We start from the raw sequence: 56,923 nt of genomic DNA, 5'->3' as shown, positions 1-56,923 counted from the left end.
CAACTGGGCACGGCCCTCGGCATCGGCGACAACGATGGTGCCCTCTGAACCGCCGATGATCACCCTGTCGCCCGCGACACTGACGCACAACACTGGCTGGTCGATGGCGAGGTGCCAGAGCGCCCCTTGAATGGCCGTATCAGGTGTCCTGGAAGCCATCGTCAGCGAGCCGCCGTGACTGGCGTTTCGGCGAGGCACGCGCGAAAACCCGCCTCGAGTTCGGCGCGGTCGAGATTGCGGCCGATGAAGATCATCCGGTTTCGCCGGGACTCACCTGACCGCCAGGGGGCGCCGAGGTCGCCATCGTGCAACATGTGCACTCCTTGGAACACGTAGCGCTTATCGGTGCCGGCCAGGTTGAGCACGCCCTTGCTGCGGAACAAGTCGGGGCCGCGTTCTGTGAGCAGTTTTCCGAGCCACTCGTTGAGCTTCTCGACGTTCACGGTGCCCTCGACGTCGATGCCGACGCTGCTCACCGATGCGTCGTGTTGATGCTCGGCATCGGGGTCAAGGAAGCCCGGATCCGTCGAAAGTATCTGTTCGAGGTCGAACGCGCGCACGTCCAACACGTCGCCCAGGTCGACGCCACAGCGCACGGCGGGTAGTACCGTCGCCGCGGCGTTGATCCCGCGGATACGGCGGGTGACGTCCGCTATCTGCGCGGAGTCGACCAGGTCTTGCTTGTTGAGCACGATTCGGTCGGCGAATGCGATTTGTTCGACGGATTCGTTTTCGACTCCGTCGGGTTTGACCTCGTCGAGATGCCCGAGGATGTGTTTGGCGTCGACCACGGTGATGATCGCATCCAGGCGCAGCTGGGCACGCAGTGCGTCGTCCATGAAGAAGGTCTGGGCGACGGGGGCGGGGTCGGCCAGCCCGGTGGTTTCGATGATGATCGCGTCGAAGCGATCCTTGCGACGCATCAGGGCGCCGAGGATCCGGATGAGATCGCCGCGCACGGTGCAGCAGATGCAGCCGTTGTTCATCTCGAACACCTCCTCCTCGGCGTCGAGCACCAGCGCGTCGTCTACCCCTACTTCGCCGAACTCGTTCTCGATCACCGCAATGCGTCTACCGTGCTGTTCGCTCAGGATGCGGTTGAGCAGGGTGGTCTTGCCGGAGCCGAGGAATCCGGTCAGCACGGTGACGGGAACGCGGTAGTCAGCCCGTTCGTCAAGAGTTGTCATGGGGGTCTCCATCGGGGTTGTCGGTCAGCAGGCGGGTCACCATCTCGTCGCTGATGGCGGTCAACGGGTGGTGCAACGTCCAGCGTTGCGGGGGAGCCCCCAGGACGGCGATGACGGTCTCGACCGGCGGGCAGCCGGGTTCGCGGCAGGTCAATTGCTGCACCGTGACGGCGAAGCCGTCGGGCGATTTCAGGATGGTGCGCACGAGTTGCGCGATGTGGGCGGCCCGCGATCCCCGCTCGGCCCCAGCGAATGCATGGGCACCGGAGAGGATTCCGTCCAGGGGACCGGGCATGACCCACAGTCAACTGCTATTGAAAATGATTTTCAAATAGCTTTCGCCGCATATGTCAGCGGGGGCGTCGCGCATCGCCTTCAGGCCGCTGGGTCCTCAGAATGGCCCTACGCAGCCACTGCAGCGGCGGCATGACCGCCGACAGTTGCAACATCGCTGGCGGCCGGCTGGTGTCCGGTGGGTTCCCAGCGGAGCGTTCTTCGGCCGACGATTCGTTGTTGATTAGGGGGCTTCAGCGTCGGACTTGCCCGGGGCTGGTTGCCGGCTGCCGTAGCGGCGGCGGAACTTCTCCACCTGTCCGGCGGTGTCGACGATGCGGCGGCTGCCGGTCCAGAACGGGTGTGAATCCGAGGTGACTTCCACGACGACCACTGGGTAGGTCGAGACCCCCTGTGGCGTCTGCCATTCGACGGTGCGCGCACTGGTGAGCGTGGAGCGGGTCAAAAACATCGCGCCGGTGTTGGCGTCCTGGAAGACGACAGGGTGGTAATCGGGATGGATGTCGGGCTTCATGAACGATCTGGATCCTGCCTGTATCGGGCTGCGTTGTCAGTGGCTTCGGCAAGGTCTTCACACGGTTCTTCGTGCCAGTCGCCGAACGGGTCGTGGTAGTGGGTCCACTCGTGCGGCGACAGAAATTCCTCGTCGGTGAGCAGGGCACCCTGCAGGGCATCGAGAATGTCGGCCGACTTTGCCCCGCACACCAGGATGACCATCGCCGTGTGCCGGTCGCCGTAGAGGTCGTCCCAGCCCAGCTCGGCGAACGCGCGTCGCTCCGCGTCGATGCCGTGAAGCTCCGGACCCTTCAGGGCGGCCAGCCACTTGCCTGCCGAACTGACCCGCAGGCCGCCACCGGCGGATTCCAGCCACATCGCCTGTTCGGGTTGGCTCGCCAGCCAGAGCCGCCCCCGGGTTCTGATCACGCCATCGAGTAGCAGATCCAGGCACGCATGCAGGCGCTGCGGATGGAAGGGGCGTCGGGCGTCGAACTCCATCAGGTTGATCGGCCCGCGGGAGTCCAGCGGAGGTTGCCCGGCCAGCAGCGGACCATGCGGGTCGTCGCTGCGACCGCAGCGCGCGTCGCGGTAGAGATTGTTCAGCGCATCCTCGATGCCCTCGGCGCCTACCCGGACGCGGGCGCGCGGGCACAACCGGCGCAACACGGCAGCCACGAACGGATCGGCGCGATTGAGCACGACCACATCGGCGAATTCGGCTTGACCGATCACCACTTGGGCCTCGGTGCGCCCATCGTCGAGTTCGTCCTCACCCAGAGCTTCGTTCAGCCACGTCTTTGAATCGACCGCGGTCACCACGGCGGCGATCGACACATCCAGTGCTGCGGGCCCGTCGACATATCCTGGCGCCACACGCACCCGAACGTGGTTGATGGCGAAGCAAATCGGTTCGGGTTCCAGCCAGGGCGCCAAGTGCACCACGATCCGGTCGACATCGTCGCGGCGATGCAACTGACGCAACAGGATTAACAGATCGTTACGGATGGTGCACGACACGCAGCCGTGCGCGAGCTCGAGTCCGCTCTCGGTGCTCGTCAGGACGCCATCGGACAGCGTGACCGTCGTTCGGCGTACCACGTGGCCGTCGAAACGGTGCTCGACGACCAGCGTTCCCGGGGTCCGCAGCAACGTACCCACAACCGCGTCGGTGTCCTGCTGGCCGGCGACCAGGATGACGGGTGTCCGCATCATCCTCCTTGTTGGTAATCATTTTCATCTGGGCGACTCTTACGGTACCGTGCCTGGCAGGACTTGTCGAAAATGATTTTCAATAAGCTAGAGAGGTAGGTGCACGGTGTCCGCCCATTGCCAGGTCACCGGCCGGCGACCGAGTTTCGGTAACACGGTGTCGCATTCCCATCGCCGAACTTCTCGGCGCTGGTCACCCAACATCCAGCTCAAGACGTACTACCTGCCCTCGGAGGGCCGCCGGATTCGGCTGCGGGTCAGCGCCAAAGGCATCAAGGTCATCGATCGCGACGGCATCGAGGCCGTGGTGGCCCGGTTGCGCCGCGAAGGTCAGCGAATCTGATGGCGCGCAACGAGATTCGCCCCATCGTCAAACTGCGCTCCACGGCGGGCACCGGATACACCTACATCACCCGCAAGAACCGGCGCAACGACCCCGACCGGCTGGTGCTACGCAAGTACGACCCGGTGATCCGCCGCCACGTCGAATTCCGAGAGGAGCGCTGAGGATGGCCAAGAAATCCAAAGTCGTCAAGAACGACCGTCGCCGGGCGATCGTGGCGCGCTACGCGGAGCGCCGCGCCGAACTCAAACACATCATCCGCTCCCCAGCGAGCACCGCTGGGCAAAGGGCCGCGGCGCAAACGGAATTGGCCCGCCAGCCCCGCGACGCCAGCGCGGTGCGACTGCGCAATCGTGACGCAGTCGACGGGCGTCCACGCGGCTATCTGCGCAAGTTTGGAGTGTCCAGGGTGCGGGTGCGCGAGTTAGCTCATAACGGGCAGCTGCCCGGAGTGCGGAAAGCGAGCTGGTAATGGCCAAGAAACCTGCGCGCACGCGCCGGGCGCCCTTGCTGAAAAGCCGTGCGCCCAAAAAGAATTTGCTCGCCGGCCTCGGGCTGGACGCGGTCGACTACAAGGACACCGCGACGCTGCGCGTGTTCATCTCCGAACGCGGCAAGATCCGTTCCCGCCTGGTCACCGGTCTGTCCGTCCAACAACAACGACAGGTCGCGACGGCGATCAAGAACGCACGCGAAATGGCGCTGCTGCCCTACCCCGGAGGGAACACGGCACGGTGACGTCTCCGCATCGCGGTACCGACCGCCCGTTCACCGTCATCGTCTGTGCCACCTGCACCGCCAATCATCACATGTCGGTCATCGACGAACTACGTCCCACCATCCGGCGCTGCCCGCACTCCATGCTGGTCGAGGCTGCCTGCATGCTCGGACCACTCACCTGCGCCTCCCGTCCCACCGGATGCGGCGTGATGGCCGTGGTGCAACCCTGCACGAATGACCGAGCGGCGTGCGGGCCGCCCCATTGGGTGGGCCCCATCGCCGACAGCGATGAGGCAGCGGCGCTGAGCGATTGGCTGGAGCTGGGAGAGTGGGAAAACATGCCAGTACCCAGACCGCTTGGCCGCCATCAGTTTTGGGCGCGTAACGCCGGTCGGAGCAATTGACTCAGGGCCGTCAGTGCGGATACGCGTAGGGGTTGGGCGGAGCGTCGATCCGCGTGACGACGGTCGCTTGTAGCGTCGGAATCGCGTCCGAGTTCGGTTGCCGCGGAGCGGATGTGACTTGACCCTCTACCCGAAGCCAGGTGTTGTCCGGTAGCCCGGCGGCGCCGCCGGCGGCCGGGCCACGAAGATGGATGCGGGCCAACTGCGCATCGGCGGCACAGCAGATGATGACGACGCGACCAAGATCCACACCCTGTGCCTCGTTGAGCACAAATCCGGTCATCGTGATCGATCGATTCGTCAATGATCCGGTGATGTCGTGCGCCTCGCGCATCAGCACCTCCGGTAGCGAGACTTCCGGAGCGCGGCCCGGCGGCAGCGGCGGAAACGACCTATTCAGAACATCATTGGATACCGACGTCACCGACGGGGCGGCGGCAGAGGGCCGAAGCGCCGGGGGTGACACGAACATCAAGACCAGGATGGGAACCACGAGCAACCAGACGATGCCGGTCCGATGGGAGTGCTCGTGGCGGTGATCTTCGGTCAGATCACCCGCGCGGGGGCCGCCCCGGCGAATATCGCCGATGATCGCCAAGAGCGCCAAACCGATCAGCAACACCGCCGATGCCGCCAGCCACGGCAATAGTCCCGGCTTGACGTAGCGGGTGAACACGCCTGACACGGTGATCATGACGATGCTGATGCCCACCAACAGCAGCACGGTGTTCTCGGTCTCGCGGCTCATTTATCCACGGCCAAGGACGAATAGCCCGACAGCACAAGCGCTCACCGTTGCCACCAGGAACGTGCAGGGCGCAAAACGCGCCGCGAAAGACCGGCCGAACATTCCCGCCTGCATGGCGAACAGCTTCACGTCGACGGCCGGGCCGACGACCAGGAAAACCAGCCGGGGCAACAGCGGCACCATCGTCATGCTGGCCGCCACGAACGCGTCGGCCTCCGAACACAATGCCAGGACCACCGCCAAGACAGCCATCAGCGCGACCCCGAGGATCAGGTCGGTCGCCAAATGTGCGAACACCCACTGCGGCACCACCACATGAAGCAATGCCGCGGCAGCGGCACCCACGACCAAATACGATGCGGCTTGCAGGAAGTCGTGACGGGCCGCCTCGGTGAAGACCTCCCAGCGTGATTCGCTCTGTGTTCCCGCAGGGGGTAACCGGCGGGTGACCCATTCCGGGCGGCCCCACCGCGACCATGCCCACCCCATGACGACCGCGGTGAGCAGCGAGGCGCCCAGCCGGGCGAAAACCATTCGGGGCGCACCGGGAAACGCCACCGCGGTGGCAACCAGGACGACCGGGTTGATCGCCGGTGCGGCCAGCATGAATGTCAACGCCGCGGCTCCGGTGGCACCTCCGTCGCCGAACAATCGCCTCGCCAGCGGAACCGACCCGCATTCACAGCCCGGCAGCGCCGCCCCGCCGATGCCGGCCGCTACCACGGCCACCGCGGGGCGCCGCGGCAGCCAGCGCGCCAAGCGCTCCGGCGACACAAACACGGCGATCAGGCCACTGACGAGCACCCCGAGCACCAGGAACGGAACCGCCTGCACGAAAACCCCGCAGAACACCGTGCCCACCGTCGACAATGCCGCACTGTCGAGCACCGCAGTCCGCAATATCGTGGTCGACAAGGCGCAGGCCAACAGGATGCCCACCAGCACTTCCATTGATCCGAACCGCCACCTGCGGTCGGACTTCAGCGTCGCCACCGTCTCAGTATGTCAGCGCGCCCGCAGACCGACGCTCCGGACAAGCCGGTGCCGCCGGCTTATTCCGGGGTGCTGTCCCGGCTTTCGCCGTCCTGCGCCCCTTCGTCCGCGCGGTCGGCATCCCAGGTGCCCGGCATCATCGGCATCCTGGGACCGCCGCCGAACTCGTCACCGGCCAGCGTGGCCAGTCCGCTCGCGGTAGGGGCCACCGCGCTGCGCGCCGTGCCGGCGAAGCCCAGAGGGCCGGCTCCGGAAGCCGACGCCAACGCCTCGGCGCTGGGTGGCGCACCCCAATCGGGGTCGACCTCGACGTTCATGTCCATGAACTCATCGCCATACCCGCGCTGCCGCTGCCGCTGCCGCTGCCGCCGACGCGCCCCCGCTGCTTCCCGCGCGGATGCGGCGGCCGCCGCGGCGGCGGCATCGGGCTCGGGCGCCTTCCTTCTCGCGCTGGAGCTGGCGCTGGTACTCATCCTCGAGCTGAGCCCAAGGCCGGGCCCTATCAGGTAGGGAGGGGCGAAGCCCGGTGGGACGGGGGCCGCCGGCGGCGCCCCCGCCGGGGCGGAACTGACGACGGTGCTGGCCGTGGGAGTGGGTGCCGGTGCGGGCGCCGAGGCGGGTGCCGCCGCCGACGCGGCGATTGGGGTTGTTGCGGGCGTCGGTGCCACAGCGGGCGGCGCAGGCGCAGCCGGTGCCGGGGGTGCCGGAACGACCGCGGGTTGAGGGATTGCGGCCAGCCCGGCCAGCCCCGCCAAGCCGCCGACGGCGCCCAGCGGGGCGACCGCCAAAAGGGCCGGAACTAGCAGCAACTGCGGCGCGCTGGATAACCAGCTGGCAATCTGGGCTAGATGAGTCGGCCAGTCCGACGTCTGGAGGGCGACCATATACGCAGCAGCCAACGCGGGATTCTGCTGCAGGTACACGCCGTACTGTTCGAAATCCTCGAGAAGTTCCAGCGCTCGCACAACCCAATACATCAGTTGGCCCGGGTTTGTATAGGCGTCGTAGGGCAGTCCATTGACTGTCCCCTGGCCGGGATTCCAATTGATGCCGAAGAGCCGCAGGATCTGCGAGATGAAGTCGTTCAGCGGGTTGTCGACCGTGGGGTCCGGGAAGTCGTTCGTGAGGTCCGTCCCAGAGTTGTCGTTAGAGGACGGGTCGGTGGCTTTCACGATCGGCGGTGGCGGGTCGGCCGGCGGCGTGGCCGCCACCGCCGCGGTGGAGACCGCTTGATAGGTGGTCATCGTGGTCGCGGCCTGGGTCCACATCCGCGCGTAGTCCGCCTCATTGACCGCGATCGGGATGGTGTTGACCCCGAAGAAATTGGTCGCCAGCAGCGTCCCGTGAATCGCATGGTTGGCGGCCAGCTCCGGCAATGTCGGCATCGCCGCCAACGCCGCGGTGTAGGCCGCGGCGGCAACCTCATGTTGAGCGGCCACCGCCGCGCTGTCGGCGCTGGACTTCGTCAGCCACGCCAAGTACGGGACATGTGCGGCCACATACGACTCCGAACTCGGCCCTTCCCATGCTCCGGCCTGCACCTGCGCCAACAGTGCGCTGAGCTGCTCGGCCGCTGAAGCGTATTCGGTGCTCAACTCCGACCATGTACTGGCGGCGGAAAGCAACGACGCGGGGCCCGGACCGCTGCTGAGCAGCGCGGAATGCAACTCCGGCGGCGAGGCCATCCATATTGGCGCCGTCATAGGTACTCCTTGGGCTGGAAGGCTTACCAGGCAGGAGGAAGCTTACTGATAATGATTATCCTTATCAAATGATTCTCAAATGAACGCCGCCTTGACGCGGATGTTCGCGGGGTCACGCCAACGGCCGGCCCATTGCGGATCGGGGCGGCCCAAGTTCCACGGCTGGCCGCCACGATGCGCGGCCTCGGCGGCCTGGAATTGCGAAATGGACTGAAAAGCATTGCTTTTCAGTCCATTTACAAGGAGGGCTAAAGGTCGCCCGGTACGCTGTCGGGCGTCCGTTAATTCTCCTCGTCGGCGCGGTCCGGGTCCCAGGTGCCCGGCGTCATCGGCATCGTGGGACCGCCGCCGAACTCGTCGCCGGTCAGCGTGGCCAATCCGGTCGCCGCGGCAGCCGCTTCGCTGCGCTCCGTGCCGGCGAACCCCAAAGTGCCGGCGCCGGAACCCGACGCCAGCGGCCCGTCCCAGTCCGGATCGACTTCGACGTTCATGTCCAAGAACTCATCGCCGTGCCCACGCTGGGCTGCACGACGGCGCCGGCGCGCCCCCACCGCACCCCGCGCGGCGGCGGCCGCCCCCGCCGCGGCGCTGTCGGGTTCGGGGGCTTTCTTTTTCGCACCGGAGCTGGCGCTCGTGCTCATCCCGGAGCCGGTTCCAATGCCTGGGGGGCCGACGACATAGGGAGGGAAGAACCCCGACCCGGCCGCGGCCGGTGCCGGCGGTGCGGGCGCCGCACTGGCCACCGTCGTCGCCGTGGGGGCGGGCGCCGGAGCCGGGACCGAGGCCGGAGCTGCGGCCGCCGCGACGGGGGCCGGGGCCATGGCAACGACCGGCAACGGACTGGGCGCCGGGGCCGGCACCGGCGCCGGCGCCGGGACGACCACGGGCTGGGGAATGCCGGCCAGGCCCGCCAACCCGGCGAAGCCGGCGACGGCGCCGAAGGGGGCGGCCACGAGGAGGAGTGCGGGGGCCAACAACTCCGGCTGGCTCATGAAAATCTCGAGGATGTGCGTCGGCCAGTCGAACAGGATGAGTTGGACCAGGTACTGAAAGGCCAACGCGGGATTGTGCACCAGGTAGTAGCCGAACTGCTCGAAATCCTCCAGCAGCTCCAGGGCGCGCACCACCCAGAAGATGGGTTGCCCGGCGTTCGTGTAGGCGTCGTAATCCAGCCCGTTCACCGTTCCATTGGCGGGGTCCCAGTTAATCCCCAAGTTCCTCAGGATGTTCGCGATGAAGTCATTGAACGGATTGTCGATCTTGGGGTCATGGTCCACGCCGCCCGAATCGTCGCTTGACGCATCGGATTTCACGATGGGCGGCGCCGGATCGGATGGCGGTGTCGACGCGACCGCGGCGGTGGACACCGCTTGGTAAGTGGACATCGTGGTGGCCGCCTGAGTCCACATCCGCGCGTAGTCGGCCTCATTGACCGCGATGGGAACCGTGTTGACTCCGAAGAAATTGGTCGCCATCAGGGCTCCGTGCACGACGTGGTTGGTGGCCAGTTCCGGCAGTGTCGGCATGGCGGTCAAGGCTGCCGTGTACGCCGCGGCGGCCACCTCGTGTTGACTGGCGGCCGTGGCGCTGTCGGCGCTCGATTTCGTCAACCAGGCCAGGTACGGCGCGTGCGCGGCCGCGTACGACTCGCTGGTGGGGCCCTGCCACGCCCCAGTCTGGGCTGCCGCCAGCAACGTGCTCAATTCTTCTGCGGCAGAAGAATATTCGGCACTCAGTTGCGACCAGGCACCAGCCGCGGCCAACAACGGCCCGGGTCCGGGGCCGCTGCTGAGCAGCGCGGAATGTAGTTCGGGCGGCGAGGCCATCCAAATTGGCGCCGACATAGGCACTCCTCAGGCTGGAAGGGTTACCAGACTGAGGAGCTTAATAAATATGATTATCGTTTTCAAACGAGGCGGCTTTCCGCCTCGCGCGCTACACCAGTGGACGGCCCTTCTTGATCCTGCGGTCCAGGTCGTGCAGCAAGACGTTGAACGGGAACCGCCGGATGAACCGCGGGAGATACCGGTTCACCGTGGCCAACACGGCGATCAGCCGGTCGAAGCGGCGCTGCTTGGTCGCGTCCCAGGGCAGCCGCATCTCGTCGCGGAACCGCTGCGGCAGGAAGCCCGTGGTGATCAGCAGCGCGAAGTTGTCGGAGAGGCGCTGCAGCGGGCGCGGCAGTGTCACGCCCCGAATCCGGTTGGCGGCAATGGGAAACAGGTACTCGCGCACGGCGTCGTCGATGTGCACCTTGGCGAGCTGCTCTTCCCAGTAACGGTCGAACGCCGCACGGTCGGCGGGCCACATCTTCGGGGGCACCTGCAGGGTGGTGGCCAGCGTCATGCCCTCGCGATAGTGACGGTCGGCGTCCTCACCGTCGAGCTCACCGATGAACATGCGGTAGATGTCGAGGCCGCCCTTGTACAGGCAGGCCCCGACCCACAGCTGCAGCGCGGGATCGAACGCGTTGTAGGACACCGGGCTTTCCGGGGTCGAATAGACCTGTGCGTGGGCGCGGTTGACCGCGCGGCGGAAGGCGTCCTTCTGGGCGTCGCTGCCGTTGGTCGCGACGGCCAGGTAGGTGAAGGTGGTGCGGGCGCGCTTGATCGGGTGCAGGTCGACCCGGCCGCTTTCGACGCGGCTCTCCATCACGCCGTATCCGACGCCGGGATGGGCCAGTTGCATGATCACGTTCGCCGGGCCCGCCAGCAATGCGACGCCCATCAAACCCTCGTCGATCCCCAGCGCCCGCCGCCGCCGGCGCCGCTGCGGGCGGGGCGGGTCGGTGGCTCGGCGCTCGACGTGCCCAATGGGCTGGTGCACCGGCTCGTGAATTGCCATCGTCAGGTCCTCCCGCGGCGCTTGTCCTGCAAATGTGCGAACGCTCGTTTCCTGATATTGTCGTGGCCGGGCGTTAGTGTCAAGAGCCGGGCGTTAGTGTCAAGATGGTTGCCATGAGCAAGGGGTCCAGCGCGCGCCCGTACCGCGGGGTCGAGGCGGCCGAGCGCCTGGCCACCCGCCGTAACCGGTTGCTCGCGGTGGGCCTGGACCTGCTCGGGGCGGAGCAGCAGAACATCTCGGCGGTCACCGTCCGCGGGGTGTGCCGCGGCGCCGGCCTGGCCGCCCGGTACTTCTACGAGAGCTTCGCCGATAAGGACGAGTTCGTCGCGTGCGTATTCGACTGGGTGATCGCCGAGCTGGCCGCCACCACCCAGGCGGCGGTGGCCGCGGTGCCGGCCCGCGAGCAGACCCGCGCCGGCATGGCCAACATCGTGCGGACCATCACCGAAAACCCCCGCGTGGGGCGCCTGCTGTTCAGCACCCAGCTGGCCGATCCGGTGATCGTGCGCAAACGCGCCGAGTCCAATGCGCTGTTCGCCATGCTGTCCGGTCAGCACGTCGGCCACGCGTTGCAGGTCCCGGCGAACGAACGCATCAAGGCCGCCGCGCATTTCGTGGTCGGCGGCGTCGTGCAGACCATCAGCGCCTGGCTGGCCGGTGACGTCCAACTCGAACCGGCCCAGCTTGTCGATCAGCTGGCGGCGCTGCTCGACGAGCTCGCCGAGCCAAACCTGTACCGCCTCACCGAAACACGCGCGGACGCCTAGCGTCCCACCACGAGCTCACACCCGGCTGACCGTGCGCCAGTCCGTCATGGCGGTGAGCGAGAAGTCGCTCAACGTATTGGAAATATGTTGTCTCAGGCCCTCATCCGAGTTGTCTCCGCCCGGCTCGTAGCCGAGAACCGAGACGAAGACTTGCCCGTGCGCCCGTCCCGACAACAACGCCAGCACCCCGTTGGTGCGCTGCATCGTCGCGCTGGTCACCCCCGGGTACAGCGACTTCATCGCGAAGTAGTCGGCGTCCGTGCCGTCCGGCCGGTTGGTGGCCGGGTCGAGTGCACCGAGGTTGGACGACACGACGGCGGTTGCGCTACCGGTGGCCACGCTGATCAGCCGCCGGAAGATCCGCTTGGGTATCAACGGAACCAGCGGCAGCAACGCCCACCGCTCGTCGGGCACATCCTGATGTCGAACCAGCGCTTGCTTGATTGCCGCGCGGATCTCGCGCAGGTCCATCGCGTGCGCGGACTCGATAGTGATGTCGACATTCGTGACAGCGTTCGCCCGAGTGTCGCCCGGGGTGCGCTCGTTGACCGGCATCCCCACGTTGATCGAACCGTCGGCGGCGACCCGGCCCACTCGCTGTGCGAGGCGGGCCGCCATGCCCGCGAGTAGCGCGTTGCTGCTTCCCCCGAGCGCGTGGGCGCGCGCGTCCCACTCGTCGGCGTCGATGAAGAGCGTCGCGGCGGGAAGCGTGATGCTTCGGTCCGGGCCGGCCAACGGCGCGAGCCGCTGTGCGGGCGGCACGGCGACGGCGCCGCCACCCGGGCGGCCGGCCCGGGCCAGGCGCGCGGCCGCGGCGACCGCCCGACCGATATCGGGTGTGTCACGGACGGTTTGGCGTGCATCCTCGCGCAGCGCCCGCCACCGCCGCCGTGACGACGCGGCGGGCCAGCCCTGCGCCGCGTCCCGTCCGGATGCCGCATCCGCCACCGCCTCGCAGAGTCCGACGCCGTCACTGAGGCAATGGGTGATGACCAGGCTGACCGCCGCCCCCCCGTCGGTGAACGGGAGCACCGCGAGGCGCCATCCGGGTCCTTGCTCGGCGTCCGGCCGCTTACCGGCCTGCTCGCTGCACCAGTCGTCGAATTCCTCACGCGGACGGGGCGTCGCGACGATCTCGAGGCCGGGCTGCTCGCCGGGCGACACCCAGCGGTGCCGGCCGAACGGCAAGGGCGACCGCTCGATCCGGCGGGCCAACCTCCCCCTGCCCAAGTGGTCATGAAACCTTTTCAGGCCGTCGATGTCGACGGGTCTCTCGTACACCCAGATGCATTGCACCAGGCTGGTGGTGCCCGTCGCCCGCTCCCCCAGAAAGAGGGTCTGGTCGGCCAGATCCAGTACGTTGGTCATGCCTAGGCCGCCTCGGTGTCGTCTTCTTCGGCAAAGTCTTGCTGCTCACCCGAATCCTCCCGGGATGCAGCAACACCCGGGTGCGCCGACGCGGTTTTGGCGACTTTCGCGCACACTTCGGTCAAGGTGGCGATGTAGCGATGCACCGACTCACGCGCTATCTCGTTGTCCGGGAATGATATTGTCACCGTGGTCTTTTCGGCGTGCCGGTTGATCCACATGTTGATGCCGCCGGCTGACAGGTTGTCACCGTAGGTACCGAAATTCGTCTCGGTCCACATTCCGGCGAGGGGAATCTTGCGAAAGTCCAGGAAGGACAGCATCATTGGCAGCTGCGTCGGCAGCTTGATGCCCAGCTCATCCGGTGTCGCGAGCTCCAAGAGCCGCTCGAACGGGACATCGGCGAGGCCCTTCGCGGCGTCGAAGGACTTCTGGGCCGCACGGGCCGCCTCGGCGAACGAGACACCACCGGTCGGCACGGTGACCGGGATCAGGCTGGCAAACCAGCCGACGGTCATCGTGTCGACGCCCGGCATCCGGGTGTCCTTGGCCGTGAACCCGTGATAGGTCTCGTTGCCGGTCAATTCGTGGTCGGTCAGGGCCGTGCACGCCAGGACTCCCCCGATGAACCGGGCGCCGGCCGCGACGCACGCGGCGTCGAAGGCCTCCGTCTCCGCGGCGTCCAGCAGATCCATCGTTACCAAGTCGCCCTTGCTGCTCGCCCAGGTATCCCCCAGCGGCAGTGGGAAATTCGGCCAGTTGCCGTCGGTGTCGCGGCCGAATGCGATCCAGTCCTTGATCTCGGGCGACGACAGATCCAGGGTCGCAGCCATTTCGCGCTGCCGCGCGGCGTAGTCGCAATAGCTCCTGACCTCGGGTAGCTCGGGCTGATGCTGATGTTCGCCCTGCGACAGTTCCTGATACGTCAGGTGGATGTCGACGAAGATCAGCCCGGCTGACAAGCCGTCGATGTGTAGGTGGTCGACACTGGCATAGAAGGTGAAATAGTCGGCGTGCTCGACGACACCGAATGTGAAGCAACCCCATTCGAGCGTTTCCGGGGTGGTCGTCAGTACGTGGGTGCGCACCTGGTCGCGGCTCATCTGCCCGAACGGCACCGGAACCATATCGATGACGGCGGGGTCGTCGATCGTGCGCCGCACGATTTGGCCGTCCTCGAATTCGAACCAATTGTGGTAGGTGTCCTGGCGCCGGACGTGTGCATTGATGGTTGCTGTCATCGCCGGAATGTCACACACGCCCGGGATGTCCCACGCCACGACCATCAGGCGGGGTAGCTGCCTGCTCATCGCGTTGCCGATGTTGGCGGCCCAAAGATGTTGATTCTGTTGGTAACTCGGAGCCAGCTCAGAGCGGCGCGCGGTGCGGGCCGCGTCATGCGACGCGGGTGCGGGCGTCCACATCGTGAGCGGACCATTCGGTGGTTGCCATTCGGTGATGTTGCCGAGTGCGACCATTTGCTTGAGTCGTCCCTCCCATAGTGCCGACATTTGTTGCGCAGCAAGGAAAAGCGAACAAGTCATCCGGCGTTGGCCGATGACCCTCCGCGCAGCATGAATCCCACTTGTGGGAATTGTCACGACGTTTCTCGGCATGCGGACTGAAGTTGCCGCGTCGCTATGCGCCCCCTGTGTCGCGGGAGTTGACGCTAGTCGAATAGGCCACAAACGTGCCCCAGATGTGAGAAGGGTCACATTGCGAAAAGGCGTCCGCGCCGGACAGCTCGCCGCGGAATCCCCCCTTCTACCTGCGCAATTGGGCCTGCGACCGCTCGCTCGCCCAACCAAGACTTAATGACGACATCGAAAATACGTGCGGGCGCCTAGTGCCCCACCCCGGATTCACACTCGGGTGAACGCGCGCCAGCCGGTGGTGGCGGTCAGTGAGAAATCACCCAGCACGCCCGAGATGGCCTGCCGCAAATCCTCGTTCGAGTTTCGGCGACCCAACTGATAGCCGAGGACCGACACGAAGACCTGGCCGTGCACCCGTCCCGACAACAACGCCAGCGCTCCGTTGGTGCGGTGCATCATCGCGCTGGTCACGCCCGGATACACCGACTTCATCGCGAAATAGTCGGCGTCGCTGCCGTCCGGCCGATTCACCGCCGGGTCGATGACACCGAGGTTGGACGACACGACGGTGGTGGCGCCGCCGGTGACCACGCTGATCAGTCGCCGGAAGAGCCGCTTGGGGATCAGCGGAACCAGCGGCAGCAACGCCCAGCGCTCGTCGGGCTCGTCCTGATGGCGGATCAGCGCGTTCTTGATCACGGCCCGGATCTCGCGCAGGTCCGTGCCGATCGCCGAGGCCCTGAGCGTGACGTCGACGTTCGTGACGGCGTTGGCGCGAGTGTCGCCGGGGGTGCGCTCGTTGAGCGGCATCCCCACGTTGACCGAGCCGTCCGCCGCGACCCGTCCCACCCGCTGCGCGAGGCGGGCCGCCAGTCCCGCGAGCAGCGCGTTGCCGGTCCCGCCGAGCGCGCCGGCGCGGCGGTCCCACTCGTCGGCGTCGACGAAGAACGTCGTCATCGGCAGGGTGATGCGGTCGTCCCCCGCGCCGGGCTGCGCCGGCCGCTTCTCGGCCGACGCGGATTGCACGGCGTCGCGGCCCTGCCGGAGCATTCGCACCGCCGCGCCGACGGCGCGACCGACATCGCCCGTGTCGTGCGCGGTTTGGCGGGCGTCCTCATGCACCGCCCGCCACCGTCGGCGTGCCGCCGCGGCCGGCCAGCGGATCGCGTCGTCACGCCCGCACGCCGCGTCAGCCAACGCCTCGCACAGCCCGACGCCGTCGGTGAGGCAATGCGTGGTCACCAGGCTGACGGCCGCGCCGCCGTCGGTGAGCGGGAGCACCGCCAGGTGCCAGCCAGGCCCGTGCTCGGCGTCCGGCCGGTTGGCGCCCTGCTCGGCCAGCCACGCGTCGATCTCGTCGGGTCGCCGCGGCGTGCCGACAACCTCGAGGGTGCACCGATCCTTCGGCGCCACCCAGCGATGGCGGCCGAACGGCAAGGGAGACCGTTCGATCCGGCGCGACAGTCGCCCCGTGCCCAGATGGTGATGGAATTCGCGCAGCCCGCCGATGTCGATTGCGTGGTCGTACACCCACACACATTGCAGCAGGCTGGTGGCCCCCGTCGCCCGCTCACCGAGAAAGAGGGTCTGGTCGGCCAGGTCCAGCACGTTGCTCATTCTTATGCCGCTTCGGTGTCGTCGGCGTCCGGCGCGAGCGGGTAGGGTTCTTCCGAATTCACCTGGGGCGCAACCACGACCGGCTGGTCCGCGGTGGGCTTGGCGACACGCACGAACGCCTGGGTCAGCGTCGCGATGTAGCGCAGCACCGACTCGCGTGCGATTGCGTTGTCCGGGAAGGACATCGTCACGGTGGTGTTCTCGGCCTGGCGGTTGATCCACATGTTGATTCCGCCGTGGGAAAGGCTGTCGCCGTAGGTGCCGAACTTCGTTTCAGCCCACAACCCGTTGAGGGGAATCTTGCGGAAGTCGAGGAAGGACAGCATCATCGGCAGCTGCGTCGGCAGCTTGATGCCCAGTTCGTCGGGTGTAGCCAGTTCCAGGACCCGCTCGACCGGAACTTCGGCGAGGCGCTGGGCGTCGTCGAACGACTTCTGCGCGGCCCTGGCCGCCTGGGCGAACGTCTCGCCGGTGGTCGGCACGGTGATCGGGATCAGGCTGGCAAACCACCCCACGGTCATCGTGTCGACACCTGCGGCCCGGGTGTCCTTGGCCGTGAACCCGTGATAGGTGTCCTTGCCGGTGAATTCGTGCTCGGCGAAACCGGCGCATGCCAGGACTCCCCCGATGAACCGGGCGCCGGCCGCGACGCACGCGGCGTCGAAGGCCTCCGTCTCCGCGGCGTCCATCAGTTCGACGGTCAGCAGATCGCCCTTGGTGCTCGCCCAGATATCGCCCAGCGGCAGTGGGAAACTCGGCCAGTCGCCGTCGGTGTCACGCGCGAATGCGATCCAGTCCTTGATCTCGGGCGACGACAGGTCCAGCGTCGCGGCCTTCTCACGCTGCCGAGCAACGTAGGCGCGATAACTCCGCACGTCTGGCAGTGCGGCGGCCAGGTGCCCACTCTGCGCCAGTTCCTGATACATCAGGTGGACGTCGAGGAAGATGAGGGCGGCGGACAGACCGTCGATGTGCAGGTGGTCGATACTGGCATAGAACGTGAAATAGTCGGCGTGCTGGACGATTCCGTAGGTGAAGCAGCCCCATTCCAGGGTCTCCGGGGTTGTGGTCAGGACGTGGGTGCGCACCTGGCCCGGGGTCATCTCGCCGAGCGCCACCGGGACGAAGTCGATGTCTTGAGGATTCTCGATTTCGCGGCGCACGAAGATTCGGTTGTCGAATTCGAACCAATAGTGATACGTGTCCTGGCGGCGCACATGGGCATTGATCGTCGCGGTCATCGCCTCGATGTCGCAGGTGCCGGGAATGTTCCACGCCACGATCATCAGCCGGGGCAGCTGCCGGTTCAGGTTCTTGCCGTGGTAGGAGGCCCAGAGGTGTTGGTTCTGTTGATAACTCGGAGCTAGATCACTTCGTCGCGCGGCGCGTGCCGCTTCAAGCGCCGCGGGCGCTGCCATCCACATGGTAACCGGGCCGTGTGGCGGTTCCCATTCGTTGATGTTTCCGAGTGCGACCATTCGTCGAGTCCTTGTGCTGTGAGATACCGACATCTGTTGTGCGGTCTGGGGGGTGTGAAAGTGCAATTAGCGCTTAGCTATTGACGCATCTCGGGTTGGATTCACGCTTGAAGTTTCGCGACGTACTTTTCGGTATGTGACTGAACTACCGCGTCGCTTACACCCCCTATGTCGCTGCCGTGGACGCTAGCTGAGGGAGGCGATGATTTCGCGGTTTTACGAAGACTCGCATTTCTCCCGCGCGATCGTCTCCGCGGCGGTAACCTGCTTGGCTTACCGGTCGCATGGCCGCCCCGATGGGTGGCGCATGCGTACCAAAAAGTATCCAGCCACGGACGGTTTGTCGCCGATTCGCCTGTCCGCGTCTAGAACTCGGGATAGCGTTGATAGGCCCGTTCGCGGGGCCGGCATGGCCTCGAACCCGAGCGGCTCGAGCCAAACCCGCCCCGCATCACGGGAACAGCGGCAGCTGCCACAGCCGCATGCCGGGGTGCAGCAGCCACAACCGCTGCATGGTCAGCCGCAAGATACGGACCGCGCTGGTGATCATGAAGATCGCCAGCGGCACCTCGATCAGCAGCGCCGTGATCACCGACAGCCAGATGTCCTTGGGTCCGGCGGTCATCAGGTCGAACCACGCGTCGCAGATCAACAGCACCCCGGTGGTGAAGGCGGCGAGCACCAGCAACTGACGACGCAGGTACCCGAGCACCGCCGTCGTCAACATGAACCCGACCAGCAGCACGTCGAATCCGACCCAGGTGATGGGCCAGTTGTGCGCAACGTAGTTCTCCGGCAGCGTCACCGACAGATACCCCAGCCACGGGACCATCGCCATGGAGCCACCGACCATCAGGCTGAGCCGGATGCGCCGCACCCGCGCCAGGAACTCCGGGTCGATCACGTCACCCAGCGGCTGCTCCAGCCGGGTGATCAGTTCCCGCCGCTGCTCGGGCGTCAGCGCCGCGATCTGCGCGTCGGTCAGAATGCCGTCGGTCATGAAAACATCCTCCGGCTCGGCCCGGTCCAATCAGTGGGCGGCACCCACCGGGGGCCGCCGGTCCGCCGCGGTCCTCGGCACCGCCTGGGCGTCGCCGCTCTCGAATTCCTTCACCCAGCAAGCGAATTCAAGGGTAATGCCGTCCGGATCCTGGAAGTAGAACGAGCGCACGTAGACGCCGGGATGCACGATCGCGGACACCTGCATGGGGCTTTCGTCGTGGTTGAGCACCGGCCCGACCCGCACCCCCTTGTCCTTGAGGAGCTGGCGGTAGGCGTCGAACTTCTCGGCCGGCACGTGGAAGGCGAGATGGTTCATGGTGCTGACTGCGCTGGTGATGTCGCCGATGCCCGGGATGGCGCCCGGCGACGAGATCCTCGGCACCCGGTCGGGGGCGTCGGCGAACCAGAAGAAGGCGACACAGTCGCCGTTGCCGGCGTCGAAGAAGAAGTGCTGGCCGTCGCCGCCGGGTAGGTCCAGCGATTTGATCAGCGGCATGCCGAGGATGTTGCTGTAGAAGTCCACGGTTTTAGCCATGTCCGAACACACCAGGGCGACATGGTTGATCCCGCCGAGCTCGAATTCCGTGTTGGTGTTGTGCGGCTTGATCATCTGGTGGCTCCCCTCGGTCCCCGGCTTGACGATCCTGGCCAAGATCCAAATCTGAATCTAACATCAGTTTCAGTTCTGGCCCAGGGAGGTGCGCAGGTGTCGACCGCGGCGTCCCCTGCTGGCCGGGCCGGCCGGCCCGCCGAACTTCCCACCGCTCGCGGCAGGCGCACCCAGGCCGCCATCGACATGGCCGCCCGGACCGTCATCGCGCGCAAGGGCGTCCTCGCCACGACCATCGCCGACATCGCCGCGGAAGCCGGACGTTCGGCGGCATCGTTCTACAACTACTACGACTCCAAAGAGGCGATGGTGCGCCAGTGGGCGCTGCGCTTCCGCGACGAGGCCAACGAGCGCGCGCTGTCGGTAACCGAACACGGTCTGTCCGAGCGGGAGCGGGCCCACGCCGCGGCCGCCGCGCACTGGCACACCTACCGCCACCGACTCGCCGAGGTGATCAGCGTGTCGCAGCTGGCGATGGTCAACGACGACTTCGCCCAATACTGGGCCGAGATCTGCGAGATACCAATCTCTTTCATCGCCGAGTCGGTGCGGCGGGCCCAGGCCGAGGGCTATTGCCGCGACGACGATCCTCGGCTGATCGCCGAGGCCATCGTGGCGATGTTCAACCAGTTCTGCTACATCCAACTCGGTGGGGCCCGTGCGGCGGAACCCGACGACCAGGCCTGCATCCAGACCCTGGCCAACATCTACTACCGGGCCATCTATGCGTAAGGGGGACCGCTGAATTGACTCGTCATACCGGTGCCGGAGTGATCCGCGAATTCATCGGACTGCCGTCGCCCACCGCGGGGCGCGCGGGCGCGGGCGGGCACCCGTGCCAGGGGCTGTATCACCGGGCGGTGGGCCGCAAACCGAAAGTGGCGATGATCGCCACGCACTACCAGATCGACTTCTCCGAGCACTATCTCGCCGACTACATGGCCACGCGCGGCGTCGGTTTTCTGGGCTGGAACACCAGGTTTCGCGGCTTCGAAAGCAACTTCCTGCTCGACCACGCGCTGGTCGACATCGGCGTCGGGGTGCGCTGGCTGCGCGAGGTGCAGGGCGTGGATACCGTGGTGCTGTTGGGCAATTCGGGTGGCGGCTCGTTGATGGCCGCCTACCAGTCGCAGGCGGTCGAACCGAACGTCACCCCACTGGACGGGATGCGCCCGGCGACCGGGCTGACCGAATTGCCACCAGCCGACGGCTACGTGGCCACCGCCGCCCATCCCGGGCGCCCGGAGGTGCTCACCGCCTGGATGGACGCCGCCGTCGTCGACGAGAACGACCCGGTGGCCACCGACGCCGACCTCGACCTGTTCAACGAGCGCAATGGCCCGCCGTACTCGCCGGACTTCCTCGCCCGCTACCGCAGCGCGCAGACCGCGCGCAACCACGCGATCACCGACTGGGCCGAAACCGAGCTCAAACGCGTTCGCGCGGCGGGGTTTTCCGATCGCCCGTTTTCCGTGATGCGGACCTGGGCCGATCCGCGCATGGTCGACCCCGGCATCGAGCCCACCAAGCGGCAACCCAACATGTGCTACGCGGGCGTCCCGGCCAAGGCGAACCGCTCGGCGCACGGGATCGCGGCGGCCTGCACGCTGCGCAACTGGCTGAGCATGTGGAGCCTGCGGGTGGCCCAGACCCGCGCCGAACCGCATCTGGCCCGGATCAGCTGTCCCGCCCTGGTGATCAACGCCGAGGCCGACACCGGGGTGTTTCCCTCTGACGCCCAACGCATTTTCGACGCGCTCGCCGGCACCGACAAGACGCAGGCCGCGGTGGAAACCGACCACTACTTCACCACCCCTGGAGCGCGCGGCGAGCAGGCCGACGTGATCACCCGATGGATCAGCAAGCGGTGGCGCTGAGAGTTCTCGCGCAATTCGTCGCGGGTGTCTGCGCGACGGACAGCCGCCGACCCGTGTCGTCAACCAACCGACTGGTTGTTAGCTTGGAAGCTACTGGGCCGAAACGGCCTCCTGCAGCAACGGAAGGCGACCAATGCCGATCGCGATAAATCCCGAGCATCAAGACCTGGCCGATTCCGTGCGATCACTGGTCGCGCGCATCGCGCCGTCCGAGACGCTGCATGCGGCCATGGAGACACCGATAGATAATCCCCCGCCGTACTGGCAGGCCGCGGCCGACCAGGGACTGCACGGTGTCCATCTCGCCGAATCCGTCGGCGGGCAGGGCTTCGGCATTCTCGAGTTGGCCATCGTGCTGGCCGAATTCGGTTACGGTGCGGTGCCGGGGCCGTTCGTGCCGTCGGCGATCGCCAGTGCCCTGATCTCCGCGCACGACCCGGACGCGAAGGTGCTCTCCGAGCTGGCGTCGGGCGCCGAAATCGCCTCCTACGGCCTGAATTGCTGTGCGCTGACCGCGACCCGGCAAGGCAATTCGCTGGTGATCCGCGGCGAGGTCCGTGCGGTGCCCGCCGCGGCGCAGGCCACGCTGCTGGTGTTGCCGGTCGCGATCGACAGCGGTGAGGCGTGGGTGGTGCTGCGCGCCGACCAGCTCGAGATCGAGCCGGTGAAGAGCCTGGACCCGCTGCGCCCCATCGCCGATGTGCGGGCCAACGCCGTCGAGGTCGGCGAGGACGTCGTGCTGACGAACCTGAGCATGGCGACGGCGCACGCGGTGATGACCACGCTGCTGTCCGCCGAGGCCATCGGTGTGGCGCGCTGGGCGACGGACACGGCCTCGCACTACGCCAAGATCCGTGAGCAGTTCGGCCGTCCGATCGGCCAGTTCCAGGCGATCAAACACAAGTGCGCCGAGATGATCGCCGACACCGAGCGGGCCACCGCGGCCGTGTGGGATGCCGCCCGCGCGATCGACGAGGCCCGCGAAAATGGTTGGGACACAGCCGGTTCACACGTCGACTTCGCGGCCGCCGTCGCGGCGACGCTGGCGCCCGCGGCCGCCCAGCGCTGCGCCCAGGACTGCATTCAGGTGCACGGCGGGATCGGCTTCACCTGGGAACACGACGCAGGCGTGTACTACCGCCGGGCACTGATGTTGGCCGCCTCCTTCGGCCGCAGTTCGGACTACCCGCAGAAGGTCGTCGACACCGCCACCACCACCGGCATGCGCGCGGTGGACATCGACCTCGACCCCGACACCGAGAAGCTGCGGGCGGAGATCCGGGCGGAGGTTGCCGCGCTCAAGGAGATCGGGCGGGAGCAGCGCAGGGTCGCCATCGCCGAGGGAGGTTGGGTACTCCCCTACCTCCCCAAGCCGTGGGGCCGGGCCGCGGGCCCGGTGGAGCAGATCATCATCGCCCAGGAGTTCGCCTCCGGGCGGGTCAAGCGGCCGCAGACGGGGATCGCGACCTGGATCGTCCCGTCGATCGTGGCGTTCGGGACCGAGGAGCAAAAGCAGCGGTTCCTGCCGCCGACCTTTCGCGGCGAGATGATCTGGTGCCAGCTGTTTTCCGAGCCGGGCGCCGGATCGGATCTGGCCGGCCTCACCACCAAGGCCACCCGGACCGACGGCGGCTGGCGCATCACCGGCCAGAAGATCTGGACCACCGCCGCGCAGTTCTCGCAGTGGGGCGCGCTACTGGCCAGAACTGACCCCAGCGCCCCGAAACACGCTGGCATCACATATTTCCTGTTGGACATGAAGAGCGAGGGCGTCGACGTCAAGCCACTGCGCGAGCTCACCGGCAACGCCATGTTCAACACCGTCTACATCGATGACGTGTTCGTGCCCGACGAGTGTGTGCTCGGTGAGGTCAACCGGGGCTGGGAGGTCAGCCGCAACACCCTGACCGCGGAGCGCGTGTCGATCGGCAGCAGCGAGGCGAACTTCCTGGCCACGCTGGCCCAGTTCGTCGAGTTCGTTCGTGACGGGCACTTCGATCAGATTGCACAGCACCGAGCGGGCCAATTGATCGCCGAGGGCCACGCGGCCAAGGTGCTCAACCTGCGCTCGACCCTGTTGACGCTGGCCGGTGGGGACGCCATGCCGTCGGCGGCGATCTCCAAGTTGCTGTCCATGCGTACCGGCCAGGGTTACGCCGAATTCGCGGTCTCGTCGTTCGGCACCGATGCCGCGATCGGCGACCCCGACCAACTACCCGGCAAATGGGGCGAATACCTGTTGGCCAGCCGTGCCACCACGATTTACGGCGGCACCTCCGAGGTGCAGCTGAACATCATCGCCGAACGGCTACTGGGCCTGCCCCGCGACCCGTAAGGCGCCGCGGAAAAAGGGCCCAAAACAGGGCCATGCCGACCTGACTACGTCAGGCCGGCATGGTTCCCCCCATGCGCGGTCGGCCACCCCGAGGGTTGGCGTGTCGGCGATGACCCCTACCGCGCGGAGATGGTGATCACCACCACCAGTTCCACCAGTGCTGGGGGCCCCAATAGCCACCGCCACGGCCCCAGTTGCCGTGCCCCCAATTGCCATTTCCCCGACCATCATGGCCGCCCCATCCGCGACCGCCGGGGCGATCGGGGATGAAGCCCGGTCCGCTGTGCGGCCCAGCACTGGCGAAGCTGGTGGTGGCTGCGGGCGCAGGAGCGGCCTGGGCCATGGGGGCGCCGCTGAAAAGCAGCGCGCCGGCCACAGCCCCGGCACCTAGGACACCTGCGGCCGCGCCGCATAATGATCGCCCGAAGATCATCGAAGTTTTCCTTTCCAACCGCTTGCCGCCCGATACCAAAAACGGTAGTTGGACATTTCTGAGCAAACAAGGGCAATTCGCTATCTGGCCATTGTGAATTGGATAACAACAGCGCCGTGCCGGCCAATAATCGGTTTCATTCTTGACGCGTATTTACGTAATTCATTTATTTGCAAATACTGACGACGCGGTTGTGCCACAGTCGTTCTAGCAGTTCAATAGCCGTCTACTGATGTACTGGTCCACGGATCCCGTACCTACTGATGTCAGACTTTCCGTATTAACAGATATTCTGACTGGCGAGCTTTTCGAGAAGAACAAGCCGCGCCATTGGCGTACGCCGAAAAGTCGCATGGCGAGCAAATAGCTACTTTCGCGTATTTGCGAGACGATCTGCGGCGCGAAGGCGCTGTGGCGCCGCGCAACTGCGCTCCCACCCGCGGGGTGCCGACTGGGAGGCGGGCGGCCCGGCAACGCGACTTACGCTGGCGTCGGTGACAGAATCAGTATTGACACAACGGCACCGAGCGCTGATTTACTGATTGGCACTCACGGAGGAAGACACCGAAGTGAACTTCAACAGCAGCCACAGCGGACCCAGCGCCGGAGCCTTTCGCGCCCCCAACTCGGCCGCCGGGCCCTCCGGAGACGCCGCCCCCACCGAGCGTCTCACCAGTCTCGGGCAGCAGGGTGGCCCGCGGATCGCCAGCCGGCCGGCGGCCGGGCAGCAGGGACGCACCCAGCGGACGCGTCGAACCGTCGACCTGCCGGCGGCCACTCACCGGGCGCTCGACATCTGGCAGCGGGAGGCGGCGGACCGTTTGGGAGTCGCCCGGGTGACCGGGCAAGAAGTCCTCACCGCGCTCATCGACCAACTTCTGGTCGACCCCAAGCTGACGGCACAGGTCACCCGCGCCATCAAAGACCGCCGCTGAACCCGCCCATCAGGCGAGGCCCGCTGGACCAACGGGCTAGTCGACGTCCATTTCGCGCAACTCGCGCTTGAGGACCTTGCCGGTGGGGTTGCGCGGCAGCTCATCGAGGAAGACCACCTCACGCGGCACCTTGTAGCGGGCCAGGTGGTCGCGCACGTAGTGCTTGACGGTGTCCTCATCGAGGTCGGCGCCGTCCTTCTTCACCACGAAGGCGCGCAGGCGGTGGCCCCATTCCTTGTCTTCGACGCCGATCGCGGTGGCCTCCACGACGTCGGGATGGCCGCTGATCAGGTCTTCGACCTCGGCCGGGAAGACGTTCTCGCCGCCGGAGACGATCATCTCGTCGTCGCGCCCGCTGATGTACAGCAGGCCGTTCTCGTCGAAGTAGCCCACGTCGCCCGAGGACAACAGCCCGTCGATGATCTGCTTCTTACCCCCGCCGGTGTAGCCCTCGAACGGGAAGGCGTTGCCGACGAAGATGCGGCCGACGTCGCCCTGGGGCAACTCCTTGCCGTTGTCGTCGTAGATCTTGACCTTTACGCCCTTGACCACCGGGCCGACGGTCGACGAGTTGTACTCCAAGTGCTTGGGCTCGGCGATCGTCGCAAACGCGATCTCGGTCGAGCCGTACATGTTGTAGATGACCGGTCCCAGGTCCTTGAGGCCTCGTTCCGCCAGGTCGGCGCCCAGCGCTGATCCGGAGACGAACACGATCTTCAGGCTGGACAGGTCGGGCTTCTTGTCCAGCTTCTCGAGCGCGTCGAGGATCCGCGACAACATCACCGGGACGACGACCATCGCGGTCACCTTGTGCTTCTCGATGTCTTCCAGCACGTGGGGCGGCTTGAACTTCCGGCGCAGCACCAGAGTCGAGCCCAAAAACATCGCGATCGTGCCGTGCAGGAAACCCAGCGCGTGGAACATCGGTGCGGGCAGCGACGTCACCTCGCCGGCCTTGAACGGAACGTGCGACAGGATGCCGCCGATCGGCGCCAGCGTCGGCGGGGTGCTGCGGTTCGCGCCCTTGGGGGTGCCGGTGGTCCCGCTGGTCAAAATGATGATCGACGAGTGTTTGCTTGCCTTGGGCGCGGGCTTCTTGTCGCTGCGCTCGATCAAGTCGGCCAGCGTGTCGTCCTTGCTGGCCGACTTCTCGTCGCTGTCCGGGTTGGTGCCCAACGCGCGGAGCATGCCCAATTCCGGCGAGGCTTTGCTGACCGCCTTGGTGTACTCGTCGTCGTAAATGATCAGCTTGGCGCCCTCGCGCTCCGACACCTCCTTGATCTGCGGACCCGAGAACTCGCTGTTGAGCAGGATGATGCGGGCGCCCACCCGCGCGGCGCCGAAGTAGGCGATCAAAAACCAGCGGGTGTTGCGGGCCAGGATGGCGACGCCATCGCCGCCCTTGACGCCCTTCTCGATCAGCCCGTTGGCCACCGCGTGCGCCGCCTCGTCGAGCTCCCGGTAGGAGAATTCGCCCTCTTCGTCGACGCACGCCGCGCGGTCGGGGTGACGTCTCGCGTTGAGAGACGGCAGCATGCCGAACTCTCCCCACTTGTAGATGTCGGCGGCCATCGCGGCGTAGTTCTGCGGCGGCTCGATGCGGAACGCGCCCGACTCGAAGACTTTGCGCACATAGTGCAGTTCGGCGGAGCCGCGTTCGACGTACTGCGCAACTTTTGCGGCGGCCTGACCGGGCAGGCCGAGGAGGTTAGGCATGAAATCCACCTTATGTGACGTCCGTCTCAGTACGGCCAGATTTTCTGGCGAATTAGCATGAACCACATGACCCGTCCGGTTTCGCTGGAGGTGGCCGGGCGCCAGGTCACCATCACCCATCCGGACAAGGTGATATTCCCCCGCGCGAGCACCCGTGAAACCTCGACCGGCCCGTATACCAAGCTCGACCTGGTCCGTTATTACCTGTCCGTGGCGGACGGCGCGCTGCGCGGCGTGGCCGGCCGCCCGATGATCCTGAAGCGCTTCGTCAAGGGCATCACCGAAGAGGCGGTCTTCCAGAAGCGTGCGCCGGCCAAGCGGCCGGACTGGGTGGACGTTGCCGAACTGCGTTACGCACGAGGCACTTCCGCCGCCGAGGCGGTGATCCATGACGCCGCCGGGCTGGCCTGGGCGGTCAACCTGGGCTGCGTCGACCTCAACCCGCATCCGGTGCTGGCCGACGACCTCGATCACCCCGACGAATTGCGGGTCGACCTGGATCCGATGCCAGGGGTCTCCTGGCGGCGCATCGTGGACGTCGCGCTGGTGGCGCGCGAGGTGCTCGAGGACTACGGCCTGACCGCGTGGCCTAAGACGTCGGGATCGCGCGGCTTTCACATCTACGCCCGCATCGCCCCGCGCTGGGATTTCCGCCAGGTGCGGCTGGCCGCGCAGACCGTGGCCCGCGAGGTCGAGCGACGGGTACCCGAGGCGGCGACGAGCCGCTGGTGGAAGGAAGAACGCGAGGGGGTGTTCGTCGACTTCAACCAGAACGCGAAGGACCGCACCGTCGCATCGGCGTATTCGGTGCGGGCGACCCCGGATGCCCGGGTCTCGACGCCGCTGCAGTGGGACGAGGTCGCCGGCTGCGACCCCGAGGCGTTCACCATCGACACCGTGCCCGCCCGGTTCGCCGAGATCGGTGACCCCTGGGCGGGCATGGACGACGCCATCGGCGAGCTCGACCGGCTGCTGGTGCTGGCCGAGGAGATGGGGCCGCCCGAACGCGCGCCGAAAGGGGCGGGCAAGCGCGCCGACGGCCGGCGCCAGTCCACGATGCCGCTGATCGAGATCGCCCGCACCAAGACCAAGGACGAGGCGATGGCCGCGCTGGACGTCTGGCGCGACCGCTATCCCGCGGCGGCCCGCCGGCTGGAGCCGGTCGACGTCCTGGTCGACGGGATGCGCGGGCCCAGTTCGATCTGGTACCGGATCCGGATCAACCTGCAGCACGTTCCCGAAGACCAGCGGCCACCCCAGGACGAGCTGATCGCCGACTACAGCCCCTGGGAGGGATACGGCGGAAAGCAGAAGCCGTCGAACTGACCCCGGCCGCGCCTAGATCCCCACCCGCGTGATCGCGTTGTGCTTGCGCAGGTAGCAGTACCAGGTGACGCCGAGCAGGCCGAGGAAGAACACGATGTAGAACCGCAGCGCCGGCTCGATGCTGCCGAACTCCGACTTCGACCACGCGTACGCCAGCGGAACCACGAACCCGCCGAAGGCACCCACCGCCGAGATGACGCCCAGCGCCCCGGCCGCCTGGCGGCGCATGGCCACCATGGTGTCGGGATCACCCCCGGCCAGTTCGCCCTTGATCTTGAAGATCCGCGAAATCATCCGGTAGGTCGAGCCGTTGCCGATGCCGGTCGCGACGAACAGGAACATGAAGCTCGCGAAGAAGGCCGGCAGGTTCACCGCCTTCACCGACCACAGTGCCGCCGCCGCACCGATCGCCAGCATCACGAAGCTGGCGGCGGTGATGCGGGCGCCGCCGATCCGGTCGGCCAGCTTGCCGCCGAGGGGCCGGATGACCGATCCGATGCCGGCGCCCAGGAAGGCCCATGCCAGGGCGATGTCGCCCCGCCCGAAGACCGTCTTGAGCAGGGTCGGGAAGGCGGCCGAGTAGCCGATGAACGAGCCGAAGGTGCCGATGTACAGCAGCGACATCACCCAGGTATCGGCGTGCCGCAGCGACTCCAGCACCGGCTTCACGTCGGCCTTGGCCTCGGTGAGGTTGTTCATGAACAGGAACGCGCAGACCGCGGCCACCACGGCCAGTGGTACGTAGAACAGTCCGGCGCGCGACAGCGCCATCCCGCCGCCGGCGATGACGATGGGCGGAATGATCTTCTGCACCACCGCCACGCCGATGTTGCCGCCGGCCGCGTTCAGGCCCAGCGCCCAGCCCTTGTCTTTCTCCGGGTAGAAGAACGAGATGTTGGCCATCGACGAGGCGAAGTTGCCGCCGCCGAAGCCGGCGGTCGCGGCAATCGCCACCAGCGCGCCGAACGGGAGGCCGGGATGGCTCACCGCCCATGCCAGGAGCAGGCACGGGATCAGCAGCAGCGCCGCCGAGATGGTCGTCCAGTTGCGGCCGCCGAACAGCGGCACCGCGAAGGTGTAGGGCAATCTGAGGAACGCCCCGACGCCGCTGGGGACGGCGACCAGGCACAGGGCCTGGCTGGCGGTCAGCGCCCACCCGGACGCGGCGGGGTGCCCGTGTGCCCCGGCCGTCATCTGCACCACCACGATGCTCCACAACATCCACACGCTGAACCCGACGTGCTCGGCAAAGATCGAGAAGATCAGGTTCCGGCGAGCGATCGGCTTGCCGGTCGTCTCCCAGAATTCGGGGTCTTCGGGCCGCCAGTCATCGATCCAGTGCCGTCCCGTATGACGCTCGCGCGGTGGCGCGGGCTGCGATACGGGGCCGATGGTCGTGGTCATCCGGTGGGACTCCTGAGTTGAATGAGGCGCGGGCAGTGACCACTCGACGCTAAAGACACACTGTTACCGAACTGGGTGTGCACAGTTACGCGGGCAATACGCAGAAATCGCAACGGCCCGGTCACGTTTGTCAGAAGTCTGCAACGCAACGACGCCGCGAGCCCACGGTGGCGGGTGGATGCGCGACAATCGGCGCCATGCAGGTGACTGAGGCGCCCCTGGGCCTACGAGAGCGCAAAAAGATCAAGACCCGCCGCGCCATCAGGCGCGAGGCGTTTCGCCTCATCGAGGAGAACGGCTACGCCGCGACCACGGTCGAACAGATCGCCGAGGCGGCCGACGTGTCGCCGAGCACCTTCTTCCGCTACTTCCCGTCCAAGGAATCGCTGCTGCTCGCCGACGACCTGGACCCGCTGATCCTGGACGCGTTGAAGGCCCAGCCGCGCAACCTGTCTCCGGCGCAGGCCTTCCGCCGGGCCTACGAGGCTGTCATGGCCCAACTCCCCGATGATCAGCTGGAGTTCGAGAGCACCCGGCAGCGCCTGATGTTCTCGATACCCGAGCTCAAGGCGGCGATGTACGACGAGTACTATCGCACCGTGACCGTGGCCGCCGAGGCGATCGCGCACCGGATCGGCCGTGCCGCAGACGATTTCGAAGTCCGGGTGTTCGCGGGGGCGTTGACAGGTGCCGTGATGGCCGCCTTCGACAACGCACCGAAGACCGCCGACACGATCTTTCGCGCCCTGGACTTCATGGACGCCGGCATGCCGCTGGGCTGACAGACCTCAACAGCGCGGCGATGCATCTGAGCGGGCGGAACGCGATACTCTCACGCGATGCGACAGGGATGGAATCGACGGGGATTCTTGCAGCTCGCAGGGGCTGCCGGGGTCGCCGCGATCGGCGGCGCGACCGCGTTCTCTTCGGGATGCTCGTCGCGCAAATCGGCTCCGGGAGCCACCCCGGGTTCGGTGACGGTCACCCACCTGTTCGGTGAGACCGTCATCAAGGAACCACCCAAGCGCGTCGTCAGCGCCGGCTACACCGAGCAGGACGACCTGCTCGCGGTCGGCGTGGTGCCGATCGCGGTGACCAACTGGTTCGGTGACCAGCCCTCCGCCGTCTGGCCGTGGGCCGCACCCAAACTCGGTGGCGCGCAGCCGACTGTGTTGAACCTCGACAACGGCATTCCCGTCGACCAGATCGCCGGTCTCAAACCGGACCTGATCGTGGCCGTCAACGCCGGCCTGGACGCCGACACGTATCAGAAACTGTCCGCGATCGCCCCGACCGTCGCGCAATCGGACGGCGACGCCTTCTTCGAGCCGTGGAAAGACCAGGCCACCATCATCGGCCAGGCGGTCTTCCAGGCCGACCAGATGAAGTCGCTGATCGACGGCGTCGACCAGAAGTTCACCGACATCGGCAAAAAGAATCAGCAGTGGACCGGCAAGAAGGCGCTGCTGATGCACGGCGCGCTGTGGCAGGGCACGGTCGTCGCCACCATGGCGGGCTGGCGCACGGACTTCCTGAATCAGATGGGACTGGTCATCTCCGACGCCATCAAGCCGTTCGGCACCGATCAGCGGGCCGTCATCCCCCGCGATCACATCAAATCCGTGCTCGAGTCCGCCGACGTGGTGATCTGGACGACGCGGAGCCCCGACGAGCAGAAGGCGATACTCGCCGACCCCGAGGTGGCCGGGTCGCTGACCACCGCACAGAACCGCCACATCTTCACCACCAAGGACCAGGCCGGGGCGATCGCGTTCGCCTCGCCGCTGAGCTACCCGGTCATCGCCGATCAACTGCCGCCGCTGATCACCAAGATCCTGGGCTAGCCGCGCGGGCATGCCAGGGCTGTTTGAGCGTTTGCTAAGGCAGCTCTGGCAGAGCTCGAAAATCCGTCGGCGCCCCTCGCACATGCCCCGATCCCGGGGTTACCGTCGAGTAATGAGCGTGACGGACCTTAGCGGCGACCTGGCCCACAACCTGCCGACGGAGCTGGTCGGCAACACCGTCGTGGACTACGGCGACCGCGCGCTGATGGTGCAATGCGGAAGTACCGCTGAGGTATTGGCGTGGGCGGACGCGCTGCGCGCCGCGGCGATACCGGGCGTGGTCGACGTCGTCCCGGCGGCCCGCACGGTGCTGGTGAAGCTGGACGGTCCGCGCCGCCAAGGCGTCATCCGCCAGCGGCTGCGCAAGATGGACGTCGCCGCCACCACCGACACCGCCTCGGAGCGCCGCGCCGACGTGGTCATCGACGTCGTCTACGACGGTCCGGATCTGGCCGAGGTCGCCGGCCACACCGGGCTGACCATCCCCGCGGTGATCGACGCCCACACTTCCACGCTGTGGCGGGTCGGATTCAGTGGATTCGCACCCGGTTTCGCGTATCTGGTCGACGGCGACCCGCGGCTGCGGGTGCCACGCCGCCCGGAGCCGAGGACCTCGGTGCCGGCCGGCTCCGTGGCCCTCGCCGGTGACTTCAGCGCGGTGTACCCGCGTCAGTCCCCCGGTGGCTGGCAACTCATCGGCCGGACCGGCGCGGTGCTGTGGGACCTACAGCGGTCGAACCCTGCGTTGTTGACGCAGGGCATGTGGGTGCAGTTCCGGGCCGTCTAGTCGGTGGCGGGTCGCCACCATAGCCAAGTGGCGATCGCGAGCGCGGCGCAGCCGGGCGAAGCGGGTCGCCACCATTGTTAAGTGGCGATCGCGAGCGCGGCGCAGCCGGGCGAAGCGGGTCGCCACCATAGTTAAGGAGACAACCGTGGCAATCCTGGAGATCCTCCGCACCGGACCGCTCGCCGTCGTCCAAGACCTCGGCCGCCCGGGACTGGCCCATCTGGGGGTGAGCCGGTCCGGAGCCGCCGACCGGCGCGCGCACCGGCTGGCCAACCGGCTGGTGGCAAACCCCGACGACCGCGCCACGGTGGAGGTGACGTTCGGCGGTTTCGCGGCCAGGCTGTCCGGTGGCGATGTCGACATCGCGGTGACAGGCGCCGACGCCGACCCCACCGTCAACGGAATCAAGTTCGGCACCAACAGCATTCATCATGTGCGCGACGGCGAGGTGATCGCGTTGGGCGCCCCCCGCGCCGGCCTGCGCAGCTACCTGGCGATCCGCGGTGGCATCTGCGTGGAGCCGGTGCTGGGCTCGCGCAGCTACGACGTGATGTCGGGCATCGGCCCGTCGCCACTGCAGGCCGGCGACCGGCTCCCGATCGGCGAGCACACCGACGCCTACCCCGAACTGGACCAGGCGCCGGTGGCGGCCATCACCGGCGGCGTCGTCGAGCTGTTCGCGGTGCCCGGGCCGCGCGACGACTGGTTCGTCGACCCCGACGCCCTGGTGCACACCGATTGGGTGGCGTCCGATCGCAGCGACCGGGTGGGGATGCGGTTGACCGGCCGTCCCCTGCAGCACTGCTACCCGGACCGGCAGCTGCCCAGTGAGGGTGCGACCCGCGGCGCAATTCAGGTGCCGCCCAACGGTTTACCGGTGATCCTGGGTCCCGACCATCCCGTCACGGGCGGCTACCCGGTGATCGGCGTGGTGGTCGACGAGGACGTCGACAAGATCGCCCAGGTGCGGCCCGGCCAGACGGTGCGACTGCACTGGGCGCGGCCCAGAGCTTTGGCAGGCGCCTATTCCGGCGCCGCGAGTTGGCCGTTTTCCTAACGCAATTCGTTCGCAATTCGTCGGCGCGGGAATCACAATGTAGTCCAGCTCACACGAGGCTGGGGGTATGCGTGAAATCACTTGATGGCGGCGCTCATTCGGGCTCGATGAACCGCGCGTTCGCGAACCGGTTGCCCCTCAGGGATTTACCAGATAACTGGTAAGCAACTAACAGGCGATATTGGCCCGTTCCGGTTGACCCGCTCGCGTCGTAAATGTGAGCATCGGACCGTGCGACGGGGCACGCCCCTTCATTCGGGGCGCCCAAGCGTCGAAAGCCAGCCTCCGAACAGCTTTCCCGATACCGGGCGAGCGCGGTGACCCCTGGCGTCGCGGCGGCCGGATGCGGCGGTTCGTGGGGCCTGACGAGAGGGAGCTGTATGCACTTCAACCGGTGCGATGCCGTTGGGACGCAAGCGATTTCCGCGAAGAGTGGACGCGCATGAGCGTCATGCCGAAGACAGGCCGGCTGGGGCGCAACCACCGCATCGCGGACTGGAACCCGGAAGACACGGTGGCCTGGGAGGCAGGCAACAAGAAGGTCGCCCGGCGCAACCTGCTGTGCACCATCGCCGGTGACCACGTGGCATTTTCGATCTGGACCCTGTGGCCCGTCATGGCGCTGTTCATGGCCGGGTCCGTCTACGGCTTCTCCGCTGGCGACAAGCTGCTGCTGGGCGCGGTCGCCACCCTGGTCGGCGGTTGCGTCCGGATCCCCTACACCCTGGGCATCGCCGCCTTCGGCGGCCGCGACTGGACGACGTTCTCGGCCTTTGTGCTGCTGATCCCGACGGCCGGCACGATCGTGTTGCTGGCCAATCCCGGTCTGCCCCTGTGGCCGTTCGTGCTGTGCGCCGCCCTGACCGGGCTGGGCGGCGGCAATTACGCGGCCTCGCTGGCGAACGTCAATGCCTTCTATCCGCAGCGGCTCAAGGGCGGCGCGCTGGCCGTCAACGCCGGCGTGGCCAACCTGGGGGTCGCGGTGATCCAGCTGGTCGGCCTGCTGGTGCTGGCCACCGCCGGTCACGAGGCGCCCTACTGGGTGTGCGCGGTGTACCTGGTGTTCCTGGTAGTCGTGGGCATCGCGGCCGCGTTGTGCATGGACAACGTCAACCACGGCACCCAGCTGAGCACCATGCGCAAGATCCTGTTCGAGCGCGACACGCACGTGATCTCGCTGCTCTACATCGCCACCTTCGGCTCCTGGATCGGCTTCTCCTTCGCCTTCGGGCAGGTGATGCAGGTCAACTTCGCCGAAAGCGGGGAAGGCCCCAAGCATGCCGCGCTGCACGCCGCGCAGCTCGCCTTCATCGGGCCGTTGCTGGGCTCGCTGGCGCGCATCTACGGTGGCCGGCTGGCCGACCGCCTCGGCGGCGGCCGCGTCACCCTGGGCGTGCTGGCCGGCATGACCCTGGGCGCCGGGCTCCTGGTCACCGTCAGCACCCTCGACGATCACCACGCCGCGACGCACACCGCCAGCATGCTCGGCTACGTCACCGGTTTCATGCTGCTGTTCGTCCTGTCCGGCATGGGCAACGGCTCGGTCTTCAAGCTGATCCCCTCGGTCTACGAGGCGCGCAGCCGCTCGCTGGACACGAGCGAGGACGAACGCCGTCATTGGGCCCGCGCGATGTCGGGATCGCTGATCGGCATCTGTTCGGCCGTCGGGGCGTTCGGCGGCGTGGGAATCAACCTGGCGCTGCGCCAGTCCTATCTGAGTACCGGCACGGAAACATCGGCCTACTGGGCATTTTTGGCCTCCTACGTCGTGGCGGCGATCATGACCTGGACGGTTTACGTGCGCCGTCCCGCGTCGGCCCCGGGCCTGTTGGAGCCGGCGCCGGAAACCGAGGCCGCCCGTGTGTGAGCGGACTCGCAACACGGGCAATGCCACAGCAATTGACCGGTAACGCAACCGAAACGTCGCAGGCATACACAATTCATATGGCCCCGCAACTGGCCCCACCCGACTCCGCGCCGCTCACCGGCTACCGGATCGCCGTCACGTCGGCGAACCGCGCCGAGGAGCTGTGCGCGTTGCTGCGCCGTAACGGCGCGGAGGTTTCCAGCGCCGCGGCCATCAACATCATCGCGCTGCCCGAAGACGACGAATTGCAGAAGCACACCGAAGCGGTGATCGCCCAACCCCCCGATATCTTGGTGGCGCACACCGGCATCGGCTTCCGCGGCTGGGTCGCCGCGGCCGACGGCTGGGGGCTGGCCACCCAACTGCTGGCGTCGCTTGCCAAGTCGCGGATCGTGGCCCGCGGGCCGAAGGCGACCGGTGCGCTGCGCGCCGCCGGGCTGCACGAGGAGTGGTCCCCAAAATCCGAATCGTCGCGCGAAGTCCTGCGTTACCTCCTCGAATCGGACGTCGCCGGTAAGCGGATCGCCGTCCAGCTGCACGGCGCGGCCGACGGGTGGGACCCGTTCCCGGAGTTCATCAACGGATTGCGGGCGGCGGGTGCCGAGGTGGTTCCCATCCACGTATACCGCTGGAAGCCAACGCCGGCCGGCGGCGACTTCGACCAACTCGTCGCCTCGGTGGCGCGGCGGCAATTCGACGCGGTGACCTTCACGTCGGCGCCCGCCGGCGCGGCGCTGCTGGAGCGCAGCCGCGAACTGGGCATCGAAGATCAACTGCTGCAAGCGCTTCGCAGCGACGTGCACGCGATGTGCGTCGGTCCGGTCACCGCGCAGCCATTGATCCGAGCGGGGATCCCGACGTCATCGCCCGAGCGAATGCGGTTGGGGGCGTTGGCACGTCACATCGCACAGGAGCTCCCGCCGCTGCGGTCGTGCGCCATCCGCGCGGCCGGTCACGACCTTGAGATCCGTGGAACCTGCGTGCTGGTCGACGGTTCGGTGAAGTCGCTGTCGGGATCCGGCATGGCCACCCTGCGCGCGCTGGCCCAGCGCCCGGGTGACGTCGTCGCGCGCAACGACTTGTTACGAGTGCTTCCCGGCAACAGCAATGACCCGCACGCCGTCGATACCGCAGTGCTGCGGCTGCGAACGGCGCTGGGCGACAAGAACATCGTCGCGACGGTGGTCAAGCGCGGCTACCGGCTGGCGATCGACCATATCGACCATTCGGAAGCTTCCCCATGGCACTGATCCTGGTAGCGCACGGCACCCGCAGGCCAGGTGGCGTGACGATGATCGAAGGCCTTGCGGCACAGGTGAGTACGCTTGTGCACAGCACGGTGGACGTTGCCTTCGTGGACGTGGTGGGTCCCACCCCCAGCGAGGTCCTGGTGCGCGCGAAGGACACCGACCGCCCCGCCATCGTGGTGCCCGCGTTCTTGTCGCGCGGATACCACGTCCGGGCCGATCTGCCCGCCCACGTCGAAGTCAGTGGACACCCGAATGTGATCGTCACCCCCGCACTGGGCCCGAGCGGTCAAATCGCCCGGATCGTCGGCGACCAGTTGTTGAAATGCGGTTGGCGACCGGGTGATTCGGTGATCCTGGCGGCCGCGGGGACCTCGGACGTCAAGGCGCGCACCGACTTGCACACCACCGCGACGCTGGTCTCGGCGCTGACCGGATCGCGGGTGAGCCTGGCGTTCGCGGCCACCGGCGATCCGCAACTGCCCGAGGCGGTGGACCGGGCCCGGGCCCGGACGCGACGCGTCGGCGGACGCGTCGTCGTCGCCTCATATCTACTGGCCGACGGCCTGTTCCAGCAACGGCTGCACGCCTGCGGCGCCGACCTGGTCAGTGAGCCGCTGGGCACCCATCCCGGGTTGGCACGCCTGGTCGCGAACCGATTCCGCCGGGCCCTGCCGCCGGTCCTGGCGCCCACCGCCCGGCAGTCGTCGCGCCGATCGGGCCCACACCAGCTGGCCCACGGCCGCACCGTGCGGTCCGCGCCCTAGCGCAAAACGCCTGCTGGCGAGGCGCGCCGGTGTCCGTCGTTCCTTGATCTTTGATCGCAGACGGGTGATCCTGACACCATGCCCCGCCGCGAAGAGCCGTCGCCTGGGATCCTCGACCCGGTCGCGAGGATGCTGCGGTTACCCTTTGGCACACCGGAATTCATCGACCGGATCGTCACCGGCGGGGTCAACCAGGTGGGCCGGCGGACCCTGCGCACTCTGATCACGACGTGGGACGCCGCGGGCGGCGGCCCGTTCGCGGCCAGCGCCATCGCGTCGACGGGGATGGCGAAGACCGCCGAAATCGTGCAGGGCATGTTCATCGGCCCGGTCTTTGGCCCACTGCTGAAAATCCTGGGCGCCGACAAGGTGGCGCAGCGGGCCTCGTTGTGCGCCTCACAATTGGTGGGCCTGGGCATCATGCGCTACGGCATCCGCTCCGAGCCGATGCACTCCATGTCCGTGGACGCACTCGTCGACGCAATCGGGCCGACGATGCAGCGCTACCTGGTCGGCGACATCACCCGGTGAATTCCGGCGGTCGAACTCAGGCAGCCCGCGGCTGGTAGTCGCGCGCGACCTGAACGTACCCGTCGTCGGTGATCCGCACCGGGTACACCGGCACCGAAACGGCCGGATCGTCCAGGCAGGAACCGTCTTCGAGTGAGAACGCCTGCTTCAAGATGGGCGATTGAACCGTTACGCGGCCGTCGCGGTCACCCACGATTCCGCGGGAGAGCACCGCGGCACCGGAGAACGGGTCGACGTTGCCCACCGCGTACACCGAGCCGTCGTCGAGCCGGAACAGCGCCGCCTGGGAACCGTCGTCCAGCAGCACGCCGACGCCGCGACCCGGAATGAGGTGGTCGTAAGCGCACGCGCTGGTCCACACCTGGATGTCGTTGAGAAGTGTCATGATCCCTTCCTCATTCCTCCGTTGTCGCTTGACGAACCCGCGGCATGCCAATGGACACAGGGATTTTGCGGCCAGCATGCTCGGTGAACGTGACCGTCGAGTCGACGGCGTCAGGGGCGTTGACGAACGACACGAACCGCGACAGCTTGTCCGGGTCGTCCAGCACGCCCTTCCATTCGCACTTGTAGTTCTCGACATGCCGATCCATTGCGGCCTCGAATTCCTCGGCCAGGCCGAGCGAGTCCTCGCACACGACCTCGCGCACGTGGTCGAGCCCGCCGTCGAGCGAGTCGACCCACGGCGCCGTGCGTTGCAGCCGGTCGGCCGTCCGGATGTAGTACATGACGAACCGGTCGACGTAGCGGACCAGCGTTTCGGTGTCCAGATCGCTGGCGAGCAGCTGTGCGTGCTTGGGCGTCATACCGCCGTTGCCGCCGACGTAGAGGTTCCAGCCCTTTTCGGTGGCGATGACGCCGACGTCCTTGGACCGGGCTTCGGCGCACTCGCGCGCGCACCCGGAGACGCCCATCTTGATCTTGTGCGGTGCCCGCAGTCCGCGGTAGCGCAGTTCCAGATCGATGGCCAGCTGCACCGAATCCTGCTGTCCGTACCGGCACCAGTCGGTGCCCACGCAGCTCTTCACCGTGCGCAACGCCTTGCCGTACGCGTGGCCGGATTCCATGCCTCCGTCGACCAGGCGTTTCCAGATCTCCGGCAGTTGGTCCACCCGGGCGCCGAACATGTCGATCCGCTGGCCGCCGGTGATCTTGGTGTAAAGCCCGAAGTCCTGGGCGATCTGGCCGATCAGGATCAGATGCTCGGGCTTGATGTCACCACCGGGAACCCGCGGCACCACCGAGTAGCTGCCGTTCTTCTGGATGTTGGCCAGGAAGTGGTCGTTGGAATCCTGCAGCGAGGCCTGCTCGCCTTCGAGAATGTGGTCCGATCCGGTGGAAGCCAGAATGGAGGCCACGACGGGTTTGCAGATGTCGCAACCCTTTCCGCGGCCGAAACGCTCCAGCAGACCCGAGAAGGTCCGAATCTCGGTGGCCGAGATGATCTCGAACAGCTCCGCGCGCGACTGGCTGAAGTGCTCGCACAGCGCCTTGGACTGTTCCACGCCCTCGGCTTCCAGCAGCTGCTTGAGCAGCGGGACGCAAGACCCACACGAGGTGCCGGCCGAGGTGCACGCCTTGAGCGCGGGGACATCGGCGCAGCCGTCGGCGATCGCACACTTCAGGTCGCCCTTGGTGACGTTGTTGCACGAGCAGATCTGTGCCGAATCCGGCAGCGCCCCAACGCCCAACGCCGCACCGCCGCCGGACTGCGCCGGCGCGATCAGCGCAAGCGGGTCGCCGGGCAGCTCGCTACCGACCATGGGCCGCAGCACCCCGTAGGACGAGGCGTCGCCGACCAGCACGCCGCCGAGCAGCGTCTTGGCGTCGTCGGAGAGCACCAGCTTGGCGTAGGTCCGATTGACCGCATCGTTGATGGCGACCTCGAGGCAGTTCTCGGTCGTCCCCATCGCGTCGCCGAAGCTGGCCACGTCGACGCCCAGCAGTTTGAGCTTCGTGGACAGGTCCGCCTCGCCGAACTCCGCGACGCCGTCCAGCAGCCGGTCGGCCACCACCTCCGCCGAGGTGTAGCCAGGCCCCACCAGGCCGTAGCAGCGGCCGCCGATCGCGGCGACCTCACCGATCGCGTAGATGTCGGGATCGCTTGTCTGGCAAGCAATGTCGGTAAGCACCCCGCCGCGCTCGGCGCGGGTCAGTCCTGCGGCGGTGGCCAGCTCGTCGCGCGGCCGGATGCCGGCCGCGAAGATCACCAGGCCGGCATCGATGACCTGGCCGTCGGTCAGGCTCACCCGCACCGAGGTGGTGCCGTCCGAATGGTCAACAGCCTCGATCGATTCGGTGCCCGTGCCGACGTGCACCGAGATGCCGAGCTCGCCGATCATCCTGGCCAGCAGCCCGCCGCCCGCCTCGTCGATCTGCTGGGCCATCAGCCGCGGCATCATCTCGACGACGTGGGTCTGCAACCCGAACTGGCGCAGAGCATTAGCGGCCTCCAGCCCGAGCAGGCCGCCGCCGATCACGACACCCGCGGTGGCGTGCGAGGTTTCGACCGTGCGCTGGGCGTCGGCACGGATGGCGTCGAGGTCGTCCAGCGTGCGGTACACGTGGCACGCGGGCAGGTCATGGCCCGGCACCGGCGGCACGAAGGCGTACGACCCGGTCGCCAGGACCAAGGTGTCGTAGCCGTGCCGTTGGCCGTCGGCGGTGACCACCGTCTTTGCGGCACGGTCTATTTCGGTAACCCGCTGGTTGAGCACCAGCCGGACCAGCTCGTCACCCTCGTATTCGTTGCCGGGCAATGCCAGTAGCTTGCGATCCCAGCTTTCGGTGTAGGAGGTCAGTCCCACGCGGTCATAGGCCGCGTCGGTCTCCTCGGCGAAAACCGTGATGCGCCACGATCCCTCGGTGTCACGGGCGCGTAGCGCCTCGACGAACCGGTGCCCCACCATGCCATGTCCGACTACGATGATGTGACGAGGCGCACAGTTGGCGCGCGAAATCCCGTCTGCAGACATGGCTTTGAGAGTAACGGCCAGAAATTACGTTCTTTTCGCGCAATGTGACGGTCCTATGACGAGGATCTCACAACTCACAGGAAGGTCTGTGAGTGATCGTTCGCCGGCGGCGAACGACGAGGTGGAACTTTAGCGGGGTCGACTCATGTTTCTCCAAGTAGCCGGTCGCACAGGCACCGGTCACAGGAATCTCACAATCAAGCTCAAGGAATTAGAAGGGAAGCGCCATGAGTAACCTCGCACTGTGGTCGCGGCCGGCCTGGGACACCGACCGGTGGTTGCGCGACTTTTTCGGCCCCGCCGCCGCTGCGGACTGGAACACCCCGGCGACCAGCGGTTTCAAGCCCTCCGCCGAGATCGTCAAGGACGGCGACGACGCGATCGTACGTGTCGAGCTCCCGGGCGTGGACGTGGACCGGGACGTCAACGTGGAGGTCGACCGCGGGCGGTTGGTCATCCACGGCGAGCACCGCGATCAGCGCTCGGAAGAGAAGGACGGCCGCACGCTGCGGGAGATCCGGTACGGATCGTTCCGCCGGTCGTTCCAGCTGCCTGCTCACGTCACCGGCGACGCCATCACGGCGACCTACGACGCCGGCGTGCTGACGGTGCGGGTCACCGGTGCCTTGAAAGATCCAGCCGGGAACCAGGCGCAGCGCATCGAGATCACCAGATAGTCTCCGGCCACGTCGGAGAAAAGTAGCCGAATCCGGCGGAGCCGCAACGACTCCGCCGGATTCAGCGCGTCAACCCCAGCGGGCCAGCAACTCCTTGGCCCGGGTCGCGAGCGCGGCCTGAAGGAACGGCCCGAAGCTGATGCGCGCCACGCCCAGCGGGCCGAAGGACGACGGGTCGTCCTGGTCGGGCAGCGCGATGGCGTTGACGGGCAGCTCCAACTCGGCGGTCAAGCGCCGCAACGTGTCGGGGTCGTGGCGACCCACCGGATACAGCACGTCGGCGCCGGCGGCCGCCGCCTGATTCAGGCGCGCCACCGCGCGGTCGACGCGATCGGACGCCTCGCCATCCTGACGCAGGAACAGATCGGTCCGGGCGTTGATGACGACATGCACCCCGGCCGCGTCGGCGGCCGACCGCAGCGCTCCGACCAACTCCGCGTGTTCGTCGGCGGACCGCAACCGCTTGCCCTCCGAGTGCACGGTGTCCTCGATGTTCAGCCCGACGGCCCCGACGCCGAGCAGGCCCTCGATCAGCCGGCCCGCCGGCTGCCCGTAGCCGGATTCGACGTCCACCGACACCGGGACGTCGACCGCGGCGGTGATCTGTGCGACCCGGGTGAGGACATCGTCGAACGACATGCCCTCGTTGTCGGGTTTGCCGACCGAGTCGGCCATCGGGTGACTTCCCACGGTAAGGGCGGCGAATCCGGCGCCGGTGGCCAGCCGCGCCGACCACGCATCCCACACGGTCGGCAGGATGACCGGGGTGCCCGGCCGGTGCAGCTCCAGCAGCGTGGCGGCGCGCTCGGCAGGTGTGGTGGCTCCCGTCATGAGTGTTTGCTCCCTCGGCATCCGGGCTCAACGGACTGACGTCTGGCGTGTGCCGTGGATAGTATCGAGGGCGTACTGTGATCCGAAACACTGCCGAGGAGATCCGTTGACGAGCACGACTGGCACGACCGAATTCGCCGAACTGCACGACCTCATCGGCGGCCTGCGGCGGTGCGTGAGCTCCCTGCGGGCCCGATACGGCGACAGCCCGGCCATGCGGCGCATCGTCATCGACGCCGACCGCATCATGTCCGACGTCGACCTGCTCGACGCCGATGTGTCCGAATTGGACCTGGCAGGCGCCACCGTGCAGCAGTCCGGCGAGAAGATCGTCATTCCAGACACCCAGTACGACAGCGAATTCTGGCGCGACGTCGACGACGAGGGTGTCGGCGGTCACAACAGGGCCTGAACAACCCAAGCCCCCCAGAAATGAGGGGCTTTCCTCTGTGTACCCTTCGACCTACAGCCCGTTCGAAGAGGAACACACTAAATGAGCGCACCTACGGCGAACCGTCCTGCGTCCGGTGTCTTTTCACCCACGCGCGCCCGTATCCAGCAACGCACCCTGCGCACCGACCGGTGGTGGATGTCGCCGCTGCGAATCGATCTCGGCTTCGCCGCTTTCCTTATTTATGCGACAGCGCGGGCATTCCAGCAGAACTACTTCTTCGTCCCCAAATACCACTACCTGACGCCTTTCTACTCGCCGTGCGTGAGCAAGGGTTGCGGTGAGGCGGGCGACATCTGGCCGCAGTTCCTGCCAGACGTGTGGTGGCTGCCGTACGCGGCCCTGTCGCTACCGTTCCTGCTGCTGTTCCGGTTGACCTGCTATTACTACCGCGGCGCCTACTACCGCACGGTGTGGCAGTCGCCCAGCGCCTGCGCGGTGGCCGAGTCGCGCGAGCACTACTCCGGCGAGACGAAGTTCCCGCTGATCATCCAGAACACCCACCGGTACTTCTTCTATATCGCCGGCATCATCTCGGTGATCAACACCTACGACGCCATCGTGGCGTTCCATTCCGACAGCGGGCCCGGTGGATTCGGCTTCGGCCTGGGCAATCTGATCCTGCTGGGCAACGTCATCATGCTGTGGGTCTACACGCTGTCCTGCCACTCGTGCCGGCACGTGACCGGCGGGCGGCTCAAGCATTTCTCCAAGCACCCTGTGCGGTACTGGATCTGGACCCAGGTCAGCGTCATCAACACCCGGCACAAGCTGTACGCGTGGATCACGCTGGGCACCCTGATGCTCACCGACTTCTACGTCGCGCTGGTGGCCGCCGGCACCATTCCTGACCTGAGATTTGTTGGCTGACAAGCCAACTCGACATAAATCAGAATTTAGCTAGCGAGGGTTTCATGGTTGAGGTCGAACGGCACTCCTACGACGTAGTCGTCATCGGTGCCGGCGGCGCGGGTCTGCGCGCGGTCATCGAAGCGCGTGAGCGGGGCCTGCGGGTCGCGGTGGTGTGTAAGTCCCTGTTCGGCAAGGCCCACACGGTGATGGCCGAAGGTGGCTGCGCGGCGTCCATGGGCAACACCAACCCGAAGGACAACTGGAAGACCCACTTCGGCGACACGATGCGCGGTGGGAAATTCCTCAACAACTGGCGCATGGCCGAACTGCACGCCAAGGAAGCACCGGACCGCGTCTGGGAGCTGGAAACCTATGGCGCGCTGTTCGATCGCCTCAAGGACGGCAAGATCAGCCAGCGCAACTTCGGCGGGCACACCTACCCGCGGCTGGCCCACGTCGGTGACCGCACCGGGCTGGAGCTGATCCGCACCATGCAGCAGAAGATTGTCTCGCTGCAGCAAGAGGATTACGCCGAGCTCGGCGACTACGAGGCCCGGATCCGGGTGTTCGCCGAAACCACCATCACCGAGCTGATCAAGGACGGCGACGCGATCGCCGGGGCGTTCGGCTACATCCGCGAAAGCGGAAACTTCATCTTGTTCGAGGCGCCCGCGGTGGTGCTGGCCACCGGCGGGATCGGCAAGTCGTTCAAGGTCACCTCGAACTCCTGGGAGTACACCGGCGACGGCCACGCCCTGGCCCTGCGGGCGGGCGCGTCGCTGATCAACATGGAGTTCGTCCAGTTCCACCCGACGGGCATGGTGTGGCCGCCGAGCGTGAAGGGGATCCTGGTCACCGAGGGTGTCCGCGGTGACGGCGGGGTGCTGAAGAACTCCGACGACAAGCGGTTCATGTTCGACTACATCCCGTCGGTGTTCAAGGGGCAGTACGCCGAGTCCGAGCAAGAAGCCGACCAGTGGCTCAAGGACAACGACTCGGCCCGCCGTACTCCGGACCTGCTGCCGCGCGACGAAGTCGCGCGCGCGATCAACTCGGAGGTCAAGGCCGGTCGGGGCAGCCCACACGGTGGCGTCTTCCTGGACATCGCGTCGCGGCTGACGCCCGCGGAGATCAACCGCCGCCTGCCGTCGATGTACCACCAGTTCAAGGAGCTGGCCGGGGTCGACATCACCAAGGAGCCGATGGAAGTCGGGCCGACCTGCCACTACGTGATGGGCGGCGTCGAGGTGGACGCCGACACCGGCGCGGCGACGGTCCCCGGGCTCTTCGCCGCCGGCGAATGCTCCGGCGGCATGCACGGCTCGAACCGGCTCGGCGGCAACTCGCTGTCGGACCTGCTGGTGTTCGGCCGCCGGGCCGGCCTAGGCGCCGCCGACTACGTGCGGGCCCTGAGCAGCCGCCCGACGATCGCCGAAGGCGCCGTCGACGCGGCGGCGAAGCGGGCGCTGTCCCCCTTCGAGGCACCGGCCAGCGGCGCACCGGAGAACCCGTACACCCTGCAGCTGGAACTGCAGCAGTCGATGAACGACCTGGTCGGCATCATCCGCAACGCCGACGAGGTCTCGGAGGCGCTGGCGCGGCTCGACAAGTTGCGTGAGCGGTTCAAGAACCTCCACGTCGAGGGGCAGCGCCGGTACAACCCGGCCTGGAACCTGGCTATCGACCTGCGCAACATGCTGCTGGTCAGCGAATGCGTCGCCAAGGCCGCGCTGCAGCGCACCGAGAGCCGCGGCGGCCACACCCGCGACGACCACCCGGCGATGGACTCGTCGTGGCGCAAGGTGCTGCTGGTCTGCGAGGCCGCCGGCGGCGGCGACGAGGTGATTCCCGACATCACCATCACGAAGAAGGATCAGACGCCGATGCGGCCCGATCTGCTGGAGCTGTTCGAGATCGCCGAGCTGGAGAAGTATTACACCGACGAGGAACTCGCCGGGCACCCAGGACGGAGTGGCAAATGACCTACAACGCGACGATGCGGGTGTGGCGCGGCGACGACGCCAACGGCGATCTGCAGGACTTCACGGTCGAGGTCAACGAGGGCGAGGTCGTCCTCGACATCATCCATCGCCTGCAGCAGACCCAGACGCCCGACCTGGCGGTCCGATGGAACTGCAAGGCGGGCAAGTGTGGCTCCTGCTCGGCGGAGATCAACGGCAAGCCGCGGCTGCTCTGCATGACCCGGATGTCCACCTTCGCCGAGGACGAGGTCGTCACCGTCACGCCGCTGCGGACGTTCCCGGTGATCCGCGACCTGGTCACCGACGTCTCGTTCAACTACGAAAAGGCCCGCGAAATACCGTCTTTCGCGCCGCCCAAGGACCTGCAGCCCGGGGAGTACCGGATGGCGCAGGAGGACGTGCAGCGTTCCCAAGAGTTCCGCAAGTGCATCGAGTGCTTCCTGTGCCAGAACGTGTGCCACGTGGTCCGCGACCATGAGGAGAACAAGAAGGCGTTCGCCGGTCCCCGCTTCCTGATGCGGATCGCCGAGCTGGAGATGCACCCGCTGGACACCCGCGACCGGCGCAACGACGCTCAGGACGAGCACGGCCTGGGCTACTGCAACATCACCAAGTGCTGCACCGAGGTGTGCCCGGAAAACATCAAGATCACCGACAACGCGCTGATCCCGATGAAAGAGCGGGTCGCCGACCGCAAGTACGACCCGGTGGTGTGGCTCGGCAACAAGCTGTTCCGTCGCTGAGCTCGTATCCCGTGCTGGCACGTTAGGCCGTCGCGGGACCCGGGTAACCAAACTGCATCCTGTCGGGCCGCCGCGTGCGGCCAGCTACTCACGACCGGAAAGGCAGTTCATGGAACCTATGCGAGAAACCGCCAGCATCAACAAGGTTCGCACCGCGATTCGGCAGTTGTCGGTGCGCGCCCAGCTCGCGAACAAAGAAGGCCGGTACAGCGACGCCGCCGAACTCGAGAGCCGCATCCAGGGCTTTCGGGACGAGCTGAGCCACCGCCCCTAGCGGGTCGATCGCCCGGCGAGGCGGTTACGCGCCGAGCCGGCGAAAAACGCTCCGATGGAAAACGATGGGCGCCACCTCGGCGTCCACGGTGATCTCGCTGACCCGCAGCACCACGATGGTGTGATCGCCGGCCGGGATGAGTTGCTCGATCGCGCTCTCCAGCCAGAGGCCGGTGCCCTTGATGAACACCGCACCCGTGGGCCGGGAAACGGTCTCCAACCCCGCGAACCTGTCGCCGGTCTTGGCGGCCAGTGTCCGCGCGGCGTCGTCGTGCTCCTCGCCGAGCACGCTGATGCCCAGCATCGGCAGATCCTTGAGCTTGGGCCACGTCGTCGAGGTGTTCTGCACGCAGAACGACACCAGCGGCGGGTCCAGCGAGACGGGAACAAAGGTGCTGGCCGCCAGGCCTTCCCGGGTTCCGTTCACCTCGGCGGCGATGGCCACCACTCCGGACGGGAAATGACCGAAGGCCTCACGAAGTGACGACGCTGTCAGCTTGTTATTCGAGTTCACCGGACTGATTCGCCCCTAGAGCCGGAGACGGGATTTATCGGAAACGACCCTACCCGGCGTCGGTCATCCCGGCACCGCCACCCTCACCCGTTTCCTAAGCGTTCTGCCGAATATCCATGCGCCGCGGCCACATCCGGATGGGCCCGCAGCCTGCTCTTCCAGGCATTGCGGCCGTAGACCGCGAAGATCGGATCCGATGGATCATCCACGCGCTGCGCGTGTGCCTCGAGCTCATCGGGCAGCGACAGCACGGGGATCCGCGCGTCCAGGCGCGGGTTGAAGAAGAACGGCACCGAGATGCGCTCGCCCGCAGGTCCCGGCAGGTTGACCCGGTGCTCGGTGGCCCGCAGGTACCCGCGGGTGGCCACCTCCAGCAGTTCACCGATGTTGACGATGAATGCGCCCGCGCGCGGCGGCACGTCGATCCAGCCGTCCTGGGAATTTCTGGCCGGCCGCACCTGCAGGCCCGTGCTGCCCGGCTCGGCCAGCAACAGGGTCAGCACCCCGGAGTCGCGGTGCGCGCCCACGCCCTGCGCGCTGGCAGCGCTGCCCGGGTAGCGGATGATCTTGATCAGCGTGGCCGGCGCCTCGGCGAAGGCCGCGTCGAACACGTCGGACGGGCTGCCCAGCGCGGCAGCCCAGTGCCGCAGCAGGGTGCGCGCCACCTCGGACAGCGCGGCGTCCCACTCCTCGACGATCCCGGGCAGGTCCGGCAGCGCGGCCGGCCACTGGTTGGGGCCCTGCAGCCACCGATAGTCGGACTTGTCCAACCCGCCGATCGGCGGGCGGTGCGGCCCGACGTCGATCTGCTCGCGCCAATCCACCTCCCCGCGGGTCAGCTCGCCGCCGAGCCGGGTGTAGCCGCGGAAATGCGGGCTGCGCAGCATCGCTACGGCGTCCTTGTCGGGTTGCGGCAGCGCGAACAGCCGGCGCGCCGCATCCAGTACCCGTCTCACCAGGTCCGGCGGTACGCCGTGACCGGTCAGATAGAAGAAGCCGACCTCATGGCCGGCCTCGCGCAAACCGTCGCGCAGGCGGTCGAGGTCGGCCCGCAGGTCCACCACGGGCAGCGCAGTGACGCCACGCACACCGGTCATATGCCCTGCATCGTCGCAGGTAAATCGGATTCCGACGACATGACCTGCAGCTTCCCAACCGGTTGGTTAATTAGGCAATGAAATCTAGCTCACATTGACTTGCATCCCGCTGACGCGAGCGATATTTTAGGTCTTGTTACTGGTGGGTAACTTAGACCTAGTACCCAACCACAAGTGGCATTCTCAACGAGGAGGACCGTAGTGAGCCACTACAAGAGCAACGTCCGCGACCAGGTATTCAACCTGTTCGAGGTTCTGGGCGTTGACAAGGCGCTGGGCCAGGGCGAATACGCCGACCTGGACGCCGACACAGCCCAAGAAATGCTGAACGAAATCAGCCGGCTGGCCGAGGGGCCGGTCGCGGAGTCGTTCGTCGAGGGGGACCGCAATCCGCCCGTCTTCGACCCGAAGACGCACTCGGTAACGCTGCCGGAGTCTTTCAAGAAGTCCGTCCAGGCCGTCATCGAGGCGGGTTGGGACAAGGTCGGTCTTGACGAGGCTCTGGGCGGAGTGCCCGCGCCCAAGGCGCTGCTGTGGGCCCTGCACGAACATCTTCTGGGTGCCAACCCGGCCGTGTGGATGTACGCCGGAGGGGCGGGCTTCGCCCAGATCCTTCACCACCTCGGCACCGAAGAGCAGAAGAAGTGGGCCGAGCTGGCCGCCGAGCGCGGCTGGGGTTCGACCATGGTGCTCACCGAGCCGGACGCCGGCTCCGACGTGGGCGCCGGTCGCACCAAGGCGGTCCAGCAGGAAGACGGCTCCTGGCACATCGACGGTGTGAAGCGGTTCATCACCTCCGCCGACTCCGGCGACCTGTTCGAGAACATCTTCCACCTGGTGCTGGCGCGCCCCGAGGGTGCCGGACCGGGCACCAAGGGCCTGTCGCTGTTCTTCGTGCCCAAGTTCCTGTTCGACTTCGAGACCGGCGAGCTGGGCGAGCGCAACGGCGTCTACGTCACCAACGTCGAGCACAAGATGGGCCTGAAGGTATCGGCGACGTGCGAGCTGAGCTTCGGCCAGCACGACGTCCCCGCCAAGGGCTGGCTGGTCGGCGAGGTGCACAACGGCATCGCGCAGATGTTCGAGGTCATCGAGCAGGCCCGCATGATGGTCGGCACCAAGGCCATCGCGACCCTGTCGACGGGTTACCTGAACGCGCTGGAGTACGCGAAGTCTCGCGTGCAGGGCGCCGACATGACCCAGATGACCGACAAGACCGCTCCGCGGGTGACCATCACGCACCACCCGGACGTGCGCCGGTCGCTGATGACCCAGAAGGCGTATGCCGAGGGTCTGCGCGCGCTGTACCTGTTCACGTCGACCTACCAGGACTCGGCCGTCGCCGAGGCCCTGCACGGTGTGGACGCCGACCTGGCGGTCAAGGTCAACGACCTGATGCTGCCGGTCGTCAAGGGTGTGGGCTCGGAGCAGGCGTACGCCAAGCTCACCGAGAGCCTGCAGACCTTCGGTGGGTCCGGCTTCCTGCAGGACTACCCGATCGAGCAGTACATCCGCGACGCCAAGATCGACTCGCTCTACGAGGGCACCACAGCCATCCAGGCGCAGGACTTCTTCTTCCGCAAGATCGTCCGCGACAAGGGTATGGCGCTGGCCCACGTGTCCGAGCAGATCCAGAAGTTCGTCGACAGCGAGTCCGGCAACGGCCGCCTGAAGACCGAGCGGGAGCTGCTGTCCAAGGCGCTGACCGACGTGCAGGCGATGGCGGCGACGCTGACCGGCTACCTGATGGCGGCGCAGGAGGACGTGACCAGCCTGTACAAGGTGGGTCTGGGTTCGGTGCGCTTCCTGATGAGCGTCGGTGACCTGGTCATCGGCTGGTTGTTGCAGCGTCAGGCGGCGGTCGCCGTGGCGGCGCTCGACGCCGGCGCCAGCGGCGAGGAGCGGTCCTTCTACGAGGGCAAGATCGCGGTGGCATCGTTCTTCGCGAAGAACTTCCTGCCGCTGCTGACCAGCACTCGTGAGGTCATCGACACGCTGGACAACGACATCATGGAGCTCGACGAGGCCGCCTTCTAGGCGGACGCGAGCGACACGCGCAGGTCCCCCGCCTCCCCGCGAAGCGGGGGATCTGTCGCTTGGCGAGACCGCAGAAAGCGCTGGTAGACAGCAAAAAGGCCGCCGCTGGATCCCCTCACTCCAGCGGCGGCCCTTTTCGCACGCCGATCCGCGGAAACGGACCAACGCTCGCATTCGGGGGATGCCCCGTATTGCCGTCGGGGTCGGGGGGTCAGACCACAACACGGGGCCATCCGGTGGGTCGAATACCCGCGCCCCCATCTGACTAACCAGATGTGACTCAACTCATCGCGAGCGCGGAGCCACCAGGGGCGACGTGCCGGTCAGGCCTCCAGGATCGCGGCGACGCCCTGGCCGCCGGCCGCGCAGATCGAGACCAGGGCACGCACGGGGCCGCCGCTCTTCTGCTCGGCCTTGCGCTGGGCGAGCTGCTTGGCCGCCTGGGCCAGGATCCGTCCGCCGGTGGCCGCGAACGGGTGGCCGGCGGCCAGCGAGGACCCGTTGACGTTGAGCTTGGACCGATCGATCGAGCCCAGCGCCGCGTCCAGGCCGAGCCGCTCCTTGCAGTACTCCTCGGACTCCCACGCCTGCAGGTGACACAGCACCACCGAGGCGAAGGCCTCGTGGATCTCGTAGAAGTCGAAGTCCTGCAGGCTCAGGCCGTTGCGGGCGAGCAGCCGCGGCACCGCGTAGGTCGGGGCCATCAGCAGGCCGTCGCGGCCGTTGACGTAGTCGACCGCCGCGGTCTCCGAATCGACCAGGTAGGCCAGCGGCGTCAACGAGTGGGCGGCCGCCCACTCGTCGGTGGCCAGCAGCGCCACCGACGCGCCGTCGGTCAGCGGGGTCGAGTTGCCGGCCGTCATCGTCGCGTCGCCGGCCTTCACGCCGAACACCGGACGCAGCTTGGCCAGCTTCTCCGCCGACGAGTCCGCGCGCAGGTTGTCGTCGCGGTACAGGCCCAGGAATGGCGTGACCAGGTCGTCGAAGAAGCCGCGGTCGTAGGCGGCGGCCATGTTGCGGTGGCTGGCCGCGGCCAGCTCGTCCTGGGCCACCCGGGCGATGCCCATCTTCTTGGCGGTGAGCGCCTGGTGCTCCCCCATGGACAGCCCGGTGCGCGGTTCGCTGTTGACCGGGATCTCGACGCCCAGGGTCGCGGGCAGCGTGCCGACCAACTTCAGCCGCTGCACGTTGGACTTGGCCCGGCGCAGCTTGAGCAGCGTGCGGCGCAGGTTGTCGCCCAGACCGATCGGGGCGTCGGAGGTGGTGTCCACGCCGCCGGCGGCGGCCACCTCGTAGCGTCCGGCCGCGATGCCCTCCGCGGCGGCGACGGCCGCCTGCAGCCCGGTCCCGCAGGCCTGCTGCAGGTCGAACGCGGGCGTGTAGGAGGACAGCTGCGAACCGAGCACGCATTCGCGCGTCAGGTTGAAGTCCCGGCTGTGCTTGAGCACGGCGCCGCCGACCACCACGCCCAGCCGTTCGCCGGCCAGCCCGAAGCGATCCACCAGCCCGCCTAGGGCGGCGGTGAACATGTCTTGGTTGGATGCCTCCGCGTAGGCCCCGTCCGACCGGGCGAACGGGATGCGGTTGCCGCCCAGGACGGCCACGCGCCGACGCTCGGAACTGCGCTGTTTGCTTGCCTCAGAGCTTGCAGGGGCCACTATTCTTCTCCGTGTTCTGCGGTCTATCGGTTTGGGAATCGCCCGTCTGGGGCCATACTACTCACTGTTCTTACTCTGCAGTAAGTTCGTCCTCGATACGGTTGTGCTGTAGGCATACCCCGACTTCGCAAGAACATGGAAGGTAACTCCCGTGGCTCCCAAGGCTTCGTCCGATCTGTTCTCTCAGATCGTCAATTCCGGTCCTGGATCGTTTCTCGCCAAGCAGCTCGGCGTTCCCCAACCCGAGACGCTGCGCCGCTACCGGGCCGGTGAACCGCCGCTGGCCGGGGCGCTGCTGATCGGCGGGGAGGGCAGGGTCGTCGAACCGCTGCGCGCGGCGCTGGACGCCGACTACGACCTGGTAGGCAACAACCTCGGCGGTCGGTGGGCCGACAAGTTCGGCGGCCTGGTGTTTGATGCCACCGGCATCACCACGCCCGAGGGGCTCAAGGGGCTGTACGAGTTCTTCACTCCCCTGCTGCGCAATCTGGGCCATTCCGCGCGCGTGGCCGTGGTCGGCACCACGCCCGACGCCGCCGCCAGCCCGCACGAACGGATCGCGCAGCGCGCGCTGGAGGGCTTCACCCGCTCGCTGGGCAAGGAGCTGCGCAACGGCTCCACGGTGGCCCTGGTCTATCTGTCGCCGGACGCCAAACCCGCCGCGACGGGGCTGGAATCGACGATGCGGTTCATCCTGTCGGCCAAGTCCGCCTACGTCGACGGCCAGGTCTTCTACGTGGGGGACGCGGACTCCACGCCCCCGGCCGACTGGGACCGCCCGCTGGACGGCAAGGTCGCCATCGTCACGGGCGCGGCCCGCGGAATCGGTGCGACGATCGCCGACGTGGTCGCCCGCGACGGCGCACGCGTGGTCGCGATCGACGTGGAATCGGCCGCCGAGGCGCTGGCCGAGACGGCCAGCCGGGTCGGCGGCACCGCGCTGTGGCTCGACGTCACCGCCCCCGACGCCGTCGACAAGATCACTGAGCACCTGCGCGAACACCACGGCGGCCGCGCCGACGTTCTGGTCAACAACGCCGGCATCACTCGCGACAAGCTGTTGGCCAACATGGACGACGCCCGCTGGGACGCCGTCCTGGCCGTCAATCTGCTTGCGCCGCTGCGTCTTACCGAAGGGCTGGTGTCCAACGGCACCCTCGGCGAAGGCGGCCGGGTGATCGGCCTGTCGTCGATGGCCGGCATCGCCGGCAACCGCGGCCAGACCAACTACGCGACGACGAAGGCCGGAATGATCGGCCTCACCCAGTCGCTGGCCCCGGAGCTCTACGGCAAGGGCATCACGATCAACGCGGTCGCGCCGGGATTCATCGAAACCCAGATGACGGCCGCCATCCCGCTGGCCACCCGCGAGGTCGGACGCCGGATGAACTCGCTGCTGCAGGGCGGGCAGCCGGTGGACGTCGCGGAAACCATCGCCTACTTCGCCAGCCCGGCTTCGAATGCGGTGACGGGCAACGTCATTCGCGTTTGCGGCCAGGCCATGCTGGGCGCATAGGAGAACGCCATGAATCAGCCAAGCGGCCTGAAGAACATGCTGCGCGCCGCCGCCGGGGCCCTGCCCGTGGTGTCCCGCGGCAGCGAGGTGCCTACCCGCACGGTGACCATCGATGAGCTGCCGATCGACCGCGCGAACGTGGCCGAGTACGCGGGGGTGACCGGTCTGCGCTACGGCAATCACGTGCCGCTGACGTACCCGTTCGCGCTGACCTTTCCGGCGTTGATGTCGCTGGTGACCGGGTTCGACTTCCCTTTCGCCGCAATGGGATCGGTGCACACCGAGAACCACATCACGCAGTACCGCCCGATCGCCGTGACCGACACCGTCGGCGTGCGGGTACACGCCGAGAACCTGCGCGAGCACCGCAAGGGCATGCTGGTCGATCTGGTGACCGACGTCAGCGTCGGCAACGACACCGCCTGGCACCAGGTGACGACGTTCCTGCACCAGCAGCGGACCAGCCTGTCCGACCAACCCAAGCCGCCCCCGCAGAAGCAGCCCAAGCTGCCGCCGCCGTCCACCGTGCTGCGCATCAGCCCGGGGCTGATCCGGCGGTACGCCGACGTCGGGGGCGATCACAACCCGATCCACACCAACTCGGTCGCGGCCAAGCTGTTCGGGTTCCCGACGGTGATCGCGCACGGAATGTTCAGCGCGGCAGCCGTATTGGCCAACGTCGAGGCACTGATCCCCGATGCGGTCCGGTATTCGGTGCGGTTCGGCAAGCCGGTGGTGCTGCCCGCGACGACGGGCCTCTACATCGACGAGCACGACGGCGGCTGGGACATTTCGCTGCGCAACATCGCCAAGGGCTACCCGCACCTGACCGGCACGGTCCGGCCGCTCTAGTGCTGACGGTGGCGACCCGCCACTAGCCCGCGTGCGTCGAAGTGCGGCCCCGGGCAAGCAGTTTCAGACCGTGGGCGCCGGTCGCGGTCAGCAGAAAAAGCAGGAAAATCCACAGCGGCGGCCGGGCGAGTTCCCAGACGAAGATCGCCGCCCAGATCGGTGAGCCCTGCGTCACCGCGAGCACGCCGGCCGCGCCCGCCAGCGACACCGCCGGCACGTGCAGGTGGGTGCCGGTGGCCCAGTTGATCGTCAAGATCAGCGCCGCCCCGGCGGCGGCGCCGGTGGCCAGCGAGGGTGTGAGGAGCCCGCCGGCCCCGCCGGCCCGCAGAAACAGTGCGGTCAGTAGTGGTTTCAGCGCCAGGATCGCCAGCGCCGACACCAGGGTCATGCCGCTGGCCAGGCTGACCGTGAGGATGCTGCGGCCGTTGCCGGGCAGCTCGGGCCACCAGTGCGAACAGATCCCCATCACCAGGCCCGCGCCGGCGAGCGCGGGGATCAGCAGCGGAGTCCGTATCTGGCGGGCCGGGCGTGCCACGGCCATCAACCGGTTGAAGGCCAGTCCCACCGCGAGAGCCACCGGCGCCAGCAACAATCCGTGCGCGGTCAGCAGATACGTCGACTCCTCGATCGGCCATTGCAGGTTGGGCTGATCGCGGGTGATGGCCGAACCGACGGCGACCGCCAGGCCGGAGGACAGAAACGCCGCGCCCACCGCGCGCGGATGCCAAGTGGTGAGCAGGATCCGGATCGAGAACAGCGCGCCGGCCAGCGGGACCGCATACACCGCGCCCAGCCCTGCGCCCGCCGCGCACGCCAGCAGGACCTCGCGGTCACGCAGTGCAAGCCGCTTGAGCCATCCGGTTCCCAAATCGCCCAGCGCCGCGGCGAATTGGCGTGGGGCCCCTTCTCGCCCCAGCGATGCGCCCGATCCGACGAGCAGCACCTGCAGCAGCGCGTCAAAGCTCCAGGAAAGCGTCGGCACGGGTTCGCGGGCGGCGATGGTCTGCGCCAGCGGGGGCACCTCGGCCCGGCGCCGCAGCAGCCACCACCCCAGGCCTGCCAGGGCGGCGCCGACCATCGGGCCGACGACGCGGCGGATCGGGCTGCTGGCGGCCACCCCGGCCAGCAGCGCGCCGAAGCTGTAGTGGTAGGTGGCGTGCTGGACGGCGCGCAGCACGAACGTCGTCGCCAATCCGGCAACTCCGGCGAGCAACCCGACGATGATTACCGCGCAAAAGAAGTCGAGGTTGCCGCGGTCCGAGCCGGGGGCGCTCATGCGGGCCACCTGAACGAATGTAGGCCTAGTCGGCGGCGGCGTCCGAGCCGCCCGCGTCGGGGTGGGCCGCGGCCGCCTCCCGCTCGGCCGGTGAGCCCTTGAGTCCGTACCAGAACAGGTCGATCATCAGCTGGGCCGCCTCGTCGACGTCGACGTCGCCGGTGGACAGCCGGTTGGCGACCGCCTCGCCGGCGCCCACCAAGGCCACGGCCATCATCTCGTGCTCGCGCTCGGAGCGCGGGTTGCGGCTACCCGCCCGCATCAGCCCGGCCACCAGGTCGATGATCTGCTCGCGTCCCTCGCGGACCATGTGGGCGAACGCCTGCGAGCTGGTGGCCTGTGTGTACATCACGATCCAGGACGCCCGGTTGGCGTCGATGTAGCGCATGAACGACGCAATGGTGTTGCGCAGCATGTCATTGGGGCTCTGCTGGAAATCCATGTCGGCGCGCACCACGTCGATGAACCGGCTCATCTCCCGGTTCAGGCAGGCGCCGAACAGGTCCTCCTTGGAGCCGTAGTACAGGTAGAGCATCGGCTTGGAGATCTGCGCCTCGGCGGCGATGGCGTCCATCGAGGTCTCGTGGTAGCCGTTGACGGAGAACATCTGCACGGCGGCGTCGAGCATCTGCTGCTCGCGAACGGCACGCGGCAACCGTTTGGTACCACCCGCCATCGCTTGCCTCTCCAGCCGTCTGACTCAAGAGTAAGCAATGCGGTGGGGTGTCACAGCCACTATGCCTATGGCGGCGACCCGCTAGTGGCCGCAGCTGGGGCTGGGGCCCTTCATCGTCGCCACCCGCACCAGCGAATCGTCGACCTGCTTGGCCGGCAGGTCGCCGGACGCCACCGCCTGTTGCAACCGGTCCAAGACCGCCGGCACCTTGTCGGTGGTGACCCACAGCGCGACGTCGACGCCGGCCCGCAGGCTGCGCAGCACGGCCTCCGACACCCCGTACCGGTCGGAGATGGCTGCCATGCTGGACAGGTCGTCGCTGAACACCGGGCCGGTGAACGGCGGGCCCTTGTAGCCGACCCCGTTGCGCAGCAGCTGCACCGCCTCGGGGCTCAGGCTGGCCGGGACGTCGCCGGTGAGACCGGGAACCTGCAGGTGGCCCACCATGACCCCGACCGGGGGCACTGCCACCAGGGTCCGGTAGGGCACCAGATCGTTGTTCTGCAGATCGTCCAGCGGCGGCGTGACGACGCCCCCGGTGTGCGAATCGCCCGAGCCGTGCCCGTGGCCTGGGAAGTGCTTGAGCACCGGCAGCAGCCCGGCGTCGCGCAGCCCCTGCGCATAGGCCCCGGCGTAATCGGTGACCTTGGCCGGATCCGCGCCGAACGAACGGTTGCCGATCACGGCGTCGTCGGGCTCGTCGCTGACGTCGACGACGGGCGCGAAGTCGACGGTGATGCCCAGGTCGTGCATCTTCTTGCCGCGGTCGGCTGCCAGGTCGTGGACCTGCTGGACGGTCTGCGTCTGCGCCAGCTCGCGGGGCGACGGCGAGGTCCCGATCAACGACTTCAGCCGCGAGACGCGGCCGCCCTCTTCGTCGACGCTGACCGCCAGCGGCAGCGGGCCCGCCTTGGCCGCGATGTCGGCCAGCGGCCCCTTGAAGATCGACAGGTCCGTCCAGCTGCCGATGAAGATGCCGCCCACGTGGTAGCCGTTGACGACGGCCC

Annotated in this window: 56 protein-coding genes (2 of these 56 cut by a window edge); 28 read left to right on the top strand and 28 right to left on the bottom strand. The window is 67.2% G+C overall.

The annotated features are described in order from the left end of the window. The 5 genes from A5760_RS03665 to mrf all read right to left on the bottom strand — a co-directional run. On the bottom strand, positions 1-159 hold the 5' portion of the coding sequence (locus tag A5760_RS03665) for a WD40 repeat domain-containing protein (protein WP_155764187.1). Its footprint begins 885 nt before the window's first position; 159 of the gene's 1,044 nt are visible here — the first part of the coding sequence; it begins with the start codon at positions 157-159; its stop codon lies off the left edge, out of view. A 2-nt stretch (positions 160-161) separates the two neighbouring features. Next, on the bottom strand, positions 162-1,187 hold the full coding sequence (locus A5760_RS03660; protein ID WP_064877756.1) for a CobW family GTP-binding protein: 1,026 nt from the start codon (positions 1,185-1,187) through the stop codon (positions 162-164). Next, a complete protein-coding gene (locus tag A5760_RS03655) occupies positions 1,174-1,482 on the bottom strand; it encodes a hypothetical protein (protein WP_155764186.1) in 309 nt (102 codons plus the stop codon). The genes A5760_RS03660 and A5760_RS03655 overlap by 14 nt, the downstream gene beginning before the upstream one ends. Positions 1,483-1,704: 222 nt before the next feature. After that, positions 1,705-1,995, bottom strand: coding sequence for a type B 50S ribosomal protein L31 (locus A5760_RS03650; RefSeq protein WP_064877754.1), 291 nt, complete (start codon positions 1,993-1,995; stop codon positions 1,705-1,707). Then, complete coding sequence (gene mrf / locus A5760_RS03645) at positions 1,992-3,188, bottom strand: ribosome hibernation factor-recruiting GTPase MRF (RefSeq protein WP_064877789.1); 1,197 nt, start codon at positions 3,186-3,188, stop codon at positions 1,992-1,994. Before mrf ends, A5760_RS03650 begins: the two co-directional genes overlap by 4 nt. Positions 3,189-3,294: 106 nt before the next feature. Between mrf and rpmB the strand changes: the two genes are divergently transcribed. Genes rpmB through rpsR form a run of 4 tightly spaced genes read left to right on the top strand, consistent with a single transcriptional unit; the run spans position 3,295 to position 4,269 of the window. After that, entirely contained in the window at positions 3,295-3,531 is a 237-nt protein-coding gene (gene rpmB / locus A5760_RS03640; RefSeq protein ID WP_064877752.1) for a 50S ribosomal protein L28, read from the top strand. Further along, on the top strand, positions 3,531-3,695 hold the full coding sequence (gene rpmG, locus A5760_RS03635) for a 50S ribosomal protein L33 (protein WP_064877750.1): 165 nt from the start codon (positions 3,531-3,533) through the stop codon (positions 3,693-3,695). The genes rpmB and rpmG overlap by 1 nt, the downstream gene beginning before the upstream one ends. A gap of 2 nt (positions 3,696-3,697) precedes the next feature. Continuing rightward, positions 3,698-4,003 (top strand): 30S ribosomal protein S14, encoded by a 306-nt coding sequence (gene rpsN / locus A5760_RS03630; RefSeq protein WP_064877748.1) that lies wholly within the window; start codon positions 3,698-3,700, stop codon positions 4,001-4,003. Then, entirely contained in the window at positions 4,003-4,269 is a 267-nt protein-coding gene (gene rpsR / locus A5760_RS03625) for a 30S ribosomal protein S18 (protein ID WP_064877746.1), read from the top strand. Before rpsN ends, rpsR begins: the two co-directional genes overlap by 1 nt. 67 nt (positions 4,270-4,336) lie before the next feature. Here rpsR and A5760_RS26535 read toward each other — a convergent pair whose 3' ends face one another. The 6 genes from A5760_RS26535 to A5760_RS03595 all read right to left on the bottom strand — a co-directional run bounded on the left by A5760_RS26535 (position 4,337) and on the right by A5760_RS03595 (position 10,943). After that, positions 4,337-4,591 carry a hypothetical protein gene (locus tag A5760_RS26535; protein WP_155764185.1) on the bottom strand — a complete coding sequence of 85 codons (255 nt, stop codon included), beginning with the start codon at positions 4,589-4,591 and terminating at the stop codon, positions 4,337-4,339. A gap of 74 nt (positions 4,592-4,665) precedes the next feature. Further along, entirely contained in the window at positions 4,666-5,403 is a 738-nt protein-coding gene (locus A5760_RS03615) for a TIGR03943 family putative permease subunit (protein WP_064877742.1), read from the bottom strand. Further along, entirely contained in the window at positions 5,404-6,396 is a 993-nt protein-coding gene (locus A5760_RS03610) for a permease (RefSeq protein WP_064877740.1), read from the bottom strand. A gap of 59 nt (positions 6,397-6,455) precedes the next feature. Beyond that, the gene (locus tag A5760_RS03605; protein ID WP_064877739.1) at positions 6,456-8,099 is read right to left on the bottom strand and encodes a PPE family protein; all 1,644 of its coding nucleotides are present in this window, start codon (positions 8,097-8,099) and stop codon (positions 6,456-6,458) included. 281 nt (positions 8,100-8,380) lie between these two features. Next, positions 8,381-9,943, bottom strand: coding sequence for a PPE family protein (locus tag A5760_RS03600; protein WP_064877738.1), 1,563 nt, complete (start codon positions 9,941-9,943; stop codon positions 8,381-8,383). Positions 9,944-10,034: 91 nt separating this feature from the next. Next, entirely contained in the window at positions 10,035-10,943 is a 909-nt protein-coding gene (locus A5760_RS03595; protein ID WP_064877737.1) for an oxygenase MpaB family protein, read from the bottom strand. A gap of 104 nt (positions 10,944-11,047) precedes the next feature. Here A5760_RS03595 and A5760_RS03590 point away from each other — a divergent pair, with 104 nt between their 5' ends. Then, positions 11,048-11,710: a TetR/AcrR family transcriptional regulator gene (locus A5760_RS03590; RefSeq protein ID WP_064877735.1), complete on the top strand. Its 663-nt coding sequence runs from the start codon at positions 11,048-11,050 to the stop codon at positions 11,708-11,710. Positions 11,711-11,725: 15 nt separating this feature from the next. On the opposite strand, the gene A5760_RS03585 is transcribed toward A5760_RS03590, so the two are convergent. The 6 genes from A5760_RS03585 to A5760_RS03560 form a co-directional block, all read right to left on the bottom strand. Then, positions 11,726-13,078, bottom strand: a complete 1,353-nt coding sequence (locus A5760_RS03585; protein WP_064877733.1) for a hypothetical protein — start codon at positions 13,076-13,078, stop codon at positions 11,726-11,728. A gap of 2 nt (positions 13,079-13,080) precedes the next feature. Further along, positions 13,081-14,556 (bottom strand): condensation domain-containing protein, encoded by a 1,476-nt coding sequence (locus A5760_RS03580; protein WP_064877732.1) that lies wholly within the window; start codon positions 14,554-14,556, stop codon positions 13,081-13,083. A 384-nt stretch (positions 14,557-14,940) separates the two neighbouring features. Beyond that, a complete protein-coding gene (locus A5760_RS03575; protein ID WP_064877730.1) occupies positions 14,941-16,290 on the bottom strand; it encodes a hypothetical protein in 1,350 nt (449 codons plus the stop codon). Positions 16,291-16,292: 2 nt separating this feature from the next. Then, positions 16,293-17,768 carry a condensation domain-containing protein gene (locus tag A5760_RS03570; RefSeq protein WP_064877728.1) on the bottom strand — a complete coding sequence of 492 codons (1,476 nt, stop codon included), beginning with the start codon at positions 17,766-17,768 and terminating at the stop codon, positions 16,293-16,295. Positions 17,769-18,219: 451 nt separating this feature from the next. Continuing rightward, a complete protein-coding gene (locus A5760_RS03565) occupies positions 18,220-18,768 on the bottom strand; it encodes a hypothetical protein (RefSeq protein ID WP_064877787.1) in 549 nt (182 codons plus the stop codon). Positions 18,769-18,798: 30 nt separating this feature from the next. Next, the gene (locus A5760_RS03560) at positions 18,799-19,380 is read right to left on the bottom strand and encodes a VOC family protein (protein ID WP_064877727.1); all 582 of its coding nucleotides are present in this window, start codon (positions 19,378-19,380) and stop codon (positions 18,799-18,801) included. Positions 19,381-19,566: 186 nt separating this feature from the next. On the opposite strand from A5760_RS03560, the gene A5760_RS03555 reads away from it, so the two are divergent. The 5 genes from A5760_RS03555 (at position 19,567) to A5760_RS03540 (ending at position 24,960) form a co-directional block, all read left to right on the top strand. Beyond that, positions 19,567-20,112: a TetR/AcrR family transcriptional regulator gene (locus A5760_RS03555; protein WP_196771974.1), complete on the top strand. Its 546-nt coding sequence runs from the start codon at positions 19,567-19,569 to the stop codon at positions 20,110-20,112. 14 nt (positions 20,113-20,126) lie between these two features. After that, positions 20,127-21,257 (top strand): alpha/beta hydrolase, encoded by a 1,131-nt coding sequence (locus A5760_RS03550; RefSeq protein WP_155764184.1) that lies wholly within the window; start codon positions 20,127-20,129, stop codon positions 21,255-21,257. A 133-nt stretch (positions 21,258-21,390) separates the two neighbouring features. Further along, on the top strand, positions 21,391-23,592 hold the full coding sequence (locus A5760_RS03545) for an acyl-CoA dehydrogenase (RefSeq protein ID WP_064877724.1): 2,202 nt from the start codon (positions 21,391-21,393) through the stop codon (positions 23,590-23,592). Between the two features lie 266 nt (positions 23,593-23,858). Then, positions 23,859-24,122 carry a hypothetical protein gene (locus A5760_RS26530; protein WP_155764183.1) on the top strand — a complete coding sequence of 88 codons (264 nt, stop codon included), beginning with the start codon at positions 23,859-23,861 and terminating at the stop codon, positions 24,120-24,122. A gap of 472 nt (positions 24,123-24,594) precedes the next feature. Continuing rightward, complete coding sequence (locus A5760_RS03540) at positions 24,595-24,960, top strand: hypothetical protein (RefSeq protein WP_064877786.1); 366 nt, start codon at positions 24,595-24,597, stop codon at positions 24,958-24,960. Positions 24,961-24,996: 36 nt separating this feature from the next. Here A5760_RS03540 and fadD2 read toward each other — a convergent pair whose 3' ends face one another. Further along, positions 24,997-26,676: a long-chain-fatty-acid--CoA ligase FadD2 gene (fadD2, locus tag A5760_RS03535; protein WP_064877784.1), complete on the bottom strand. Its 1,680-nt coding sequence runs from the start codon at positions 26,674-26,676 to the stop codon at positions 24,997-24,999. A 57-nt stretch (positions 26,677-26,733) separates the two neighbouring features. Here fadD2 and A5760_RS03530 point away from each other — a divergent pair, with 57 nt between their 5' ends. Beyond that, on the top strand, positions 26,734-28,002 hold the full coding sequence (locus tag A5760_RS03530; RefSeq protein WP_064877723.1) for a DNA polymerase domain-containing protein: 1,269 nt from the start codon (positions 26,734-26,736) through the stop codon (positions 28,000-28,002). 12 nt (positions 28,003-28,014) lie between these two features. On the opposite strand, the gene A5760_RS03525 is transcribed toward A5760_RS03530, so the two are convergent. Then, a complete protein-coding gene (locus A5760_RS03525) occupies positions 28,015-29,406 on the bottom strand; it encodes an MFS transporter (protein WP_064877722.1) in 1,392 nt (463 codons plus the stop codon). Positions 29,407-29,603: 197 nt separating this feature from the next. Here A5760_RS03525 and A5760_RS03520 point away from each other — a divergent pair, with 197 nt between their 5' ends. The 8 genes from A5760_RS03520 (at position 29,604) to A5760_RS03485 (ending at position 37,506) form a co-directional block, all read left to right on the top strand. After that, on the top strand, positions 29,604-30,188 hold the full coding sequence (locus tag A5760_RS03520) for a TetR family transcriptional regulator (RefSeq protein WP_064877721.1): 585 nt from the start codon (positions 29,604-29,606) through the stop codon (positions 30,186-30,188). A gap of 57 nt (positions 30,189-30,245) precedes the next feature. Then, complete coding sequence (locus A5760_RS03515; protein ID WP_064877720.1) at positions 30,246-31,250, top strand: ABC transporter substrate-binding protein; 1,005 nt, start codon at positions 30,246-30,248, stop codon at positions 31,248-31,250. Between the two features lie 112 nt (positions 31,251-31,362). Next, positions 31,363-32,037, top strand: coding sequence for a 5-oxoprolinase subunit B family protein (locus A5760_RS03510; protein WP_064877719.1), 675 nt, complete (start codon positions 31,363-31,365; stop codon positions 32,035-32,037). Between the two features lie 145 nt (positions 32,038-32,182). Further along, positions 32,183-33,094, top strand: coding sequence for a 5-oxoprolinase/urea amidolyase family protein (locus A5760_RS03505; protein ID WP_064877718.1), 912 nt, complete (start codon positions 32,183-32,185; stop codon positions 33,092-33,094). A 469-nt stretch (positions 33,095-33,563) separates the two neighbouring features. Further along, the gene (locus A5760_RS03500) at positions 33,564-34,961 is read left to right on the top strand and encodes an MFS transporter (RefSeq protein ID WP_196771973.1); all 1,398 of its coding nucleotides are present in this window, start codon (positions 33,564-33,566) and stop codon (positions 34,959-34,961) included. An 89-nt stretch (positions 34,962-35,050) separates the two neighbouring features. Continuing rightward, entirely contained in the window at positions 35,051-36,211 is a 1,161-nt protein-coding gene (locus tag A5760_RS03495) for a uroporphyrinogen-III synthase (RefSeq protein WP_155764190.1), read from the top strand. Next, positions 36,202-36,975 carry a sirohydrochlorin chelatase gene (locus A5760_RS03490; RefSeq protein ID WP_064877716.1) on the top strand — a complete coding sequence of 258 codons (774 nt, stop codon included), beginning with the start codon at positions 36,202-36,204 and terminating at the stop codon, positions 36,973-36,975. The genes A5760_RS03495 and A5760_RS03490 overlap by 10 nt, the downstream gene beginning before the upstream one ends. A gap of 78 nt (positions 36,976-37,053) precedes the next feature. Beyond that, positions 37,054-37,506, top strand: a complete 453-nt coding sequence (locus tag A5760_RS03485) for a hypothetical protein (RefSeq protein ID WP_064877715.1) — start codon at positions 37,054-37,056, stop codon at positions 37,504-37,506. Between the two features lie 16 nt (positions 37,507-37,522). On the opposite strand, the gene nirD is transcribed toward A5760_RS03485, so the two are convergent. After that, positions 37,523-37,891 (bottom strand): nitrite reductase small subunit NirD, encoded by a 369-nt coding sequence (gene nirD / locus A5760_RS03480; protein WP_064877714.1) that lies wholly within the window; start codon positions 37,889-37,891, stop codon positions 37,523-37,525. A 10-nt stretch (positions 37,892-37,901) separates the two neighbouring features. Further along, entirely contained in the window at positions 37,902-40,481 is a 2,580-nt protein-coding gene (nirB, locus tag A5760_RS03475) for a nitrite reductase large subunit NirB (RefSeq protein ID WP_082279317.1), read from the bottom strand. Between the two features lie 227 nt (positions 40,482-40,708). Between nirB and A5760_RS03470 the strand changes: the two genes are divergently transcribed. Then, the gene (locus A5760_RS03470) at positions 40,709-41,158 is read left to right on the top strand and encodes an Hsp20/alpha crystallin family protein (RefSeq protein WP_064877712.1); all 450 of its coding nucleotides are present in this window, start codon (positions 40,709-40,711) and stop codon (positions 41,156-41,158) included. 69 nt (positions 41,159-41,227) lie between these two features. Here the strand turns inward: A5760_RS03470 and A5760_RS03465 are convergent, their stop codons facing one another. Further along, positions 41,228-41,989 (bottom strand): isocitrate lyase/PEP mutase family protein, encoded by a 762-nt coding sequence (locus A5760_RS03465; RefSeq protein ID WP_064877711.1) that lies wholly within the window; start codon positions 41,987-41,989, stop codon positions 41,228-41,230. A gap of 106 nt (positions 41,990-42,095) precedes the next feature. Between A5760_RS03465 and A5760_RS03460 the strand changes: the two genes are divergently transcribed. From A5760_RS03460 to A5760_RS26915, 5 genes are all read left to right on the top strand, one after another. Continuing rightward, the gene (locus A5760_RS03460; RefSeq protein WP_064877710.1) at positions 42,096-42,401 is read left to right on the top strand and encodes a hypothetical protein; all 306 of its coding nucleotides are present in this window, start codon (positions 42,096-42,098) and stop codon (positions 42,399-42,401) included. 81 nt (positions 42,402-42,482) lie between these two features. Further along, positions 42,483-43,310: a hypothetical protein gene (locus tag A5760_RS03455; RefSeq protein WP_064877709.1), complete on the top strand. Its 828-nt coding sequence runs from the start codon at positions 42,483-42,485 to the stop codon at positions 43,308-43,310. Between the two features lie 44 nt (positions 43,311-43,354). Beyond that, the gene (locus A5760_RS03450) at positions 43,355-45,274 is read left to right on the top strand and encodes a fumarate reductase/succinate dehydrogenase flavoprotein subunit (RefSeq protein ID WP_064877708.1); all 1,920 of its coding nucleotides are present in this window, start codon (positions 43,355-43,357) and stop codon (positions 45,272-45,274) included. After that, on the top strand, positions 45,271-46,017 hold the full coding sequence (locus A5760_RS03445) for a succinate dehydrogenase/fumarate reductase iron-sulfur subunit (RefSeq protein ID WP_064877707.1): 747 nt from the start codon (positions 45,271-45,273) through the stop codon (positions 46,015-46,017). Before A5760_RS03450 ends, A5760_RS03445 begins: the two co-directional genes overlap by 4 nt. A gap of 118 nt (positions 46,018-46,135) precedes the next feature. Next, on the top strand, positions 46,136-46,291 hold the full coding sequence (locus A5760_RS26915) for a hypothetical protein (protein WP_196771977.1): 156 nt from the start codon (positions 46,136-46,138) through the stop codon (positions 46,289-46,291). Positions 46,292-46,315: 24 nt separating this feature from the next. Here A5760_RS26915 and A5760_RS03440 read toward each other — a convergent pair whose 3' ends face one another. Both A5760_RS03440 and A5760_RS03435 read right to left on the bottom strand, forming a co-directional pair. Continuing rightward, positions 46,316-46,804: a flavin reductase family protein gene (locus tag A5760_RS03440; RefSeq protein ID WP_064877706.1), complete on the bottom strand. Its 489-nt coding sequence runs from the start codon at positions 46,802-46,804 to the stop codon at positions 46,316-46,318. An 83-nt stretch (positions 46,805-46,887) separates the two neighbouring features. Then, positions 46,888-47,901 carry an isopenicillin N synthase family dioxygenase gene (locus A5760_RS03435; protein WP_064877705.1) on the bottom strand — a complete coding sequence of 338 codons (1,014 nt, stop codon included), beginning with the start codon at positions 47,899-47,901 and terminating at the stop codon, positions 46,888-46,890. Positions 47,902-48,102: 201 nt separating this feature from the next. Between A5760_RS03435 and A5760_RS03430 the strand changes: the two genes are divergently transcribed. Beyond that, on the top strand, positions 48,103-49,938 hold the full coding sequence (locus A5760_RS03430) for an acyl-CoA dehydrogenase (RefSeq protein WP_064877704.1): 1,836 nt from the start codon (positions 48,103-48,105) through the stop codon (positions 49,936-49,938). A 323-nt stretch (positions 49,939-50,261) separates the two neighbouring features. On the opposite strand, the gene A5760_RS03425 is transcribed toward A5760_RS03430, so the two are convergent. Beyond that, positions 50,262-51,596: an acetyl-CoA C-acetyltransferase gene (locus A5760_RS03425; RefSeq protein ID WP_064877703.1), complete on the bottom strand. Its 1,335-nt coding sequence runs from the start codon at positions 51,594-51,596 to the stop codon at positions 50,262-50,264. 151 nt (positions 51,597-51,747) lie between these two features. Between A5760_RS03425 and A5760_RS03420 the strand changes: the two genes are divergently transcribed. Together A5760_RS03420 and A5760_RS03415 are read left to right on the top strand one after the other, a co-directional pair. Continuing rightward, positions 51,748-53,112 carry a 3-oxoacyl-ACP reductase gene (locus tag A5760_RS03420; protein WP_064877702.1) on the top strand — a complete coding sequence of 455 codons (1,365 nt, stop codon included), beginning with the start codon at positions 51,748-51,750 and terminating at the stop codon, positions 53,110-53,112. A 9-nt stretch (positions 53,113-53,121) separates the two neighbouring features. Then, on the top strand, positions 53,122-53,964 hold the full coding sequence (locus A5760_RS03415) for a MaoC/PaaZ C-terminal domain-containing protein (RefSeq protein ID WP_064877701.1): 843 nt from the start codon (positions 53,122-53,124) through the stop codon (positions 53,962-53,964). Between the two features lie 22 nt (positions 53,965-53,986). Here the strand turns inward: A5760_RS03415 and A5760_RS03410 are convergent, their stop codons facing one another. From A5760_RS03410 to A5760_RS03400, 3 genes are all read right to left on the bottom strand, one after another. Next, positions 53,987-55,240: a chloride channel protein gene (locus A5760_RS03410; protein ID WP_064877700.1), complete on the bottom strand. Its 1,254-nt coding sequence runs from the start codon at positions 55,238-55,240 to the stop codon at positions 53,987-53,989. Positions 55,241-55,265: 25 nt separating this feature from the next. Beyond that, positions 55,266-55,916, bottom strand: coding sequence for a TetR/AcrR family transcriptional regulator (locus tag A5760_RS03405; protein ID WP_064877699.1), 651 nt, complete (start codon positions 55,914-55,916; stop codon positions 55,266-55,268). A gap of 81 nt (positions 55,917-55,997) precedes the next feature. Next, positions 55,998-56,923, bottom strand: partial view of a glycoside hydrolase family 3 N-terminal domain-containing protein gene (locus A5760_RS03400; RefSeq protein WP_064877698.1) — the 3' portion only. The gene runs 232 nt beyond the window's last position; only the last 926 of its 1,158 coding nucleotides appear in the window; its start codon lies off the right edge, out of view; it ends in the stop codon at positions 55,998-56,000.

This window comes from Mycobacterium colombiense (genome assembly GCF_001665835.1).
GTDB classification, from domain to species: domain Bacteria; phylum Actinomycetota; class Actinomycetes; order Mycobacteriales; family Mycobacteriaceae; genus Mycobacterium; species Mycobacterium colombiense_A.
This window is presented reverse-complemented; position numbering and strand designations above follow the sequence as displayed.

Bases quoted from the DNA above. Each gene is read 5' to 3' on its own strand.
- A5760_RS03660 (WP_064877756.1), bottom strand. From the start codon at position 1,187: ATGACAACTCTTGACGAACGGGCTGACTACCGCGTTCCCGTCACCGTG.
- A5760_RS03655 (WP_155764186.1), bottom strand. From the start codon at position 1,482: ATGCCCGGTCCCCTGGACGGAATCCTCTCCGGTGCCCATGCATTCGCT.
- A5760_RS03650 (WP_064877754.1), bottom strand. From the start codon at position 1,995: ATGAAGCCCGACATCCATCCCGATTACCACCCTGTCGTCTTCCAGGAC.
- mrf (WP_064877789.1), bottom strand. From the start codon at position 3,188: ATGCGGACACCCGTCATCCTGGTCGCCGGCCAGCAGGACACCGACGCG.
- rpmG (WP_064877750.1), top strand. From the start codon at position 3,531: ATGGCGCGCAACGAGATTCGCCCCATCGTCAAACTGCGCTCCACGGCG.
- rpsN (WP_064877748.1), top strand. From the start codon at position 3,698: ATGGCCAAGAAATCCAAAGTCGTCAAGAACGACCGTCGCCGGGCGATC.
- rpsR (WP_064877746.1), top strand. From the start codon at position 4,003: ATGGCCAAGAAACCTGCGCGCACGCGCCGGGCGCCCTTGCTGAAAAGC.
- A5760_RS26535 (WP_155764185.1), bottom strand. From the start codon at position 4,591: ATGTTTTCCCACTCTCCCAGCTCCAGCCAATCGCTCAGCGCCGCTGCC.
- A5760_RS03615 (WP_064877742.1), bottom strand. From the start codon at position 5,403: ATGAGCCGCGAGACCGAGAACACCGTGCTGCTGTTGGTGGGCATCAGC.
- A5760_RS03605 (WP_064877739.1), bottom strand. From the start codon at position 8,099: ATGACGGCGCCAATATGGATGGCCTCGCCGCCGGAGTTGCATTCCGCG.
- A5760_RS03600 (WP_064877738.1), bottom strand. From the start codon at position 9,943: ATGTCGGCGCCAATTTGGATGGCCTCGCCGCCCGAACTACATTCCGCG.
- A5760_RS03595 (WP_064877737.1), bottom strand. From the start codon at position 10,943: ATGGCAATTCACGAGCCGGTGCACCAGCCCATTGGGCACGTCGAGCGC.
- A5760_RS03590 (WP_064877735.1), top strand. From the start codon at position 11,048: ATGGTTGCCATGAGCAAGGGGTCCAGCGCGCGCCCGTACCGCGGGGTC.
- A5760_RS03585 (WP_064877733.1), bottom strand. From the start codon at position 13,078: ATGACCAACGTACTGGATCTGGCCGACCAGACCCTCTTTCTGGGGGAG.
- A5760_RS03580 (WP_064877732.1), bottom strand. From the start codon at position 14,556: ATGGTCGCACTCGGCAACATCACCGAATGGCAACCACCGAATGGTCCG.
- A5760_RS03575 (WP_064877730.1), bottom strand. From the start codon at position 16,290: ATGAGCAACGTGCTGGACCTGGCCGACCAGACCCTCTTTCTCGGTGAG.
- A5760_RS03570 (WP_064877728.1), bottom strand. From the start codon at position 17,768: ATGGTCGCACTCGGAAACATCAACGAATGGGAACCGCCACACGGCCCG.
- A5760_RS03565 (WP_064877787.1), bottom strand. From the start codon at position 18,768: ATGACCGACGGCATTCTGACCGACGCGCAGATCGCGGCGCTGACGCCC.
- A5760_RS03560 (WP_064877727.1), bottom strand. From the start codon at position 19,380: ATGATCAAGCCGCACAACACCAACACGGAATTCGAGCTCGGCGGGATC.
- A5760_RS03555 (WP_196771974.1), top strand. From the start codon at position 19,567: ATGGCCGCCCGGACCGTCATCGCGCGCAAGGGCGTCCTCGCCACGACC.
- A5760_RS03545 (WP_064877724.1), top strand. From the start codon at position 21,391: ATGCCGATCGCGATAAATCCCGAGCATCAAGACCTGGCCGATTCCGTG.
- A5760_RS26530 (WP_155764183.1), top strand. From the start codon at position 23,859: ATGAAGCCCGGTCCGCTGTGCGGCCCAGCACTGGCGAAGCTGGTGGTG.
- fadD2 (WP_064877784.1), bottom strand. From the start codon at position 26,676: ATGCCTAACCTCCTCGGCCTGCCCGGTCAGGCCGCCGCAAAAGTTGCG.
- A5760_RS03530 (WP_064877723.1), top strand. From the start codon at position 26,734: ATGAACCACATGACCCGTCCGGTTTCGCTGGAGGTGGCCGGGCGCCAG.
- A5760_RS03525 (WP_064877722.1), bottom strand. From the start codon at position 29,406: ATGACCACGACCATCGGCCCCGTATCGCAGCCCGCGCCACCGCGCGAG.
- A5760_RS03520 (WP_064877721.1), top strand. From the start codon at position 29,604: ATGCAGGTGACTGAGGCGCCCCTGGGCCTACGAGAGCGCAAAAAGATC.
- A5760_RS03515 (WP_064877720.1), top strand. From the start codon at position 30,246: ATGCGACAGGGATGGAATCGACGGGGATTCTTGCAGCTCGCAGGGGCT.
- A5760_RS03510 (WP_064877719.1), top strand. From the start codon at position 31,363: ATGAGCGTGACGGACCTTAGCGGCGACCTGGCCCACAACCTGCCGACG.
- A5760_RS03490 (WP_064877716.1), top strand. From the start codon at position 36,202: ATGGCACTGATCCTGGTAGCGCACGGCACCCGCAGGCCAGGTGGCGTG.
- A5760_RS03485 (WP_064877715.1), top strand. From the start codon at position 37,054: ATGCCCCGCCGCGAAGAGCCGTCGCCTGGGATCCTCGACCCGGTCGCG.
- nirD (WP_064877714.1), bottom strand. From the start codon at position 37,891: ATGACACTTCTCAACGACATCCAGGTGTGGACCAGCGCGTGCGCTTAC.
- nirB (WP_082279317.1), bottom strand. From the start codon at position 40,481: ATGTCTGCAGACGGGATTTCGCGCGCCAACTGTGCGCCTCGTCACATC.
- A5760_RS03470 (WP_064877712.1), top strand. From the start codon at position 40,709: ATGAGTAACCTCGCACTGTGGTCGCGGCCGGCCTGGGACACCGACCGG.
- A5760_RS03465 (WP_064877711.1), bottom strand. From the start codon at position 41,989: ATGACGGGAGCCACCACACCTGCCGAGCGCGCCGCCACGCTGCTGGAG.
- A5760_RS03455 (WP_064877709.1), top strand. From the start codon at position 42,483: ATGAGCGCACCTACGGCGAACCGTCCTGCGTCCGGTGTCTTTTCACCC.
- A5760_RS03450 (WP_064877708.1), top strand. From the start codon at position 43,355: ATGGTTGAGGTCGAACGGCACTCCTACGACGTAGTCGTCATCGGTGCC.
- A5760_RS03445 (WP_064877707.1), top strand. From the start codon at position 45,271: ATGACCTACAACGCGACGATGCGGGTGTGGCGCGGCGACGACGCCAAC.
- A5760_RS26915 (WP_196771977.1), top strand. From the start codon at position 46,136: ATGCGAGAAACCGCCAGCATCAACAAGGTTCGCACCGCGATTCGGCAG.
- A5760_RS03435 (WP_064877705.1), bottom strand. From the start codon at position 47,901: ATGACCGGTGTGCGTGGCGTCACTGCGCTGCCCGTGGTGGACCTGCGG.
- A5760_RS03415 (WP_064877701.1), top strand. From the start codon at position 53,122: ATGAATCAGCCAAGCGGCCTGAAGAACATGCTGCGCGCCGCCGCCGGG.
- A5760_RS03410 (WP_064877700.1), bottom strand. From the start codon at position 55,240: ATGAGCGCCCCCGGCTCGGACCGCGGCAACCTCGACTTCTTTTGCGCG.
- A5760_RS03405 (WP_064877699.1), bottom strand. From the start codon at position 55,916: ATGGCGGGTGGTACCAAACGGTTGCCGCGTGCCGTTCGCGAGCAGCAG.